The 52,808-nt window shown below is 67.0% G+C and carries 47 protein-coding genes and 1 tRNA gene (1 of these 48 only partly in view); 24 read left to right on the forward strand and 24 right to left on the reverse strand.

The annotated features are described in order from the left end of the window. From FYM52_RS07325 to FYM52_RS07340, 4 genes are all read right to left on the reverse strand, one after another. Positions 1-197: the start of a TRAP transporter large permease gene (locus FYM52_RS07325; RefSeq protein WP_045266562.1), read on the reverse strand. It extends 1,099 nt beyond the left edge of the window; only the first 197 of its 1,296 coding nucleotides appear in the window; it begins with the start codon at positions 195-197; its stop codon lies beyond the left edge, outside the window. Then, complete coding sequence (locus FYM52_RS07330) at positions 190-696, reverse strand: TRAP transporter small permease (RefSeq protein WP_045266563.1); 507 nt, start codon at positions 694-696, stop codon at positions 190-192. Before FYM52_RS07330 ends, FYM52_RS07325 begins: the two co-directional genes overlap by 8 nt. A 115-nt stretch (positions 697-811) precedes the next feature. Next, the gene (locus FYM52_RS07335; protein WP_154163616.1) at positions 812-1,795 is read right to left on the reverse strand and encodes a TRAP transporter substrate-binding protein; all 984 of its coding nucleotides are present in this window, start codon (positions 1,793-1,795) and stop codon (positions 812-814) included. A 235-nt stretch (positions 1,796-2,030) separates the two neighbouring features. Continuing rightward, a complete protein-coding gene (locus tag FYM52_RS07340) occupies positions 2,031-2,711 on the reverse strand; it encodes a GntR family transcriptional regulator (protein WP_154163617.1) in 681 nt (226 codons plus the stop codon). A 68-nt stretch (positions 2,712-2,779) separates the two neighbouring features. Here FYM52_RS07340 and FYM52_RS07345 point away from each other — a divergent pair, with 68 nt between their 5' ends. From FYM52_RS07345 to FYM52_RS07355, 3 genes are all read left to right on the forward strand, one after another. Further along, positions 2,780-3,538 carry a LamB/YcsF family protein gene (locus tag FYM52_RS07345; RefSeq protein WP_154163618.1) on the forward strand — a complete coding sequence of 253 codons (759 nt, stop codon included), beginning with the start codon at positions 2,780-2,782 and terminating at the stop codon, positions 3,536-3,538. A gap of 9 nt (positions 3,539-3,547) precedes the next feature. Beyond that, a complete protein-coding gene (locus FYM52_RS07350) occupies positions 3,548-5,194 on the forward strand; it encodes a carboxyltransferase domain-containing protein (protein WP_154163619.1) in 1,647 nt (548 codons plus the stop codon). A 249-nt stretch (positions 5,195-5,443) separates the two neighbouring features. Next, positions 5,444-7,180, forward strand: a complete 1,737-nt coding sequence (locus FYM52_RS07355) for a biotin carboxylase N-terminal domain-containing protein (protein WP_162524674.1) — start codon at positions 5,444-5,446, stop codon at positions 7,178-7,180. A gap of 31 nt (positions 7,181-7,211) precedes the next feature. On the opposite strand, the gene FYM52_RS07360 is transcribed toward FYM52_RS07355, so the two are convergent. After that, a complete protein-coding gene (locus tag FYM52_RS07360) occupies positions 7,212-8,960 on the reverse strand; it encodes a phosphoethanolamine transferase (RefSeq protein WP_154163621.1) in 1,749 nt (582 codons plus the stop codon). Between the two features lie 121 nt (positions 8,961-9,081). Between FYM52_RS07360 and FYM52_RS07365 the strand changes: the two genes are divergently transcribed. The 5 genes from FYM52_RS07365 (at position 9,082) to FYM52_RS07385 (ending at position 14,654) form a co-directional block, all read left to right on the forward strand. Next, positions 9,082-9,753: a response regulator transcription factor gene (locus FYM52_RS07365; protein WP_162524672.1), complete on the forward strand. Its 672-nt coding sequence runs from the start codon at positions 9,082-9,084 to the stop codon at positions 9,751-9,753. Next, the gene (locus FYM52_RS07370) at positions 9,750-11,153 is read left to right on the forward strand and encodes a HAMP domain-containing sensor histidine kinase (RefSeq protein ID WP_154163622.1); all 1,404 of its coding nucleotides are present in this window, start codon (positions 9,750-9,752) and stop codon (positions 11,151-11,153) included. Before FYM52_RS07365 ends, FYM52_RS07370 begins: the two co-directional genes overlap by 4 nt. A gap of 474 nt (positions 11,154-11,627) precedes the next feature. Continuing rightward, entirely contained in the window at positions 11,628-12,143 is a 516-nt protein-coding gene (gene phaR, locus FYM52_RS07375) for a polyhydroxyalkanoate synthesis repressor PhaR (protein WP_154163623.1), read from the forward strand. 290 nt (positions 12,144-12,433) lie between these two features. Continuing rightward, positions 12,434-13,816 (forward strand): 30S ribosomal protein S12 methylthiotransferase RimO, encoded by a 1,383-nt coding sequence (rimO, locus tag FYM52_RS07380; protein WP_042413185.1) that lies wholly within the window; start codon positions 12,434-12,436, stop codon positions 13,814-13,816. A gap of 64 nt (positions 13,817-13,880) precedes the next feature. Beyond that, positions 13,881-14,654 carry a 3'-5' exonuclease gene (locus FYM52_RS07385; protein ID WP_154163624.1) on the forward strand — a complete coding sequence of 258 codons (774 nt, stop codon included), beginning with the start codon at positions 13,881-13,883 and terminating at the stop codon, positions 14,652-14,654. A 62-nt stretch (positions 14,655-14,716) separates the two neighbouring features. Here FYM52_RS07385 and FYM52_RS07390 read toward each other — a convergent pair whose 3' ends face one another. Then, entirely contained in the window at positions 14,717-16,720 is a 2,004-nt protein-coding gene (locus FYM52_RS07390; protein WP_154163625.1) for a U32 family peptidase, read from the reverse strand. Between the two features lie 170 nt (positions 16,721-16,890). On the opposite strand from FYM52_RS07390, the gene gltS reads away from it, so the two are divergent. The 4 genes from gltS to FYM52_RS07410 all read left to right on the forward strand — a co-directional run bounded on the left by gltS (position 16,891) and on the right by FYM52_RS07410 (position 21,370). Continuing rightward, positions 16,891-18,111 carry a sodium/glutamate symporter gene (gene gltS, locus FYM52_RS07395; RefSeq protein ID WP_154163626.1) on the forward strand — a complete coding sequence of 407 codons (1,221 nt, stop codon included), beginning with the start codon at positions 16,891-16,893 and terminating at the stop codon, positions 18,109-18,111. Positions 18,112-18,144: 33 nt separating this feature from the next. Beyond that, the gene (gene tadA, locus FYM52_RS07400; RefSeq protein WP_154163627.1) at positions 18,145-19,545 is read left to right on the forward strand and encodes a tRNA adenosine(34) deaminase TadA; all 1,401 of its coding nucleotides are present in this window, start codon (positions 18,145-18,147) and stop codon (positions 19,543-19,545) included. A gap of 58 nt (positions 19,546-19,603) precedes the next feature. Next, on the forward strand, positions 19,604-20,725 hold the full coding sequence (locus FYM52_RS07405) for an LD-carboxypeptidase (RefSeq protein WP_154163628.1): 1,122 nt from the start codon (positions 19,604-19,606) through the stop codon (positions 20,723-20,725). Positions 20,726-20,923: 198 nt separating this feature from the next. Then, the gene (locus FYM52_RS07410) at positions 20,924-21,370 is read left to right on the forward strand and encodes a hypothetical protein (protein WP_154163629.1); all 447 of its coding nucleotides are present in this window, start codon (positions 20,924-20,926) and stop codon (positions 21,368-21,370) included. 64 nt (positions 21,371-21,434) lie between these two features. On the opposite strand, the gene FYM52_RS07415 is transcribed toward FYM52_RS07410, so the two are convergent. Continuing rightward, positions 21,435-23,105, reverse strand: coding sequence for a methyl-accepting chemotaxis protein (locus FYM52_RS07415; protein WP_154163630.1), 1,671 nt, complete (start codon positions 23,103-23,105; stop codon positions 21,435-21,437). A gap of 197 nt (positions 23,106-23,302) precedes the next feature. After that, the gene (locus tag FYM52_RS07420) at positions 23,303-24,787 is read right to left on the reverse strand and encodes a PLP-dependent aminotransferase family protein (RefSeq protein ID WP_154163631.1); all 1,485 of its coding nucleotides are present in this window, start codon (positions 24,785-24,787) and stop codon (positions 23,303-23,305) included. Between the two features lie 99 nt (positions 24,788-24,886). Here FYM52_RS07420 and FYM52_RS07425 point away from each other — a divergent pair, with 99 nt between their 5' ends. Continuing rightward, positions 24,887-25,510, forward strand: coding sequence for a LysE family translocator (locus tag FYM52_RS07425; protein ID WP_042413175.1), 624 nt, complete (start codon positions 24,887-24,889; stop codon positions 25,508-25,510). 30 nt (positions 25,511-25,540) lie between these two features. Here the strand turns inward: FYM52_RS07425 and FYM52_RS07430 are convergent, their stop codons facing one another. The 4 genes from FYM52_RS07430 to FYM52_RS07445 form a co-directional block, all read right to left on the reverse strand. Continuing rightward, positions 25,541-27,085, reverse strand: coding sequence for a PAS domain-containing methyl-accepting chemotaxis protein (locus FYM52_RS07430; RefSeq protein ID WP_154163632.1), 1,545 nt, complete (start codon positions 27,083-27,085; stop codon positions 25,541-25,543). Positions 27,086-27,302: 217 nt separating this feature from the next. After that, on the reverse strand, positions 27,303-30,983 hold the full coding sequence (locus FYM52_RS07435; protein WP_154163633.1) for a response regulator: 3,681 nt from the start codon (positions 30,981-30,983) through the stop codon (positions 27,303-27,305). A 74-nt stretch (positions 30,984-31,057) separates the two neighbouring features. Beyond that, positions 31,058-31,438 carry a hypothetical protein gene (locus FYM52_RS07440; protein ID WP_045266572.1) on the reverse strand — a complete coding sequence of 127 codons (381 nt, stop codon included), beginning with the start codon at positions 31,436-31,438 and terminating at the stop codon, positions 31,058-31,060. A gap of 272 nt (positions 31,439-31,710) precedes the next feature. Then, positions 31,711-32,634, reverse strand: a complete 924-nt coding sequence (locus tag FYM52_RS07445; protein WP_154163634.1) for an alpha/beta fold hydrolase — start codon at positions 32,632-32,634, stop codon at positions 31,711-31,713. Between the two features lie 86 nt (positions 32,635-32,720). On the opposite strand from FYM52_RS07445, the gene FYM52_RS07450 reads away from it, so the two are divergent. The 3 genes from FYM52_RS07450 (at position 32,721) to plsY (ending at position 35,135) form a co-directional block, all read left to right on the forward strand. Further along, positions 32,721-33,779, forward strand: a complete 1,059-nt coding sequence (locus tag FYM52_RS07450) for an aldo/keto reductase (RefSeq protein ID WP_043386117.1) — start codon at positions 32,721-32,723, stop codon at positions 33,777-33,779. A gap of 97 nt (positions 33,780-33,876) precedes the next feature. Further along, a complete protein-coding gene (gene ybaK / locus FYM52_RS07455; RefSeq protein ID WP_043386120.1) occupies positions 33,877-34,374 on the forward strand; it encodes a Cys-tRNA(Pro) deacylase in 498 nt (165 codons plus the stop codon). A gap of 80 nt (positions 34,375-34,454) precedes the next feature. Continuing rightward, entirely contained in the window at positions 34,455-35,135 is a 681-nt protein-coding gene (plsY, locus tag FYM52_RS07460; protein ID WP_042413161.1) for a glycerol-3-phosphate 1-O-acyltransferase PlsY, read from the forward strand. Between the two features lie 109 nt (positions 35,136-35,244). On the opposite strand, the gene FYM52_RS07465 is transcribed toward plsY, so the two are convergent. The 3 genes from FYM52_RS07465 to FYM52_RS07475 are packed head-to-tail and all read right to left on the reverse strand — an operon-like array spanning position 35,245 to position 37,478. After that, a complete protein-coding gene (locus tag FYM52_RS07465; RefSeq protein ID WP_154163635.1) occupies positions 35,245-36,288 on the reverse strand; it encodes an HD-GYP domain-containing protein in 1,044 nt (347 codons plus the stop codon). A gap of 3 nt (positions 36,289-36,291) precedes the next feature. Then, complete coding sequence (locus FYM52_RS07470; RefSeq protein WP_154163636.1) at positions 36,292-36,942, reverse strand: TIGR02281 family clan AA aspartic protease; 651 nt, start codon at positions 36,940-36,942, stop codon at positions 36,292-36,294. A 50-nt stretch (positions 36,943-36,992) separates the two neighbouring features. After that, positions 36,993-37,478, reverse strand: coding sequence for a YajQ family cyclic di-GMP-binding protein (locus tag FYM52_RS07475; RefSeq protein ID WP_043386137.1), 486 nt, complete (start codon positions 37,476-37,478; stop codon positions 36,993-36,995). An 86-nt stretch (positions 37,479-37,564) separates the two neighbouring features. On the opposite strand from FYM52_RS07475, the gene murB reads away from it, so the two are divergent. Further along, positions 37,565-38,644, forward strand: coding sequence for a UDP-N-acetylmuramate dehydrogenase (gene murB, locus FYM52_RS07480; RefSeq protein WP_045266578.1), 1,080 nt, complete (start codon positions 37,565-37,567; stop codon positions 38,642-38,644). An 84-nt stretch (positions 38,645-38,728) separates the two neighbouring features. On the opposite strand, the gene FYM52_RS07485 is transcribed toward murB, so the two are convergent. The 9 genes from FYM52_RS07485 to FYM52_RS07525 form a co-directional block, all read right to left on the reverse strand. After that, positions 38,729-38,971 carry a hypothetical protein gene (locus FYM52_RS07485; RefSeq protein WP_042413139.1) on the reverse strand — a complete coding sequence of 81 codons (243 nt, stop codon included), beginning with the start codon at positions 38,969-38,971 and terminating at the stop codon, positions 38,729-38,731. A 161-nt stretch (positions 38,972-39,132) separates the two neighbouring features. Further along, on the reverse strand, positions 39,133-39,909 hold the full coding sequence (locus FYM52_RS07490) for an ABC transporter ATP-binding protein (protein ID WP_154163637.1): 777 nt from the start codon (positions 39,907-39,909) through the stop codon (positions 39,133-39,135). Between the two features lie 21 nt (positions 39,910-39,930). Then, on the reverse strand, positions 39,931-40,644 hold the full coding sequence (locus FYM52_RS07495; RefSeq protein ID WP_042413135.1) for an ABC transporter permease: 714 nt from the start codon (positions 40,642-40,644) through the stop codon (positions 39,931-39,933). Next, entirely contained in the window at positions 40,641-41,327 is a 687-nt protein-coding gene (locus FYM52_RS07500) for an ABC transporter permease (RefSeq protein WP_042413133.1), read from the reverse strand. Before FYM52_RS07500 ends, FYM52_RS07495 begins: the two co-directional genes overlap by 4 nt. A gap of 76 nt (positions 41,328-41,403) precedes the next feature. Further along, positions 41,404-42,168, reverse strand: a complete 765-nt coding sequence (locus tag FYM52_RS07505; protein ID WP_043386147.1) for a transporter substrate-binding domain-containing protein — start codon at positions 42,166-42,168, stop codon at positions 41,404-41,406. A 229-nt stretch (positions 42,169-42,397) separates the two neighbouring features. After that, a complete protein-coding gene (gene argG, locus FYM52_RS07510; protein WP_154163638.1) occupies positions 42,398-43,735 on the reverse strand; it encodes an argininosuccinate synthase in 1,338 nt (445 codons plus the stop codon). A gap of 94 nt (positions 43,736-43,829) precedes the next feature. Further along, entirely contained in the window at positions 43,830-44,147 is a 318-nt protein-coding gene (locus FYM52_RS07515; RefSeq protein WP_042413154.1) for a pyrimidine/purine nucleoside phosphorylase, read from the reverse strand. Positions 44,148-44,270: 123 nt separating this feature from the next. Next, a complete protein-coding gene (locus FYM52_RS07520; RefSeq protein ID WP_154163639.1) occupies positions 44,271-44,987 on the reverse strand; it encodes a glycine zipper 2TM domain-containing protein in 717 nt (238 codons plus the stop codon). 113 nt (positions 44,988-45,100) lie between these two features. Further along, the gene (locus tag FYM52_RS07525) at positions 45,101-45,469 is read right to left on the reverse strand and encodes an arsenate reductase (RefSeq protein WP_154163640.1); all 369 of its coding nucleotides are present in this window, start codon (positions 45,467-45,469) and stop codon (positions 45,101-45,103) included. A gap of 47 nt (positions 45,470-45,516) precedes the next feature. Here FYM52_RS07525 and folC point away from each other — a divergent pair, with 47 nt between their 5' ends. The 7 genes from folC to FYM52_RS07560 all read left to right on the forward strand — a co-directional run bounded on the left by folC (position 45,517) and on the right by FYM52_RS07560 (position 52,785). After that, on the forward strand, positions 45,517-46,842 hold the full coding sequence (gene folC / locus FYM52_RS07530) for a bifunctional tetrahydrofolate synthase/dihydrofolate synthase (RefSeq protein ID WP_043386156.1): 1,326 nt from the start codon (positions 45,517-45,519) through the stop codon (positions 46,840-46,842). 23 nt (positions 46,843-46,865) lie between these two features. Beyond that, a complete protein-coding gene (locus tag FYM52_RS07535; protein ID WP_154163641.1) occupies positions 46,866-47,720 on the forward strand; it encodes an SPOR domain-containing protein in 855 nt (284 codons plus the stop codon). A gap of 37 nt (positions 47,721-47,757) precedes the next feature. Beyond that, on the forward strand, positions 47,758-48,249 hold the full coding sequence (locus FYM52_RS07540; protein ID WP_042413124.1) for a CvpA family protein: 492 nt from the start codon (positions 47,758-47,760) through the stop codon (positions 48,247-48,249). Between the two features lie 83 nt (positions 48,250-48,332). Next, a complete protein-coding gene (purF, locus tag FYM52_RS07545) occupies positions 48,333-49,841 on the forward strand; it encodes an amidophosphoribosyltransferase (RefSeq protein WP_042413122.1) in 1,509 nt (502 codons plus the stop codon). A gap of 190 nt (positions 49,842-50,031) precedes the next feature. Then, positions 50,032-51,246, forward strand: a complete 1,215-nt coding sequence (locus FYM52_RS07550; RefSeq protein ID WP_162524673.1) for an O-succinylhomoserine sulfhydrylase — start codon at positions 50,032-50,034, stop codon at positions 51,244-51,246. Beyond that, positions 51,243-52,649 carry a glutamate--tRNA ligase gene (gene gltX / locus FYM52_RS07555; RefSeq protein WP_154163643.1) on the forward strand — a complete coding sequence of 469 codons (1,407 nt, stop codon included), beginning with the start codon at positions 51,243-51,245 and terminating at the stop codon, positions 52,647-52,649. Before FYM52_RS07550 ends, gltX begins: the two co-directional genes overlap by 4 nt. Positions 52,650-52,709: 60 nt before the next feature. Then, positions 52,710-52,785: transfer RNA gene (locus FYM52_RS07560), tRNA-Ala, on the forward strand. The last annotated feature ends 23 nt before the right edge of the window (positions 52,786-52,808 follow it).

Below are 52,808 nucleotides of genomic sequence, written 5' to 3' on the forward strand. Positions count from 1 at the left end.
AGCGGCAGCGCGGTCAGGGTCCAGCTGCTGGCTGAGCCCCAGATGGTGATGGCCATGGCGTCACCGGCTGCGCGTGCCGTGAAGAACTCCATGCCGAACCAGGCCACGCCGGCCAAGGTCAGTCCCACCCACACGCCGCCACCCAGCAGGGTGATCAGCACGACGATGAGTGCAATGCTGGCAAAAATCTCATTCATGGTGAGCGTCCTCCTGCTCGCGGGGCTTGCGTTGGCCCCTCAGTTCCAAAATCAGTTCGTCGCAGAAGGCGATGAAGAAGATCAGCGTGCCCAGGGCCATGAAGATTTGGGGAATCCACAGCGGGGTGGCATCAATGCCCACGGAGATGTCGTCGATCTCCCAGGACTGCCACGCCAGGCGGCACGAGTAAAAAGCCAGGAAGCCGGCCAGGGTGGTGGCAATCACCAGGGCAATGACTTCCAGGGCCTTGTGGGCCTTGCCCTTGAGCATGCCCAGGATCAGGGTGACCCGGATGTGCTCGCCGGCCTTCAGGGTGCTGGCCAGGGCCATGAATCCGGCTCCGGCCATGGCATAGCCGGCGTAGGCGTCGGTGCCCGGGGCGTGGAAACCCAGCAATCGGCTGGCGATGGTGAGCAGCACCATCACCAGCACGACCACCATGGAAAGACCCGCCAACCAGCTGCTCGCGGTATACAGGCCGTCAATCAATTTCCGCATGTGCAAAATCCTTCGCGCGACAGAGTGGCGGCGCGTCGTTGATACGGGGGATCATCAAAAATGCCCTTGGTTGCGAGCGTTGGCCGGCACCAAGGGCACAGGGGGCGTCGGTGAATTACTTGGCGGCCTTGAAAGTGTCCAGCACGGCCTTGCCTTCAGGACCGGCCTTGTCCAGCCACTCCTTGATCACGGTGTCGCCCACCTTGGCCAGGTCGGCCTTCAACTGGGGCGAGGCTTCCAGCACCTGCATACCGCCGGCCTTCAGGGTGGCGATGGAGCGGGCATCCACCTCGCGCGATTCCATCCAGCCGCGGGCTTCCGCCACGGCGGCGGCCTTGAGCACGGCGTCCTGCTCGGGCTTGCTCAGGGCGCCGAAGGCCTTCTTGCTGACCACGACGGCGTTCTTGGGGATCCAGGCCTGCACGTTGTAGTAGTACTTCAGGTTCTCGAACAGCTTGTTGTCGGCGCCGGTGGCGCTGGAGGTGATCAGGCCTTCGACCACGCCGGTGGCCAGGGCCTGCGACAGCTCGGCTTCCTGGATGGTGGCGGGCTGGGCGCCCACCAGTTCCCCGATGCGCGCGGTGGTGGGCGAGTAGACGCGCCACTTCATGCCCTTCAGATCGGCCGCCGAGTTGATGGGTTTCTTGGTGTAGATGCCCTGTGGAGGCCAGGCCACGGCGTACAGCAGCACCTGGCCCTGCTTGTCCAGCAGCTTTTGCAGGGCAGGCTTTTGCGCTTGGTAGAGCTTGAAGGCGTCGTCGTAGTTGTTCACCAGGAAGGGCAGGCCGTCCACGCCGAAGATCTGCGATTCGTTCTGGAAGCTCACCATGAAGAACTCGCCCATCTGCGCATTGCCGGTTTGCACCGCGCGCTTGATTTCAGGCATCTTGAACAGCGAGGCGCCAAAGTGCGGCGTGATCTTCAGCTTGCCCTGGGTGGCGGCGTCCACATCCTTCACAAACTGTTCGTTGTTCTTCGAGTGGAAGTTGCTGGCGGCGTAAGCCGTGGCGAAATCCCACTTGGTCTGGGCCATGCCGGTGCAGGCAAAGCCAAGGCTGGCAACCAGGGTGGCGGTGGCGCAAAAAAATCGACGCTGCATGAAATGCTCCTTGATGAGGGGGATGAAGACCTGCCCGTGTGGCATGCCATCTGGGTTGGTATAGGCAATTCGCGTGCCAAAACTACCATTGCTGTGGAGCATTGCCTATCAGGGATTTCAACGATGCGTCGTTTTTGTAGGTGTTTTATTTTTTGATTGTTGATTACCAGTTTGGTGATTGTTCAACCAAAAAAGGTGCATTGTGGATTTTTTGCACGATGCTGGTGCTTGTGGATCAGGAGATCTGGCGTGCGTAGACGGCCAGCACCATGCGCTCGGACTGCACCAGGTAGGTCTCCAGCTCGCGGGCGGCCGCGACGGTCTGGCCATCCATGAACATTTGCAGCAGGCGGGCGTTGTGGTCCACATAGGGTGCATGCAGGTACTCGGGGTCATCCAGCAGGCCGAAGGCCAGGCGCAGCTCGGCGGCGATGTCTTCGTACATGGCCGACAGGCGTTCGCTGTCGCTCAGGGCCACGATGGCGGCGTGGAAGGCCATGTTGGCCGAGCCCACGGTTTTCCAGTCCTTGGCCTCGCGCGCCTGGTGGGCGGCCTGGACGGCCTCGCGCATGCGCTTGTGGGCGGGGTGCAGGGGCCAGGCTTTTTCCAGGGCCTGGCATTCGATCAGGCGGCGCACGCGGTAGATGTCAATGATGTCGGCGATCGAGGGCACCACGACCGCGACGCCCCGGTTGGGTTCGTGGCGCAGCAGGCCCTCCTTGATCAGGATGCGGAACACCTCGCGCAGCGTGTTGCGCGAGATGTCCAGCTGCTGGCTCAGCGCGGCCTCCGACAGGTGCTGGCCGGCCCGCAGCTCGCCCAGGATGAGCTGCTGGCGGATGGTGTCGGCCACGGTGTCGGCCAGGCTGGTGGGGGTGGATCGGTTGGAAAAGTGCCGGGTTTGCGTTGCAGCCATGGTTGGTAAGGAACTTGCTAATGATTGTTGAACAATCCGTGCGGACGGTCGGTTTGAAAGGATACAAGATGGATATCAATAGCGATCTCGGTGAAAGCTTTGGGGCGTGGCGCATGGGCGACGACGCAGCCATGCTGGACATTGTGACCAGCGCCAATGTGGCCTGTGGCTTCCATGCCGGTGACCCGGCGGGCATCCTGCAGACGCTGCGGCAGGCGGCGGCGCGGGGCGTGGCCGTGGGGGCGCATGTCGCCTACCCGGACCTGGTGGGCTTTGGCCGCCGCAACATGGACCCCACCAGCAGCGAGCTAGTGGCCGACGTGATCTACCAGATCGGCGCTCTGCAGGGGCTGGCCGCCGCGGCGGGCACCCGGGTGCGCTACGTCAAGCCGCATGGCGCGCTGTACAACACCATCGCCCACGATGCGCGGCAGGCCGAGGACGTGCTCACCGCCATCCTGGCGGTGGATCCCTCCCTGATCCTGATGGCGCTGGCCGGATCGCCGCTGATCGGCTGGGCGCAGGCGCGCGGCGTGCGCGTGGTGGCCGAGGCCTTTGCCGACCGGGCCTACAACGACGATGGCTCGCTGGTGTCGCGCCGTCTGCCCGGGGCCGTGCTGCACGATGCCCAGGCCGTTGCCGACCGCATGCTGCAGTTGGTGCAGACCGGTCGCCTGACCAGCATCACCGGCCAGCCGGTGGCCATCCAGGCCGACTCCATCTGCGTGCATGGCGACAGCCCGGGCGCGGTGGACATGGCGCGCCAGATCCGTGCGCACCTGCTGCAGGCGGGTGTGGTGCTGCAGCCCTTCGTGGCGTTGGACTGAGGCGGTCGCATGCGTTTCTTGCCCGCCAGTGACCATGCCCTGCTGGTCGAGTTGGATGATTTGGCGCAGACCATGGCGCTGTACCGTGCCGCCCTGGCACAGCCGATTGCGGGCGTGCAGGAGCTGATTCCCGCCGCCCGGACGGTGCTGGTGCACTACGCCCCGTGGCAGGTGCGCACGCCGGAGCTGATCCGGGCGCTGGCCCGCCTCGGGGCCCAGGCACTGCGCGACTGCGATGCGGCCCACGCCAGCCTGGGGCGCGTGGTCGACATCCCGGTGCACTACACCGGCGAAGACCTGCCCGATGTGGCGCAATTGCTGGGCCTGTCGGTGGCCGAGGTGATTGCCCGTCACAGCGGCCAGCCCTATGACGCGGCCTTTGCCGGTTTCGCGCCGGGCTTTGTCTACCTGTCCGGGGGCGCCAACTTCCAGGTGCCACGCCGCACCTCGCCGCGCACCCGCGTGCCGGCCGGTTCGGTGGCGCTGGGGGGCAACTTCAGCGCGGTCTATCCCAGTGCCAGCCCCGGCGGCTGGCAGCTGATCGGCGTGACCGAGGTGCCCATGTGGGACCTGGCGCGGGCCGAGCCGGCCTACATCCAGCCCGGTTTTCGGGTGCAGTTTGTCGATGCCGACCGCCAGGGCGCACAGGTCTTCCTGCCCGCGGCGACCCAGTCATCTGCATCCAATCAGCCTCCAGCCCTTGATGCACCTGCGCAGACAGCTATCGAATTTGTAAGCCCCGGGCTGCAAAGCATTTTCCAGGACAGCGGCCGCCACGGCATGTCGGGCCTGGGGATTTCGGCGTCGGGCGCCCTGGACCAGGGCGCCATGCGCCAGGCCAACCGCCGGGTCGGCAACCCGGTGCACACCCCGGTGCTGGAGAACGTGCTGGGCCAGCTGGTGCTGCGTGCCCACGGGGTCTGCACGCTGGCCGTGAGCGGGGCCCAGGTCGCGCTGCGCGTGCGCAGTGCCGACGGACACAGCTGGGAGGTGCCCGGCGACCAGGCGGTGGCCCTGGACGATGGCGACACCCTGCAGCTGGGCGCCGTCCAGGCCGGGGTGCGCTGCTATGTCGCCGTGCGCGGTGGTTGGGGCGTGACCCCGGTGCTGGGCAGTTGCGCCACCGACACCCTGGCCCTGGTCGGCCCGCAGGCTGTGCATGCCGGGCAGCGGGTGGTGGTGGGGCAGGCAGTGCCTGCGCAGCAGCTGCGCGCCGTGGACTCGGGGGCTGGCGCACGCCCGACCCTGCCGCGCGCCGGAGAGACCGTGACCCTGGACGTGGTCCTGGGGCCGCGCACCGACTGGTTCACCGCCCAAGCGCTGCAGACGCTGACCGGCCAGACCTGGCGCGTCACGCCCCAGTCCAACCGCATCGGCATGCGGCTGGAGGGCGTCCAACCCCTGGAGCGCCGCAACCCGGCCGAGCTGCCCAGCGAGGGCACGGTGGTCGGCGCCATCCAGGTGCCGATCAGCGGCCAGCCCGTGCTGTTCCTGGCCGACCACCCATTGACCGGGGGCTATCCCGTGATCGCGTCCCTGGCCAGCTACCACCTGGACCTTGCCGCGCAGATTCCCGTTGATTGCCGGATCCAGTTCCGCGTGGTGGCGCCCTTCTTTGAAGAGGTGCAGGGCCTGGCCGAGGGAGGTCCGGCATGACGCCTTGCGTGCGGAGGGCCAGACCGGGCGGTGCCCGGCGCTGGCCCACGGCTGCCCCGCGCTGGGCCTGCACCGCAGGCTGTGCCGGCAGTGCTGCTGTTTCTACGAGTCGGAGGTTCGGATGAGCCCCGAAGTTTTGATGACCCACCGGGGCGGCCAGCGGCCGGCCCAGGTGGCCGCACATGGCTGTGCCCGCACAGCCGGTGGCCACGATGGCACTGTGCCATCCCCCAAGAAAGGTTTGTGATGATCCGCAAAGTTTTGATTGCCAACCGCGGCGAAATCGCCGTACGCATTGCCCGGGCCTGTCGCGACTATGGGGTGCAGTCCGTGGCGGTCTACGCCGACCCGGATGCCGACGCCCTGCACGTGCGCATGGCCGACGAGGCCTGGGGCCTGGACGGCGTGCGCCCGGCGCAGACCTACCTGGACATGGACAAGCTGATCGCGGTGGCCCGCAAGAGTGGCGCCGATGCCGTCCATCCCGGTTATGGCTTCCTGTCTGAGCGCGCCGAGTTTGCGCGCGCCGTGATCGACGCCGGCCTGACCTGGATTGGCCCCCGCCCCGAGACCATCGAGGCCCTGGGCGACAAGGTGGCGGCGCGCAAGATTGCCCTGCAGGTCGGTGCACCCCTGGTCGCCGGCACGGCAGACCCGGTGCAGAGCGCGGCCGAGGTCCAGGCCTTTGCGCAGCAGCATGGCCTGCCCGTGGCCATCAAGGCCGCGTTTGGCGGCGGTGGCCGGGGCCTGAAGGTGGCCTGGCAGATGGACGAGGTGGCCGAGCTGTTCGAATCCGCGGTGCGCGAAGCCACGGCCGCCTTTGGCCGTGGGGAATGCTTTTTGGAGCAGTTCCTGGACCGTCCCCGCCACATCGAAGCCCAGGTGCTGGGCGACCAGCATGGCAACGTGGTGGTGGTGGGCACGCGCGACTGCTCGCTGCAGCGGCGCAACCAGAAGTTGGTCGAAGAGGCCCCCGCGCCCTTCCTGACCGAGGCGCAGCGCGCCAGCATCCACCAGGCGGCGCGCGACATCTGCGCGGCGGCCGGCTATGTCAGCGCCGGCACGGTGGAGTTCCTGCTCAGCCGCAGCGGGCAGATCTCTTTCTTGGAGGTCAACACCCGCCTGCAGGTGGAGCACCCCGTGACCGAAGAGACCACGGGCATCGACCTGGTGCTGGAGCAGCTGCGGATTGCCGACGGCCTGCCGCTGTCCTTCAGCCAGACGCCGACACCGCGCAGCCACAGCATCGAATTCCGCATCAACGCCGAAGACCCGGGCCGCGGCTACCTGCCCACACCGGGGCTGATCCAGCGTTTCGAGGCGCCCAGCGGGGGCGGAGTGCGTGTGGACAGCGGCGTGGTGTCCGGCTCCACGGTGCCGGGCAGCTTTGATTCCATGATGGCCAAGCTCATCGTCACCGGCGCCACGCGCGAGCAGGCCCTGGCCCGCGCGCGCCGCGCGCTGCAGGAGTTCGCGATCGAGGGCGTGGCCTCGGTGCTGCCCTTCCACCGTGCTGTGGTGCAGGATCCGGCCTTCACGGCGGCGCAGGGCTTCCAGGTGCACACCCGCTGGATCGAGACCGAAATGGCCCAGACCTGGGTCGAGGCGGCCCGCCCCGGTGCCCCGGTGGACCAGCCCTTGCAGCGCTGCTTCATCGAACTGGAGGGCAAGCGCGTGGCCCTGGGCCTGCCCGCCAGCCTGCTGCAGGCCTGGGGCAGTGTGTCGTCCGCGGCCTCGCCAGCGGCTGCACCGCAGGCCGAGGCCAGCGCCGATGCCATCACTGCGCCCATGGCCGGCAGCCTGGTGCAGTGGAAGCTGGCCGATGGCGCGGCGGTGCAGGCCGGCGATGTCGTGGCCGTGATGGAATCGATGAAGATGGAAAGCCCGATCACCGCGCCACAGGCCGGCCGCCTGCAGCAGCAGGTGGCACCGGGTGCCGTGCTGCAGGCCGGGCAGGTGATCGCCCGCGTCGTGGCTGGGCAGTGAACCGCCGGGGGCTACGGTCCCCGACGTGGCCTCAACTGCGGCGGCAGTTCTGCAGGGCGTCCAGCTGGGCCTGGTAGGTGGGGCTGTGCACGTCCAGCAGGCCCAGCACGGTGTGGTAAAAGTTGTCGTGCGTCAGCGGCTGGTCGATGTGCTCACGCACGCAGCGCTCGTCCACACCGGTGCGCGCCAGCAGCGTGCCGGGCCACAGCACCCAGGGCACATGCTTTTGGGTGTCGGGCGCAATCACATAGGGCAGGCCGTGCAGGTACAGGCCGTTTTCGCCCAGCGACTCCCCGTGATCCGACAGGTAGATCAGGCCGGTCTCGTAATGGTCCTGCTGTTGCTGCAGCCAGTCGATGGTGCGGGCAACGAACAGGTCGGTTTCCACCATGCTGTTGTCATACACGTTCACCAGGCGCTCACGGCTGCAGTCGGAGGTCACGTGGGTGGTGCATTCCGGCTGGTAGTGCTTGCTGGGGGCCGAGGAGCGGCGGTAGTAGGCCGGGCCGTGGCTGCCCATCTGGTGCAGCACCAGCACCGTGCCGCGGGCGGCACCCTGGGGCTGCGTGCTGCGCAGGCGCTGGTCCAGCAGCTCCACCATCAGCTGGTCCAGGCATTCGTCGTCCTTGCACCAGCGGTGGATGGCTTCGGGCGATGCCACCTGGTCGGCCTGGGCGTGGGGAATGCGGTTGCACACCTCCTTGCAGCCGGCCTGGTTGTCCAGCCAGTCCGTGCCCAGGCCGGCGGCCTGCAGCACGTCCATCAGGTTCTCGTATTCAAACTTGCGGCCTTCGAAGTCGCTCTTGCCCAGGTGCGAAAACATGCAGGGCACCGACGCCAGGGTGTTGGTGCCGCACGACTGCACCTGGCGCCAGCTGATGACGCGGCGGGCCTCCATCTCGGGGGTGGTGTTGCGGGGGTAGCCGTTCAGGCCGAAGTGGTCGCTGCGTGTGGTTTCCCCCACGATCAGCACCAGCAGCGGCGGCTTGCGCGCTGTGCCCGGGGCTGCGGCGGCCAGTGCGTTGCCACCGCCATAGGTGCTGCCCAGGGCCACGCCTTCGCTGATGCGCTGGAAGGGGCGGGGGCGCTTGAACAGGGGCTTGAGGGTGGCGTTGCTGAAGGACACGATGGTGGCCATCGGGTTGATCAGGTAGCGGATTTCCGTGTGGTTGCGCACCAGCGGCGCCATGGGCTTATACAGCAGCAGTCCGCCGCCGATCACCACGCCCAGGCTGGCCAGCACCAGCAGGCCGGAGCGCCACAGGTCCTTGCGCCAGGCGGTCGGGCGCAGGCTGATCCCCTTCCACAGCACGGCCACTGGTACACCCGCGTACAGCAGCACATGCCAGACCAGCCCGCTGGTGAGCAGGGCCAGTCCTTCCGTGTAATTTGTCTGCAGGGTGTTGCGGATCATGCTGGCGTCCATCACCACGCTGTAATGCAGCATGAAGTACTGCACGGCGGCGGCCGTGACCAGGGTCAGGCTCCAGCCGACCCGGCGCAGCCTGGGCCAGGACAGCAGCATGAACCACAGGTAGGTCACCCCGGTGAGCACCAGGGCCACCAGGGCTTCCTCGACCAGCCCCAGGCTTTGTTCGCTGGCCAGTGCGGTGAGCTTGCCCCACCAGGCCTGGTTCAAGGCGGCGGTGCACCACACGGCCAAGGCCAGGGCGGCCCAGCGCGGGGCGATCGACCAGCGTGCGGCCTGCCGGGGGCTGGGGGCGGTGCCGGAGGCCGCAGCAAGTTGGGGGGAGAGGGCGGAGGCGTGCAATTCAGACATGGCTGCGCACTGTAGGCAGCGCATCTGAATAGCCCCTGAAGCCGCCGTTCAGCCCGTGTTCAGCTTGGCGTGGATAGGCGGCTGTGCCTACACTGGAGGGACTGTCTGGGAGGAGGTTCGGGTGCGCATCCTGTTGGTGGAAGATGATCGGCCGCTGGGGCAGGCCGTGTTGAGTTATCTCAAGAGCAAGCAGTTCAGCGTGGACTGGGCGGAGAATTTGCAGCAGGCCAAGGGCTTTGCGGCCACGGTGCCGTATGCCGCCGTGCTGCTGGACCTGAACCTGCCCGATGGCGAAGGCCTGCACCTGCTGCCGCTGCTGCACGAGAGCGCGGCCCACCCATCGGCGCGGCCCACGGTGATCGTGGTGACGGCGCGTGACCAGGTCAGCGACCGCATCCGCGGCTTGGACGCGGGGGCCGATGACTACCTGGTCAAACCCTATGACCCCGAGGAACTGCTGGCGCGGCTGCGCGCCATCGAGCGGCGTCGTGGCAGCCAGGCCAGCTCGGTGCTGACCTGCGATGCGGTCACCATCGACCTGGGCCGCGAGGTGGTGCGCAACGGGGCCGTTCCGGTGGTGCTGACCCCCAAGGAATGGGCCTTGCTGCGCGTGCTGGCCAGCCGGCCTGGCCAGATCTTCACCCGCGAGCGGCTGCAGGAAGCCCTGTACCAGTGGGACGCCACCAGCGACAGCAACACGCTGGAAGTCTTCATCAGCCGCCTGCGGCGCAAGCTGGGCAGTGCGCTGATCGAAACCGTGCGCGGCACGGGCTACCGCCTGACGGCGCTATGAGCCCGGTCGCCCCCCGCACGCAGAGCCTGGCCCAGCGCCTGGGCCGCAGCCTGACCCTGGCCGTGGTGCCGGTCTGGCTGTTGAGCACGGCCCTGGTGGCCACCTATGTGAATGGCGAAATCCAGCACAACTTCGATGTGGAGCTGGTCGAGAGCGCGCACCGCCAGCTCTACCCCGCCTTGCTGGAAGTGGACCGGGCCCAGCCCATGGCCCTGGACGAGCCGCTGCTGATGCGCACCCAGCCCGGCCCGGCGCACTCCGAGCCCTTGCTGCTGCAGCTGCGCGGCGCCAACGGCCAGGTGCTGCTGCGCTCGGTGGCGACCCCGGCCTCGGCCTTTGCCGTGCCCTTGCAGGCCGGGTTCTACGAGACCGACGACTACCGCGTGTTCAGCCTGCACGACGAGGTGTCTGGTGCCTGGCTGCAACTGGCCGACCCGCTGAGCGAGCGGCGTGAGGCCAGCCAGCGCACCGTCATCGGGCTGGTGCTGGTGCTGCTGGTCATGCTGCCGGTGCTGGCCTGGGTGATCACGGTGGTGGCGCGGCGCCAGCTGCGCACCCTGGAGCAACTGCAGCAGCAGATCACGGCGCGCAGCGGCAGCAACCTGCAGCCGCTGGAGCTGGCCGACATGCCGTTGGAGCTGTGCGCCGTCGGGGACGGCGTGAACCAGTTGCTGGAGCGCCTGGGCGAGGCCCTGAACGTCGAGCGCTCCCTGGCGGCGAACGCGGCGCATGAATTGCGCACGCCCCTGGCCGAGGTGCGCTTGCGCCTGCAGACGGCGGTCGACCGGGCCGTGGCGGATGGCGCTCTGGCCGAGACCTCCGGCCAGGTGCCGCTGGACGACGTGCGCCAGGCCCTGCGCTCCCTGGCGACCCTGAGCCACCGCACGGAGCGGCTGCTGCAGCTGTCACGCGCCGAGGGCGGCGACGTGGCGCATTTCGGGCGCGTCAACCTGGTGCAGCTGGCCGAGCAGGTCGCCCAGGAGTTCTGGCAGCAGGACGCTGCCCGCAAGCGGCTGGACTGCCTGGTGCCCGAGGACCAGCCCGCCGTGTGGGTGGAAGGGGACCTGGACGGCCTGGCCATCGTGCTGCGCAACCTGGTGGACAACGCCCTGCATTACACCCAGGGGCCGGTGGAGCTGCAGGTGCTGGCCACGCCGCAGCCGGCGCTCAGCGTGCGTGACCACGGCCCGGGGCTGTCGCCCGAGGCGCTGGCGCAGATGCAGCAGCGCCATGCGCGCATCGGCAGCCACCACATCGGCTATGGGCTGGGTATGTCCATCGTGCGCTCGATCGCCGACAAGCACGCGGCCGAGCTGGTGCTGATCTCGCCCCCGGCCGAGGGCGGCAGCGGACTGTCGGTGCGCCTGGTCTTCGCCCAGGCTGCTGCGGCGCAAGACTGAACCTGCCGCGCTGCGGCCACCCGGGCCAGCGATGGTGCGAGAAGGCGGCAGCCAGCGGCTCCCCGGCAGGCCCGCCGAGTCCGGCATGGGGCCATGCAGGCGGGCTTGGCGCTGCACGGCCTGGCCTGGCCGCAGACGATCTGCTTCGCAGCCTGGGTGCCCAACGCCTGGTGCAGCTGGCGCAGCAGGTGCCCGGTGTGCGGATCGAACCATGCCCGAGGTGGCGTGGCGGGCAGCGGGCGCTGGCGAAGGTGCGAAATGAGGAAGCCATAGCAATCTACGCTTGTACTGGCTTGTTTTAAAGGTTAAAGCATGCTGAAATGCCTGCAATTTCAGCGCTTCCAGCTCCTGTTTTTTCAAGATGCACGGTGGCGCGATTCAGGGTTAGTGCTGCACTGCGGCATGAAAAGCCATTCTTAGAATAGGGCCTGCGCCGACTGCGCCCACCACCGTCCCCGCCACGAGAATCTGCCGATGACCGCACAAGACACCACCACCACCTCGATCTCCGCCCAGCGCGTCATCAAGAAGTACCCCAACCGCCGCCTGTACGACACGGCCACCTCGACCTACATCACCCTGGCCGAGGTCAAGCAGCTGGTGATGGAGCGCGAGAACATCGTCGTCAAGGACGCCAAGACCGGCGAGGACCTGACCCGCTCCATCTTCCTGCAGATCATCCTGGAAGAAGAGGCCGGTGGCGCGCCCATGTTCACCGAGGCCATGCTGGCCAACATCATCCGCTTCTATGGCCACACCATGCAGGGCTACATGGGCAGCTACATCGAGAAAAGCGTGCAGATGTTCACCGACTTCCAGAGCAAGCTGGCCGAGCAGTCGGGCATGGGCGGCAGCGAAGCCTGGACGCAGATGATGCAGATGTCCAACCCCATGCTGGGCAATGGTTATGCCGAGCAGGTGCAGAAGATGCAGGAGCAGATGCAAAAGCAGACCGAGCAGATGATGGCCATGTTCGGCATCAAGCGCTGATCGGCTGGCCGCATTGGCGGCCATCCACGCTTCCACGGGCCTGCGGGCCCGTTTTCCGTGGCCGGTCCGCGCCGGGGGCCAACGCGGCCGCTGCGGTTTTTTGGCCCTGCAGTCGCGTGCCGGCACAGGAGCGGTTGCGGGCGGTCGGCACGGCGCACCGCGGGCTATGCAGGGGCTCTCCGGCAGGAACAGGGCGCGCTGGCTAAAATTGCGCCTTGATTTCGCCGGCCGGAGGACCTCCGTGCGCAGGCCTTGCGCAACTGGCGCAATCCCCCACACGCATTCACACAATGACCACCGAAAACAGCGCCCCGAAAGTGGGCTTCGTGTCTTTGGGCTGCCCCAAGGCATTGACCGACTCCGAACTCATCCTCACGCAGCTCAGCGCCGAGGGTTACCAGACCTCCAAGACCTTCGAGGGCGCGGACCTGGTGATCGTCAACACCTGTGGCTTCATCGACGATGCGGTCAAGGAAAGCCTGGACACGATCGGTGAGGCCCTGGCCGCCAACGGCAAGGTCATCGTGACCGGCTGCCTGGGCGCCAAGGCGGGCAAGGAAGGCGGCAACATGGTGGCCGAGGTGCACCCCAGCGTGCTGGCCGTGACCGGCCCCCATGCCACGCAGGAGGTGATGGACGCGGTGCACCAGCACCTGCCCAAGCCCCACGACCCGTTTGTGGACCTGGTGCCCGGTGGCTTTGGCGAAGCCGGCCTGAAGCTCACGCCCAAGCACTATGCCTACCTGAAGATTTCCGAAGGCTGCAACCACCGCTGCACCTTCTGCATCATCCCCAGCATGCGTGGCGACCTGGTGTCGCGTCCGATTGGCGATGTGCTCAAGGAGGCCAAGGCGCTGTTCGAAGGCGGTGTCAAGGAACTGCTGGTCATCAGCCAGGACACCTCGGCCTATGGCGTGGATGTGAAGTACCGCACCGGTTTCTGGGACGGCAAGCCAGTCAAGACCCGCATGCTGGAGCTGACCGAAGCACTGGGCCAACTGGCCCAGCAGCACGGCGCCTGGGTGCGTCTGCACTATGTCTATCCCTATCCCACGGTCGATGCCATCCTGCCCCTGATGGCCGAAGGCAAGGTCCTGCCCTACCTGGATGTGCCGCTGCAGCACAGCCACCCCGATGTGCTCAAGCGCATGAAGCGCCCCGCATCGGGCGAAAAGAACCTGGATCGCATCCGCGAGTGGCGCGCCATCTGCCCCGAGCTGGTGATCCGCTCCACCTTCATCGCCGGCTTCCCCGGTGAGACCGAGGAAGAGTTCGAGCACCTGCTGAACTTCATCCGCGAGGCCGAGATCGACCGTGCCGGCTGCTTTGCCTACAGCCCCGTCGAAGGTGCCACCGCCAACGAGCTGCCCGGCATGCTGCCCGTGGAGGTGCGCGAGGCGCGCCGTGCCCGTTTCATGCAGGTGGCCGAAGAGGTCTCCACCCAGCGCCTGCAGCGCCGCGTGGGCCAGATCATGAAGGTGCTGGTCGACAAGTCCGTGGGCCTGGGCAAGAAGGGCGGCGTGGGCCGCACCTACGCCGATGCGCCCGAGATCGACGGCGTGGTCCACATCCTGCCGCCTGAAAAGGCCAGCAAGACCTACAAGGTCGGCGAGCTGATCAGCGTGAAGATCGTCGGCACCCAGGGCCACGACCTGGTGGGTCTGCCCGTCTAAGCCGGCTGTCGGCCGCCGGACCCGCTGGCCGGGGCGGTGGCCGATGCCTGCACACTTGCCCACCATGTCCCGCCTCAAGCCCCCCACCAAGGAACAAAGCCAGCTGCTGCCGCCTTTCCAGGCGCTGCCGGACGCGGCCATCGTCGTGCCTGCGACCGAGGTCGAATTCGCCCAGGCGCGCGCAGAGCTGCTGGCCCAGTCCGCACTGGGTTTTGACACCGAGAGCAAGCCGCTGTTCCACGTCGCCCAGGTCGATACCGGACCCCACGTGGTGCAGCTGGCCACACCCCAGCGTGCCTGGATCTTGCAACTGCACCACCCCCAGGCCCTGGCCCTGGCGCGTGAGGTGCTGGGCCACCCGGGCATTTGCAAGGTGGGTTTTGGTCTGGACAACGACCAATCCAGCCTGCCGCGCCGCCTGGGGGCAGAGCTGGCCCACATCGTCGACCTGGACCGCGTGTTCAAGCGCCATGGCTATGGCGCGTCCACCGGTGTACGCGCGGCGGTGGCACTGGTGCTGGGTCAGAACTTCCAGAAGTCCAAGAAGCAATCGACCAGCAACTGGTCGCTGCCACGCCTGAGCGAGGGACAACTGCGTTACGCCGCCAACGATGCCCATGGCCCGGCCGTGGTGTATGCGGCCTTGCCGGCCTGGGAGGCCGCCCAGCCCGTGGCGGCAACGGCGCGGCCCCCCAGGGCCGCACGTGCGGCGGCACCAGTACCAGTACCAGCTATGGCCACGGCGGCCCCGCGGCCCACCGCGCCGGCAGGCGGGGCGGAGCGTCGGCCCCGGGTGGCGGCCCTGTTCCAGGCACCGTCCCGCAAGTCGGTCGACTGAGTTTTCACCGGGCCAGCGCCAGCCTCAAGGTCGCTGGCAGGCTGGCCCCAGCCCAGCCGGGTTCAGGCCTTGGCCTGGGGCGCAGGGCGGGTGCGGTAGAACTGCATGGGGAACTCTTGCATCTCCTTGGCATGCTGGTTCAGCACCGAGTGCTTCATCTTGCCCACCACGTGCATCTCGCAAGGCTTGCAGTCAAAGCGCAGGGTCAGCTTTTCCTTGCCGTTGATCAGCTGCAGAGGCTCGGCCTTGATCGTGCCCTTGACGCCGATCACGCCCTTGGCCTGCTTGGGGCACAGGCTCATGGAGTAGCGCACGCAGTGCTTGGTGATCATCAGACTGACTTCACCCAGCTCTTCCTTGCTCTCATAGGCCGCATCGATCACCTTCACGCCGTGCTTGACGTAGAAGTCGTGCGCCTTCTGGTTGTAGACGTTGGCCAGGTAGCTCAGCGTGTCTTCGGGGAAGGGTGCGGGCGGCTCCACGGGCTGGGCGCGCGGCAGGCGCACCAAGCCGGCGGCACGCGCGGCTTCCAGCGCTTGCAGCGCATCGCGGCGCAGCTGGTTCAGGGCCGAGGCCGGCACAAACCAGGGTTGGGTGATGCAGAGGTTGATGTCGTGCACCGCAAAGATCGACGCGCCAAAACGGCCCAGCTGCTCGCGCAGCGTGGCTTCGGCCTTGCTGGCATCGGTGGCGGCTTGGTGTTCCTGCGCAATCGTGGCCTGGCCCACCCAACCGTCTTCGTCGGTCAGCGTCAGTGCAAAGCCGTCGGCGGTTTCCCGGAACTCGGCCCACAGGCCGATGCGGCGGTCGCTGGACTTCTTGTCCAGCATGCGCACCCAGTTCATGTCGCGGTTGCGGTTGACCTCCAGACCCTTGCGCAGGTCCTTGAAACCGGCAATCGGGTCCTTGGGGAAGACGCGCCAGATGCCCTTCTTGGCATGCACGCTCTCGGCGCGGTTGATGTGCACGCCCACCAGTTCCTTTTGCAGGTCGTAGTAGCACAGGCCGTCGCCGTTGTTGAAGATGGCGGCCTTGTCGTGGCTCTCGAACTCGAACCACTTGTCGCCCACCTGCGTGACCCAGCCCACGGCGCGGCCGGGGGTCTTGGGCGTGTCGAAGGCGCCAATGTCGTCCTTGCGGCCATTGACGAAGTAGTCGGTGAACTCGCGGTTGAAGTTCTGGTCCGGATCGGGGGTGAAGGTGAAGGTGGTCGTGCCCGAGGACGAGCGCGCCAGCGGCATGTCCGAGAACTCCCGCTCTTCGATGATCTCGTCCAGGATCTTGCGGTAGTGGGCCGTGATGTTCTTCACATAGCCCATGTCTTTGTAGCGGCCTTCGATCTTGAAGCTGCGCACGCCCGCATCCACCAGCGCACGCATGTTGTCGGTCTGGTTGTTGTCCTTCATCGACAGCACGTGCTTTTCGTGCGCAATGATGCGACCCTTGTCGTCCATGACCTCATAAGGCAGGCGGCAAGCCTGGTTGCAGTCGCCGCGGTTGGCGCTGCGGCCCGTGTGGGCGTGGGTGATGTAGCACTGGCCCGAATACGCCACGCACAGCGCGCCGTGGATGAAGTATTCGATGGTGGTGTGCGGGTCCAGCACGTTGTGCACGGCCTTGATTTGTTTCAAGTCCAGCTCGCGCGCCAGCACAATCTGGGACAGGCCTGCGTCCTGCAGGAATTTGGCCTTCTCGGGCGTGCGAATGTCGTTCTGGGTGGAGGCGTGCAACTGGATGGGAGGCAGATCCAGCTCCAGCAAACCCATGTCCTGGATGATCAGCGCATCCGCGCCGATGTGGTACATGTCCCAGGCCATCTTGCGCGCGCCTTCCAGTTCATCGTCGCGCAGGATGGTGTTGAGCGTGATGAAGATGCGGCTGCCGAAGCGGTGGGCGTGCTGGACCAGGCGCTCCAGATCGCGCGTCTCATTGCCTGCCGTGGCGCGCGCGCCAAAGCCGGGGCCGCCGATGTAGACGGCGTCCGCACCGTGGTTCACGGCTTCGATGCCGATTTCGGCATTGCGTGCCGGGGACAAGAGTTCGAGTTGGTGGGGCAGGAGAGACATAGGGGGCGAATTATCCCCGCACCGCCCTGGTTGGTGGCTGGCGGGGGGTATTGCCGTGGCCCTGTGCTGACCCGGGCACCACCTGCGCGCGGGTCCTGGCGCCAGGGCGGCCGCGACGGGCTGCGGAGAGGGCATACTTTCCCCAGCATCTTTTTGCCGTCGAGGCCGCCATGGACCTGCACTTCAACACCTACTACACCCTGATTAGTGCCGTCATCGTCTTGCTGCTGGGCAAGTGGCTGGTGGCGCACCTGCGGTGGCTGCGCAACTTCAACATTCCGGAGCCCGTGGCCGGCGGCCTGGTGGCTGCGGCCCTGTGCTACCTGCTGTATGCCGTGCTGGGCTACCGCCTGAGCTTCGACGGCGAGCTGCAGACGGCCTTCATGCTGGTGTTTTTTTCCTCCATCGGTCTGAGTGCCAACTTCTCAAAACTCAAGGAGGGCGGGCGCGCACTGCTCATTTTTCTGGTGGTGATTGCGGTGTTCATCGGGGTGCAGAACGCCGTCGGGGTCAGCCTGGCGACCCTGCTGGGGCTGGACCCGCTGGTGGGGCTGATTGCCGGCTCCATGACCTTGCTGGGCGGCCACGGCACCGCCGGGGCCTGGGGCAGCGTGCTGGAGCGCGAACACGGTGTGCAAGGCGCCATGACCCTGGGCATGGCCTGCGCCACCTTCGGCCTGGTGATCGGCGGGCTGGTCGGCGGACCGCTGGCCAAGTGGCTGATCCGGCGCCACCAGCTGCAGGGACCGCCCGCGGTGCCGGGCAGTGCGGACAGCCTGGTGGATGCGGCGGCGTACAACTTCGAGTCGCCGCGCAAGACGCGGCTGATCACCACCGACGCGACCATCGAAACCCTGGCCCTGTTTGCCGGCTGCCTGGCCTTCGCCCAACTGATGACGGGCGTGACCGCCGGCATGGCGTTCCAGCTGCCGACCTTCGTCTGGGCGCTGGCCGGCGGGGTGCTGATCCGCAACACGCTGGACTATGTGTTCCGCTTCCAGGTGTTTGACCGCGCCATCGATGTGTTCGGCAATGCGGCACTGTCCCTGTACCTGGCGATCGCCTTGCTGTCCCTCAAGCTGTGGGAGCTGGCCGATCTGGCCGGCCCGCTGGTGGTGATCCTGGCCGCGCAGACGGTGGCCATGCTGGTCTACGTGGCTGCTGTGACCTTTCGCGCCATGGGGCGCGACTACGACGCCGCCGTGCTGTGCGCGGGCAACTGCGGCTTCGGCATGGGCGCCACGCCCACGGCCGTGGCCAACATGCAGGCCATCACCAACCAGTACGGTCCATCGCACAAGGCGTTCCTGATCGTGCCCATGGTGGGGGCCTTCTTCATCGACCTGCTGAATGCGGTGTTCCTTCAGACGCTGATCAAGCTGCTGGGCTGAGCCCGGTCCCAGGTCACGGGATAATGCGCGCCTATGAATGCTGCCCGCCCTGACCACGCCCATTGGATGCGCCATGCCCTGCGTCTGGCGCAGCAAGCCGCCGCCGCCGGCGAGGTGCCGGTGGGTGCGGTGGTCGTCAAGGACGGGCAGATCGTGGGCGAGGGCGCGAATGCGCCGCTGGCCAGCGGCGACCCCACCGCCCATGCCGAGATCCTGGCCCTGCGCGACGCCGCCCGGCGCCTGGGCAACTACCGGCTCGATGGCTGCACCCTGTATGTGACGCTGGAGCCCTGCACCATGTGCAGCGGCGCCATGCTACATGCGCGCGTGGAGGCTGTGGTCTACGGTGCGGCCGAGCCCAAGACCGGGGCTGCGGGCTCGGTGCTCGATGTGTTTGGCTATCCCGCCATTAACCACCAGACCCGGGTGGAGCGCGGTGTGCTGGCGCCGGAATGTGCGGCCGTGCTGGCGCAGTTCTTTCAGCAGCGCCGGGCGCAGCACAAAGCGGTGGCCCTGGCCAACCATCCGCTCAAGGACACGGCGCTGCGCCACCCCGACGGTGCGTTCGCCGATCTGCCGCACTGGCCTTATGCCCCGCAGTGGCGCAGCGACCTGCCGTCCCTGGCGGGCTTGCGCATGGCCGTGGTGGACGAAGGGCCGCACGATGCTCCGGTGACCTGGCTGTGCCTGCATGGCGCCGCCAGCTGGGGTTATGCCTTTGCCCACGGGCTGCCGGGGCTGCTGCGGGCCGGTCACCGCGTGGTGGTGCCCGATCTGCCGGGCTTTGGCCGCAGCGACCAGCCCAAGCGCGAGCAGGCCCACAGCGCCGCCTGGCATGTCCAGGTGCTGCAGGAACTGGTCGAGCACCTGGACCTGCGCCAGGTGGTGCTGCTGGGCGCGGGCGATGGCGCCCGCCTGGGGCTGGCCGTGGCCCAGGCCCAGCCCGGGCGCTGGCGGGGGGGCTGGCTGATGGATGCCTGGCCCGATGCATGCCCGCCGCCCGCCCTGGCCGCATGGCTGCAGGCCGCGGCCCGCAAGCCGCGCTGGGACGTGGCCCAGGCCATGGAGCAAGCGGGTTTTGGGCCTTCAGCGCAGAGTGGGTCTGCGCCACTAGCTATCCCTTTTGCACAGCCGGGGCACCGTGCTGCGCTCCAGGCCTGGCCCCGGGTGCAGGCACAGCTGCCGCCCGTGCCGCAGGCGCTGCTGGCCGGCTGGCTGGCGCAGGGGCGCTGCCGCATCAGCCACAGCCGCAGCCACCCGCTGGTACCGGAGCCGGCCTGGCGCCAGGCCTGGCTGGCCGCCGTGCCGGCCCTGGCGCAGCACCCGGATGCGCTGGTACAGACCCCAGTGCCGCCTCTGGTTCCGGCGCAGGCGGCAGCCAGCGTGCAGTGGGCTATGGAATACTTTGGTCCTACAGCGAAGACGCCCGTCTAGCCAGACCGACCCCCAACCCATCTACGGAGCATGCCACCCCCTGGTGGCATGGAACGCTTTGGCGCATTCCACCAAGAAGAACACCCCCGCCACGCCCGCACACGACCACGATCACGACCCTGCCTGCTGCGGCGGGCAGGCGGGCTGCGGCCATGATCACGCCGAGGCCCATGCCCACAGCGCGCAGTGCGACCACGACCACCACCACCACCATGCCCCGGGCGAGGATGGCTGCGGCCACGACCACAGCCCCGGTCCCAAGCACATCTACGTCTACTCCCCCTCCGGCGCGGTGCGCGACAAGGCCGCGTTCCGCCGCGCCATCAAGCGCCTGCAGGCCCAGGGCCACGAGGTCGAGGTGGACACCGATGCGCTGAGCAGCCACCTGCGCTTTGCCGGTGACGACGCCACGCGTATCGCCGCCATCCACCGCGCAGCGGCCAGCGGCGCCGATGTGGCCCTGATCAGCCGCGGTGGCTATGGGCTGACGCGCATCCTGCCCGGCATCGACTACGCCGCCGTGGCCCAGAGCATTGCCCGTGGCACGCAGTTCGTCGGCTTGAGCGACTTCACCGCCTTCCAGAACGCCTTGCTGGCGCAGACCGGCGCCACCAGCTGGGCCGGGCCGGCGCTGATCGCCGACTTTGGCCCGAAGGACGGGGTGGACGACATCCTGCAGGACTGCTTTGACGACTTGCTCTACGGCCATGGCGAAGGGGCCGGCTGGCGCATGCCCAAGCAGCCGGCGGGTGCTGTGCCCGAGGATTTCTACGTCGACGGTGGCGCCACCCTGTGGGGCAGCAACCTGGCCGTGCTGGTTTCGCTGCTGGGCACGCCCTACTTCCCGCAGGTGCAGGGCGGCATCCTGTTCCTGGAGGACGTGGGCGAGCACCCCTACAAGATCGAGCGCATGCTCACCCAGCTGCTGCACGCCGGCGTGCTGGCCCAGCAAAAGGCCATCGTGTTCGGCCAGTTCACCGAGTTCAAGCTGACCCCGCACGACAAGGGCTACAAGCTGCAAAGCGTCATCGACTGGCTGCGCAGCCAGTTGCGCATTCCCGTGCTGCAAGGCCTGCCGTACGGCCATGTGGCCACCAAGGTGCTGCTGCCCGTGGGCGCGCCGGTGTCGCTGTCGGTCGAGGGGCGCGATGCCCTGATCTACTGGGGCCACACGCACTGAGGGCACACGGCCCCCGCGCCGGGGGCGCACCAGGGGGCAGGTGGCGGCGGCCGGTGCACGTGCGCGGCGTGCGCCATGCCGGGCCCGGGTAGGGCAGGCGGGATGTGCCCCGCCAAGAGATTGTTTTCGTAGCTGTCAGCGCTTGCTGCATCAGCGTTGGAGCCTGATTGGGCTTGTGATAGGTCAAAGAGGAAAGCCATGGGCAAAGCCGCCTTGGAATGGACGGACGCGATGCTGGCGCAGCTAGGCACCGACAAGGATGCCGTGCTGGCCGAACGCTGGGGCACCACGGCCAAGACCGTGAACCTCAAGCGCAACGCCCTGGGCATTCCGGCCTTCGGCCATGTGCAGTGGACGCCCGAGATGGAGGCGGCCCTGGGCACCGACAGCGATGCCGAGCTGGCGCGGCGCTGGGGGTTGAGCAAGGCGAGTGTGGTGGCCAGGCGCCAGCAACTGGGCGTGGCCTCGCGGTCCGAGCAGCAGGGTGCGGGCTTTGCCTGGACCCCGCAGGCCGTGGCCCTGCTGGGCACGGCCTCGGACGCCAAGGTGGCGCAGCAGCTGGGGCTGTCGCGCCTGACTGTCTACAACGCCCGCATGGCGCGTGGCATTCCGGCCGCCGCACGCGGCAGCCGCCAGGACGCTTAGCGCCGACAGGGCCCGCCGGGCCGCGACCGCGTGAGGGGCCCGCGGCGGGCCGGCCGGCTGCGGCTCAGGCCTCGTGCCAATCGGCGCTGTGGGTGGGCGTGGCGCTGTGGCCCAGGGCGGCCGGCGCCGTGCGCTGAGCCTGCGGGCGATGGCCCTGCGCGGTGGCCACGGTCTGGTGGGTGGCCCGCTGGGCCTGGCCGGGCAGGCGGAACACCGCCACAGCGTTGACCAGCTGCGTGGCCTGGCTGTTCAGGCTGCTGGCGGCGGCGGCGCTTTCCTCGACCAGGGCGGCATTTTGCTGGGTAGCCTGGTCCATCTGTGTGACGGCTTCGCCCACCTGGGCCACGCCCTGGCTTTGCTCGGTACTGGCGGCGCTGATTTCGCCCATGATGTCGGTGACGCGGCCAATCGCGCTGACCACCTGGGTCATGGTGGTGCCGGCCTGGTCCACCAGCTGCGTGCCCTGGTCCACCTGATTAACGCTGGCTGTGATCAGCTGCTTGATTTCCTTGGCGGCATCGGCGCTGCGCTGTGCCAGGCTGCGCACTTCGCTGGCCACCACGGCAAAGCCACGGCCTTGCTCGCCAGCGCGTGCGGCCTCGACGGCGGCGTTCAGCGCCAGGATGTTGGTCTGGAAGGCAATACTGTCGATCACGCCGATGATGTCGGCAATCTTGCGGCTGCTGTCGTTGATGCCGCGCATGGTGTGCACCACCTGGGTCACCACCTCGCCGCCCTGGGCCGCCACGGTGGAGGCGGTCAAGGCCAACTGGTTGGCCTGGCGGGCGTTGTCGGCATTCTGGCGTACGGTGGTGCCCAGCTGCTCCATGGACGCGGCGGTCTCTTCCAGGGCGCTGGCCTGGCTTTCGGTGCGGCTGGACAGGTCGCTGTTGCCCTGTGCGATCTGTGCGCTGGCCGTGGCCACGCTCTCGGCATTGCTGCGCACGCCGGATACCACCTCCGCCAGCCGCGTTTGCATGTGCTGCAGGGCGCCCAGCAGGGCGGCGGTCTCGTCGCGGCCCTGGACCGCGATGGATTGCGTCAGGTCGCCCTCGGCAATCTGCTCGGCGCTGCGCACGGCCAGTTGCAGAGGGCCGGTGACGGAACGGCTGAGCAGCCAGGCGGCCACGCCGCCGGTCAGCAGGGCGATGGCCGTGCAGACCAGCATGATCCATTGGCTCTGATGGACCTGCGCCGTGGCGGCGTCGCGGGTCTGTTCGTACAGCATCTGCTGGCGCTGCTCGAACTGGCGGATGGACTGGTTGTAGGCCTCGGCCAGCGGCACCAGCTGCTGGTCCAGGGCGGCGGACACGTCCTCGCCCGCGGCGCGGCGCTTGAGCAGCTCGGCCCGGGGGTCACGGTAGGCGGCACGCGCCTTGTCGATGTTGACCACCAACTGGCGCCCCGCCTCGGTGCGGATCAGGCCTTCGATGGTGGTGCGCAGCTGATCGACCGACTTCGAGGTCTCGGCCATCTCCTTTTGCAGCTCCGCAAAGTGGTGGGCGTCCGGGCTCAGGATGGCGGCGCGGGTGCGCATCCAGTTCAACTCGATGCCCTGGCGCCATTCGTTGGTGGCCTGCAGGCGCTGGCTGTCTTCGCGGGTCAATTGGTCCATGGCCTGGCCCAGGGTTTGCAGGCGCCAGATGCCCAGGCCCGCAATCGTGGCGGTGATCAGAAGAACCAGGCCGAAGGACAGCGCCAGACGGCGGCCAATTTTGAGGTTGTTGAGTCCCATGCAGGTGACTTCCCGTGGTTGTGGTGTGGAACGTGAGTAACCGCTATTAGGCGCCGCCCGCAATCCCAGCGGTGGCGCGAGAAGCGCGGATTTGTCCCGTTTGATCGGCCGTCTGCTGCCACGGGGTCAGCGTCGCGTGTGGCGAAAACCATAGCTGCTGGCGCTGTTGCAGTAAGCGCCAGAGCACGTTTTGAGGCTTATTTGGCCAGCAGGGCGCTGAGCACCTGCAAGGTGGCCGGCTCGTCCGCCAGCGAGACCGGCAGGCGCAGCATGGTCGACGGCTGCTGGTCGGCCGAAAACAGCACCCCCGGCGCCAGCAGCAGCCCCTGCCCGGCGGCCTTGCGGGCCAGCACTTCGGTGTCTTGTCCGGTGTCCACCCAGACGAACATGCCGGCCAGCGGCTCCTGGTGCAAGCGCAGGCCCAGGCTTTCCACCAGGCGCAGGCAGCGGTGGCGGGTGCTGTCCAGGCGTTCGCGCAGGCGCAGCACGTGCTTGCGGTACTGGCCTTCGGCCAGGATGCGGTGGACCACGCGCTCGCCCAGCTCCGGGCTGGTCAGGCCGCTGAGCAGCTTGGCATCGGTCAGCGCGCGCAGGCGCTCGGGGGCCGCGGCCAGGTAGCCCACGCGCAGGCTGCCGGCCAGGGTCTTGGAGAAACCGCCGATCAGGATGACGCGGCGCAACCGGTCCAGCGTGGCCAGGCGCACCGGCTGGCCGGGGTGGAAGTCGGCATAGGTGTCATCTTCGAGGATCAGGAAGTCCTGCTGCTCGGCCACGCGCAGCACATCGTGCGCGGCGGCCAGCGTCAGGCTGAAGCCCGTGGGGTTGTGCACGGCGGTGTTGGTGATGAATAGCTTGGGGCGGTGGGTGCGCGCCAGGCGCTCCAGCACCTCCATGTCCGGGCCGTCGCGCCGGCGCGGCACCGGCAGCACCTGCACGCCGATGGAGCGCAGCAGCCCGAACACCATGAACCAGGTCGGGTCCTCCACCAGCACGGTGTCGCCGGCGCGCAGCAGGCTGCGCAGCACCAGGTCCATGCCCTGGGTGACGCCGGTGACGGTCATCAGCTCCTGCTCGGGGTCAACCGCCACGCCCTGGGTCAGCAGGTAGGCCGCCAGTTGCTGGCGCAGCGGCGCATAGCCCTGCGGCGCACCATAGCCCAGCAACTGCGCGCCCGCGCTGCGGCCCACGGCGCGCACGGCGGCATTCAGCATGCCGTGGTCCATCCAGCTGTGGGGCAGCAGGCCGGTGCTGCCATCAAAGCGCACGTCGTCCTGGGTGCGGAACATGCTGCGCAGCAGGAAGGGGGTGTCGAACGCCTTGTCGGCCGACAGTGTGGGCGTAGCGCTGGCCGCGGCCCGGCGCAGCGTGGGGCTGCGCTGGGCGCTGACAAAAAAGCCGGCCCCGGGGCGTGAGCCGACCAGGCCCTGGGCCACCAGCCGGTCGTAGGCCTGGACGATGGTGTCGCGGCTGACGCCGCTGCCATCGGCCAGCTGCCGCACCGAGGGCAGGCGCGAACCCGCGCGCAGGCTGTGGCTGCGCAGCAGTTGCTCGCAGTGCTGGACCAACTGGTCGACCAGCGGCGGCAGGCCATGGCCACGTTGGGGGTGCCAGCCCAGGTCGTTGGCGCTGAGGGCGCGGGCCGGGGTGCTGCTGCTGCGAACTGGCCGGGTGTTTGGATCCATACAGTGGGTGTAGTGAGCTGGTGAACTGTATTGGTACTGTACTGGTGAAGCGCCGTAGCATGCAAGCCTTGATTTTCAACCTCCAAGAAGGTGCTCGCCATGAATCTCGCGCTCGATGTGTCCACCGGTTCCATGCTGCTGCCGCTGGCCACGTTCATCTTTGTCAGCTCCATCACGCCGGGCCCCAACAATGTGATGCTGACCGCTTCGGGGGCCAACTTCGGCTACCAGCGCAGCATGCCGCACATGCTGGGGATCACCGTCGGGTGTTCGCTGATGCTGTTCCTGGTGGGCGCCGGGCTGGGCGCGCTGTTCGAGCAGCTGCCGCAGCTGTACACGGTGCTGCAGTACCTGGGCGCGGCCTACCTGGTCTGGCTGGCCTGGAAGATCGCCACATCGGGACAGGCGGGCACTGCCGATGCCAAGGGCAAGCCCTTCGGCTTCTGGCAGGCGGCGGCGTTCCAGTGGGTCAACCCCAAGGCGTGGCTGATGTCCGTGGGTGTGGTGGCGGCCTACACCACCCCCAGCAGCTACTGGCCCAGCCTGTTGCTGGGCACGCTGGTGATGCTGGTGGTGAACTTCCCGTGCATCAGCGTGTGGACGCTGTTCGGCACGGTGATCGGCCGCTGGATGCAGTCGCCGCGCGCGCTGCAGGTGTTCAACGGCGTGATGGCCGCCTTGCTGCTGCTGTCGCTGTACCCCCTGCTGGTGCCGCACGGTTGAGGCACAAGGCCTGCCGGGGGCGGGCCGTGCTCAATGGAAGACGCGCACCGCCTCGACCAGGCGCTGGGTCTGCGTCTCCAGGCTCTGCGCGGCGGCGGCACTTTGCTCGACCAGGGCGGCATTCTGTTGGGTGGCCGAGTCCATCTGCCCCACGGCCTCGCTGGCCTGCATGATGCCGTCGCGCTGCTCGCGCGTGGCCGCGCTGATGTCGGCGATCAGGGTGGACACCTGCTGAACCTGCTGCACCATGGTCTCGATCTCGGTCTGGGTGGCGGCCACCATGTGGCCCCCGGTTTGCACCTTGTCGACGCAGGCCGTGATCAGCACCTTGATCTCCTTGGCGGCCGTGGCACTGCGCTGGGCCAGGGCGCGCACCTCGGCGGCCACCACGGCAAAGCCCCGTCCCTGGTCGCCGGCGCGGGCCGCTTCGACGGCGGCATTCAGCGCCAGGATGTTGGTCTGAAAGGCGATCGAGTCGATGGTGCCGATGATGTCGTTCATGCGGCTGGAGCTGTTGGCGATCTCGGCCATCACATCCGTCACCTTGTGCATGGCATCGCCGCCCTGGTGCGCCGTCTGGGTGGATTGCTGGGCCAGCTGGGCGGCCTGGGCCGAGGTGCCGGCGTTCTGCTCCACGGTGCTGGTCATCTGCTCCATGAACGAGGCCGTCTGCTGCACGCTGGCGGCCGAGCGCTCGGTCCGCTCGCTCAGGTCCATATTGCCCTTGGCAATTTCCTCCACCGCCGAGCGCACGTTGATCACCTGCTGGCTGACGTCATCGATCAGCCAGCGGAACATCAGCCCCAGCTGGCTGATGGTGCGCATCGTCATGCCGATCTCATCGACCCGGTCCACGGGCAGGGCGTTGCGGTTGTTGCCCGTGGCCACATCCAGCGCCTGCTGGCGCAGCTGCTCGATAGGGCGTGAGAACTGGAACTCCAGCAGCACGCAGCCCAGGGCGCAGGCAGCCACCAGCATGCCAGCCATGGGCCAGTTGAAGGGGTGCACACCTTCCAGCAGCGCCAGCCCCAGCAGGCTCAGCGCGCACAGCCCCAGCATGTTCAGTCGCACCCGGGTGCGCACGGACATCAGCTGGCCCAGTGACAGCAGCGCGCCCAGGCCGGTGCGCACCAGGATGCCCTTGTGCAGGCGCACCCCCTTGGCCTGGCCCTGGCGCATGGCGCTGTACAAGGCCTCGGCCTGCTCGATCTGCTGCCGGTCGGCCTTGGTACGCACCGACATGTAGCCCTTGGTCACACCGTTGCGCACGATGGGCACGGCATTCGCACGGACCCAGTAGAAATCGCCGTTCTGGCGGCGGTTCTTGACCAGGGCGCTCCAGGGCTCGCCGGCCTTCAGCGTGGCCCACAGGTCGGCGAAGGCCTCGGGCGGCATGTCGGGGTGGCGCACCAGGTTGTGGGGCTGGTGGTCCAGCTCTTCCTGCGTGAAGCCGCTGGCGTGGATGAACGCCGCATTGGCGTAGTTGATGCGGCTTTGCGGGTCGGTGGTGGACATCAGCGTCGCGTTGTCCGCAATCACAAACTCGTTCTGTGACACAGGCTGGTTGTTGCGCATCCGTAGCTCCTAGGAACTGCATGGGGCGCGAGCGGATAGCTCTCCGTCTCAGACGTGCAACCCACCTGGGTTGCTGCCGGGAGCTACTGCGCGACAGGCAGATCAGAGGGGAGCGTAGTCACGGCGATTCCGGCGAAATGTAGGAGGCAACCGCTGTTTGTAAAGTGTTGTATTTTTTGTGACGAACGGGCGCAGGGTCACGGCCTGTGGTGGCCGATCAGGGGATTTGGACGAAGCGGCGCACCACGGCCAGCAGCTCGTTGGGGGAATAGGGCTTGGTCAGAAACGCCTGTGCTCCCAGGTCGATCGCCTGGTGGCTGACCGGGCCGGCGCTGTGGGCAGTCAGCATGACCACGGGCAGGCGCTGGAAGCGCTCGGTCGCGCGCAGGCGGCGCAGCAGTTCCAGGCCGTCCATGTCCGGCATCTCGATGTCGGCAATCAGCAGTGCTGGCACTTCGCCGTTTTCCAGCGTGTGCAAGGCCTGCAGGCCGTCCTCGGCGGTTTCCACGCGGTAGCCGCTGGACTGCAGCAGGTGCTGGGCCAGGCGGCGCACGCTCAGCGAGTCATCGGCCAGCAGCACCAGGGGACGTAGCGGTTCGGCCTCGCTGGACGGCGGCGGCGCGGCGTGGCCTTGCTGTGCCAACTGGCGCGCCTCATGGGCCCCCAGCACGGCGGCAGGGTCGTAGACCTGCAGCACCTGGCCGCTGGGCTGCGTGGCAATCCCCAGCAGACCGGGCACCGGCACGGCCAGCTCTGCCGGCGCCTGCAGGGTGACCTCCTGCGTGCCCAGGATTTCGTCCACCAGCAAGCCCCAGCGCGCGGTGTCGCTGCGCACGATCAGCAGGCTGCGCGTGCCGTCGAGGGCAGGCTCCAGGCTGCGCGCAGATTGCTGCCAGACGGCCCCGGCCCAGTACAAAGGCAGCGGGCCGGTGGCCTCGTCGTTCAGCATGCCCTGTGCCAGCGCCTGTTCGGCCACGGCGGCCGGCACGCGGCGCACGCTTTCCAGGGCACGCGCCGGCAGGGCCACGCGCCAGCTGCCGGCACGCAGGGCCAGCACCTGCTCGACCTGGGGGGGCGCGGGCAGGCAGATGTCAAAGCAGCAGCCCTGCCCCGCAGTGCTGCTGATGCGCAGACTGCCGCCCAGCTGGGCGATGGTGTCGGCGACCACGTCCATGCCAATGCCGCGGCCCGCCAGCTCGGTGACGGCCGTGGCCGTGCTCAGGCCTGGGTGCAGGATCAGGGCGGCGGCCCGGTCGTTGTCCACCACCGCGTCGGCGGGCAGCAGGCCCAGGGCCTGGGCCTTGCTGCGGATGGCGGGTACATCCAGGCCGCGGCCATCGTCCTGCAGGCGCAGGATCTGCTGCGTGCCCTGGGTGTGCACGCTGAGCTGGATGCGCCCGGTCTCCGGCTTGCCGGCGGCGCTGCGCTGTGCGGGTGTTTCCAGGCCGTGGGCCACGCAGTTGCGCAGCAGGTGCTCCAGCGCAGGGGTCAGGGCATCGGCCACGCTGCGCTCCAGCAGGGCCTCACCGTCCTGCCAGACCAGCTCCACGGTCTTGGCGGTGTCCTGTGCGGCCAGCTGCACGCAGCTGTCCAGGCGCTCCTGCCAGTGGCTCAGCGGCACCAGGCGGGCGTACAGCAGCGTGTGCTGCAAGGCCCGCAGGTGGCCGCCCTGGGTGTTCAGTGCGTTGTGGGTGTCGGCCAGGCTGTGCTGCAGCTGCTGGTGCACGGTGTCCGCGTCGTCGGTGCAGCGGTCCAGGGCCTGCACCAGGGCGTGCAGTTCTTCGTGCCACTCGTAGGGCAGCTCCAGGTCGCCGTGCAGCATCAAGGTGTCGGCCCAGGCGGCGCAGTCCTTGATGTGGTGGCGCAGCTGTTGCAGGCCGCTGGCCAGGGCGTGGAGGCTCAACTGGCTGGCGGCCAGGGCGCTGCTGCCCGCGTCGTGCGTGGCCCACAGCGCCTGGGCGTGGCGCGTGACGGTGTCCAGCGGGTTGTGCTGCCAGCGCTGGGCAAGGCGCTCGGGGTGGCGGTCGGCCATCTCCTGCTGCAGGGCGACAAAGGCGATGCGCAAGGCCTCCAGCGGTGGCTGCAGCGAAGCCGGGCCGCGCGGGCCGACCTCGGACTGCACTTCCAGGGCCAGGCCCTCCAGCGCGTGCACCTGGCTGGCCCAGGCCATGGCCCCTGCCAGGCGTGCACTGCCCTTGAGGGTGTGCAGGCAGCGCAGCACGGTCTGGCGCGCCACGCTGTCGGTGGGGGTCTGCAGCCACTGCTTGAGCGCCGCCTGCAGCCGCGGCCAGACGGCCAGCATTTCCTCTTCAAAGACGGAGAAATGCATGGCATCGAGCACGGGGGCGGCATGGGCCGGTTCCACGGCCGGCTCGGCCAGGGTGTCGGCTGCGGCGGAGGCTTGTGATGGGGTGTCCGTGTCCGCAGCGGTGGTGTCGTCCTGCGCCTGTGCGTCCGGGGCGGTGTCCACAGCGGCCGGCAGGGCGTCCTGTGGCGTGCTGGGTACGGGCAGGCTGGCGTACAGCTGGTGCAAGGCCTCCATCACCTGCGGGTGGGCGCGGCGCAGAAAGCCAGCCGCGAACTGGTGCAGCAGGCGGCGCATTTCGTCGCTGGCGTGCTGGCAGCTTTGCCGCTGGGCCGGGCTGGCCTGTGCAGGCATGCGCTGCAGGCAGCGCTGCAGCAGGTGCGCGAGCGATGCGATTTCGGTGCAGCCCGAGGACCAGGCCAGGTGGGACAGGGCCTGGGCCAGGGCGTCGGTGTCGGGGTGCAGCGCGCTGGCCGGGTCGGCGCGCCAGGCGTTGATGCGGGCTTCCAGCTCTTGCGACAACAGCTCGGCCTCTTGCAGGAAGGCCAGATCGGGCTCGATCTGCGCGGTGCTGGCCAGGCCTTGGCCCAGCGAGGCCGTGGGCAGGATTTCCGGGGCGGCCTGGAAGGCCGGCAGGCTGGGCGGTGGCGGCGCCACAGGGGCTGGTGCCGGTGGCGGGCTGGCTGGGGCGTCGGCGCTGGCGGTATCGGTGTCGGGCGGCGGCGCTTCGGCCCCTGGGGCGCAGTGCTGCTGCACCCGGGCCAGCGTGGGCGGCAGGCTGGCGCCGCGCTGCGTGGCACAGGCCAGGGCCTGGGCGCAGAAGAACTGCAGATCGCGCAGCAGCGCCGGCGGTGGCGCGGACTGGCCCTTGGCGTAGCTGGCGTAGTGCGACAGCAGCCGCGAGGCCAGGCGCTTGGCGTAGATGTCCAGCTCCAGCAGCTCCTGCTCCAGGCTCTCCAGCCAGGCGGCCGCCAGTTGCCAGACGGTGCCGTCCAGCGCGTGGGCGGCCAGGCCCAGGCTGGCGGCCCGCAACGGCTGGCAGCTGGACAGGCTGGAGGCCTGCAGCAGGGCCAGCGTGTGCTGGTCCCAGACGGCGCGCACCCCCACGCTGGGGGCCACGGCGGGCACGTCCTCGGGCGCGGGCAGCGAGGTCTGGGGCCAGGGGTCATCCCAGAGGTCGGCCGGGTGGGCCGTGTCCTTGCCGCCCAGCTTGATCAGCGCGCGGTAGCTGGGAAACAGGGTGTGGGGGGAGGTGGGCTCGGCGTTCTCCAGGGCCTGCACGAAGCGCTGCGCATCGCGGGCCGCCAGGGCCAGCAGTTCCCCGGTCTTGCCGGGCAGGGGCTCGCCGCCCGCGCTCAGCTGCTGCAGCGGTGCCCGCAGACCCTGCATGAAGGCCGCCAGGCCCTGCAGGCCCAGCACCCTGGAGGCATTGCCCAGCTGCTGCAGCACCTGCTGGGCTTGCATCGCCTGCATGGCATCGGCTGGGGGCAGCAGCTGCGCCACGTCGCTGGCCATGGCGGCCATGGCGGGCAGGAGCAACTGGCGCGGGTCCAGCGGGGCAGGGGAGGCAGTGGGCTGCGCGGTCTCGGTCATGGGCAAACGGGGCGCGGAACGGGCGGTCGTGGCAAAGCTGGAACTATAGGCCGCGCCAGCGGGCGCGCCGGGGCTTATTCGACAAACTTTCCGTGTTGCTTGTGGCGCTGGCGCACGCCCTTGCGCACGAACATCTCCACCCCGCCCAGCACGATGAAGGGCTGCTGCATGTCGCCACCCAGGTGGGCGGCCAGGCGCTGGGGTAGCGCGGCCAGCAGCGCCTGCACGCTGCGTGCGTCGGGGCTGTCCAGCTGCTGCTGGGTGCTGAGGAAGTCCTGCAGGTAGGCGCGCACCTCGGTCTCCAGCTGAGCCACCGTGGTGGGCGCGCCCACGTACTGCGGCTGGCCGGAGCCGCTGACTTCGGTGCCGTAGACATAGCAGCCGATGTAGTCGCGGAAGGTTTCGCCCACGTCCGGGCCTTTGGTGAGTTTGCGCAACAGGTCAGTGAGCCACATGGCAGCAGGCTTTCAGGGAAGGCACACGCAAAAACAAGAGCGGCTTGCGCATGCGGATCAAGGATTCTGGGCATAAATGTACCGTAAAGCCTTGAAATGCCAGCGCAGGCAGCTTCTGATTTAGAGCTGCTGGCGCGACCCAGCCCATGGGAGATGGACGGCCGGGACGCGGTGCGCAGCATCAGGCAGCAGGTCCTTGCGATAAGGCACTGCCTGGGCGTCTGCAGGCGGGGGCGTCGCCCGCAGCGGTCGCCTTGGCCGCCACCCTGACTTCAGGCGCGGCAGAAATCCTCGATGCGCCGGGCCACCTGCTGCGGCTGGTCGTGGTGCAGCATGTGGCCGGCATCCTCGATGCGGCCGATCTCGCAGCGTGGCACGGACTGCAGGCGGGCGTGGTATTCGGCCAGGTCGAAGCGGTCCTTCCACCACTGGCCCAGGCTGTCGTCGCTGGCTTCCAGGGCCAGCACCGGTGCGGTGATGGCCGCGTAGTGCGCCAGCACCTCGTCCACACGAAACAACAGGGGGTTGACCACCTTGTGCGCGGCATCGCCCAGGATGGCCCAGCGCCCCTGCGCATCGGGGGCGGCCCATTCGTGCGCCAGCCACAAGGCCTTGTCGGCATCCAGGCGGCGGTTGGTCTTGCGCAGGCGCGCGGCCACGTCCTGGACGCTGTCGTAGGTCTTGAGCTGGATGGCGCCGGCGCGCAGCTGCTGCAGCTCGTCCAGCCACTGGCCCATGCGGGCCGGGGCCTGCTGCGGGCGCGTGGCCGGCAGCCCGAAGCCTTCCAGGTTCACCAGGCGGCGGATGCGCGCCGGCCGGGCGCCCGCGTACAGCATGGCTACGTTGCCGCCCATGCTGTGGCCGACCAGGTCCACGGCCTGGCCGTCCGGGGCGTAGTGGTCCAGCAGCGCGTCCAGGTCGCCCAGGTAGTCGGCAAAGCTGTAGTGGTCGCAGGGCGCGGGCGGCAGGCTGTGGCCAAAGCCGCGCCAGTCCGGCGCGATGATGTGGCGGCCGCGGTAGAAATCGGCACTGAAGGCATCGACCACGAACTGGTAGGACGCGCCCACGTCCATCCAGCCGTGCAGCAGCACCAGCGGTGGCACGCCGGCCTGGGGCTGGCCCCAGGTGCGCACGCGGTAGCGCAGGTGGCGCAGAGGCAGGTCGATGGGGGTGGCGGGGCGCAAAACGGTGTACATGGCCCAATTATTGGGGGCTTGCCGCGTGACCGCAGTCAAGGCCGCGACGGGGCGCACTACACTTTGCAGCCATGAACACTGCAGCGATGAACCCCGTGCGGCTGGGCCGCAGCGACCTGATGGTCAGTCCGATCTGCCTGGGCACCATGACCTTTGGCGAACAGGTGAGCGAGGCCGATGCCTTTGCCATCATGGACCGCGCGCTGGAGCGCGGCGTGAATTTCTGGGACACGGCCGAGATGTACGCCGTGCCGGCACGCCAGGAGACCTATGGCGCGACCGAGCGCATCATCGGCCGCTGGTTCCAGGCGCGCCCCGGGGCCCGCCAGCAGGTGGTGCTGGCCAGCAAGGTGGCAGGCCCCTCGCGCGGCATGCCGTGGATCCGCGACGGCCAGGGCATGACGGCGGCGGACATCGTCGCTTCCTGCGAGGGCAGCCTGCGCCGCCTGCAGACCGAGGTGATCGATCTCTACCAGATCCACTGGCCCGAGCGCCATGTGCCGGCCTTCGGCAACCTGTACTACGACCCGGCCAAGGAAGTCACGCAGACCTCCATCCACACGCAGCTGGAGACCCTGGCCAAGCTGGTTCAGCAGGGCAAGGTGCGTGCGATCGGCCTGTCCAACGAAACCCCGTATGGCGTGCACGAGTTCGTGCGCCTGGCCGAGCAGCACGGCCTGCCGCGCGTGGCCAGCGTGCAGAACCCGTACTGCCTGATCAACCGCAGCTGGGAAAACGGCATGGACGAAAGCTGCCACCGCCTGGATGTGGGCCTGCTGGCCTATTCGCCGCTGGGCATCGGCCTGCTGACCGGCAAGTACGACGCCGGTGGTACCACCGGCCCGCGAGCACCCCAGGGCACCCGCCTGTCCTACCCCTCGGTGCAAAAGCAGCGCTGGGGCCGGCCCGAGGCGCTGGATGCCGCCCGCGTCTACAACCACCTGGCGCGCACGCACGGCCTGACGCCCACGCAACTGGCGCTGGCCTTCTGTTACCGCAACTGGCGCGTGGCCAGCACCATCATCGGTGTGACCAGCCTGGCCCAGCTCGAGGACAACCTCGACGCCTGGAGCGTGACGCTGACCCCCGAGCTGCTGGAGCAGATCGACCTGTACCGCTGGAAGTACCGCGACCCGGGCCAGTGAGCCTGGTGTGGGGCCCGGCAGGTCCGGGCCCACACCAGCCGGGTCGGCGGCGTGCCAGGCGCGCCGCTGCGTTGTTTCTTGGATTGCTGAGCTAGCCATGGCCAAAAAAGACAAAGTCCATGTGAGTGAAACCCCGGCCACCCAGTGGCTCAAGGCCCACCGAGTGGCTTTCACCGAGCACCCCTATGACTATGTGGAGCACGGCGGCACCACGGAATCCGCACGCCAGCTGGGGCTGGACGAGCACACCGTGGTCAAGACCCTGGTCATGCAGGACCAGGACGCCAAGCCGCTGATCGTGCTGATGCACGGCGACTGCACGGTCTCGACCAAGAACCTGGCGCGCCAGATCGGCGCCAAGAGCGTGGAGCCGTGCAAGCCCGAGGTGGCCAACCGCCACAGCGGTTACCTGGTGGGCGGCACGTCGCCGTTCGGCACGCGCAAGGCCCTGCCGGTCTACATCGAGCAGAGCATCCTGGATTTGCCGCGCATCGCCATCAATGGCGGGCGCCGCGGCTTTCTGGTGCAGCTCGATCCCCGGGTTTGTGTGGAGCTGCTGGGCGCCCAGCCCGTGCAATGCGCGCTGGCACAATAGCGCCTTTGCCGGTTCCGCACGCACGTGCGTAACCCACCGACACCACAAGGCCTGCCCACCCGCAGGCAAGGATTGCAGTCTTGAACGCCTTACTTCCCGTTGTGGCCGCTGTTGCGGCCTATTTGATTGGCTCGCTGTCGTTTGCGGTGATCGTCAGCTCGCTCATGGGCCTGAACGATCCGCGCACCTACGGCAGCGGCAACCCCGGTGCCACGAACGTGCTGCGCTCCGGCAGCAAGGCCGCTGCAGCGCTGACCCTGCTGCTGGATGCGGTCAAGGGCCTGGTGCCCGTGCTGCTGGTCCGGCTGCTGGGCCCCGACTATGGCCTGCACGAGGGCACGCTGGCCCTGGTGGCCATCGCCGCCTTCCTGGGCCATTTGTTCCCGGTGTTCTTCAAGTTCAAGGGCGGCAAGGGCGTGGCGACGGCGCTGGGCGTGCTGCTGGGCCTCAGCGGCTGGCTGGGCCTGTTCGTGCTGCTAACCTGGTTGGCGGTGGCCTTCACCACGCGCTACTCGTCGCTGTCGGCCCTGGTGGCGGCGGTGCTGGCGCCCGTCTACTACATCCTGCTGGGCGGCAGCCTGTGGACCTATGACAAGCCGGTGCTGCTGGCAGTGATCGCCATGTCGGCCCTGCTGCTGTGGCGCCATGCGCAGAACATCGGCCGCCTGCTCAAGGGCCAGGAAAGCAAGATCGGCAGCAAGAAGGACAAGGCCGCCACGGCGCCCGCTGCCCCGGCCTCCAAATCCAAGCGCAAGCATTGATATGCATGAAATTGGCCTTCAGCCCTTGTCCATTCAGCGCTGACAGCTATCTAATTTCAAACAAAAAGCCGCACCCCGTGCGGCTTTTTTTGTGGGCCCGGCGTGCCCTTCAGCGCATGCCCGGCATGGTCACCAGCTGCTGCATGCCGTCGCTGAAGCGGGCGGCATACATGCCCAGGCGCACCAGGGTGCGGTGGTCGATCTGCAGCGTCACCTCGGTCGAGGGCAGGGCATGGCTGATGCGCAAGGCCTGGCCGTCCAGGGCCAGCAGCTCTGGCTGGCGCAGGGCCACCTTGCGCGCATCCAGCAGCTTGGCCACCAAGGGCTGGCCCACCTGCGGGGTGCGGCGCAGCACCACGGCGGTCTCCCCCGTGGACAGGGCCACGTAGACGCCCGGCGGGAACAGGCCCACGCTGCGGATCAGCGCCTCCCCGGCTTGCTCGTACAGCTTGGACTGCGGGCCGGTCACGGCCTGCACCGATTCGGCCACGCTGCGGCCTGCGCGGTTGCGGCGCGGGCTGATCATGGCCGCATAGCGGTCGCAGGTGGCCAGGATGCGCGCCAGCCGCTCGGCCGGCGGTTGCTGCTCCAGCGGTTCGCGGGCGCTGGTGTTGATGTGGTGCAGGCCGACCACATCCAGCCACAGCGGATCGGCCACGCCCAGCTCCTCCAGCAGGCGGCGCCCCTCGCTGGGGTGCAGGCGGATGGATTCCTGCTGGGCCACGCTGGGCCGCTCGCGCTGCAGGGCCAGCTGGTCCTGCAGCGCGGTCATGCCGACGTTCATGGTGAAGGCCGCCTGGACCAGGGCGTTGCGCTCGTGCGGCGGCAGTTGGAACTCGTAGGCCAGGATGTGGCCCAGGGTGGCGCAGACCAGGGCGTGCGATGCGCTGTAGCCCACGGTGGAGCTGCCAGCCAGCTGGAACATCAGGTACAGCGCGCTGTCGCTGTCGTGGGCGATCAGCTCCTGCAGCCAGGTGTCGAGCTGGGCGATTTTGTGCGGCAACTGCTGGATCAGCGCCGGGCGCGCCAGCAGCAGGCCCAGGGACGCTTCGAGGTCGGACCACAGGCCCAGCAGGTCTTGGTAGGGAGCTTCGTCCTCCACCCGGCTGCTCAGCGGCAGGGGGGAGGGCACAAAGGGTGGCACGGTGGGCATGGCTCAGCGTTGCTCCAGCACCATTTCATTGCCCTGGCGCGTCATGTGCAGCTGGGACAGAAAGCTGTTGCCCAGCAGCACGAACGGCATGGGCTGGGGGCTGACCACGGCATCCACGCCGTAGACGGTGATGTCGCCCACGCGCACGGTGTCCAGGCGGATGTGCCAGCCCTGGGTGTTGCCGTTGGCGGTGCGGACCATGACCGGGCGGCCTTTTTCGAAGTTCAGCCCCAGGCGTTCGGCATCGGCCTGGCCAATGCCGATGGCGGTGGCCCCGGTGTCCACCATGTACTGCATGGGCTTGTTGTTGATGAAGCCGCTGTCGCGGAAGTGGCCGCGGCTGTCGGCGCGCAGCACGACCTTGCGGTTGCCGCTGGGCAGGCCCTGGCCCACGCTGACCGGCGAGGCACCCAGGTGCAGGGTCTGGCGCTGGCCCTGCACTTCCACCACGGCGCTGTCGCTGAGCACCTGCACCACGCGCACGCCCTGCAGGCTGTCATTCGGCCCCAGGGCCTTGGGCGGGGCGCCGTTGATGATGAGCAGTGCCTTGCTGCCCATCACCCCGGTCAGGGCCACGGACTGCGCATGACCCACCAGGGTCTGGGAGGCCGCCAGCAAGGCCAGGGCCGTGGGCAGAAAGCGAAGGGTCAGCATAGTGATCGGTCAGACTGCGCAGAAGGAGCCTCAGTCTAACGGAGCACCGCTCAGTCGCGGAAGTTGTTAAAAGACAGCGGGTGATCGGCCAGGTCCTTGCGGATCAGGGCCATGGCGGCTTGCAGGTCGTCGCGCTTGGCGCCGGTGACGCGCACGGCATCGCCCTGGATGGCGGCCTGCACCTTCAGCTTGCTGTCCTTGATGAGCTTTTGCAGCTTCTTGGCCAGTTCGGCCTCGATGCCGTTTTTGATCTTCACGGTCTGCTTGACCTTGTCGCCGCCCATCTTCTGGCTGGGCTGGATGTCCATGAAGCGCACGTCCACGTTGCGCTTGGTCAGCTTGTTGCGCAGGATGTCCTCGACCTGCTGCAGTTGGAAGTCGGCATCGCCGAACAGGGTGATTTCCTTGTCCTTGAGTTCGATGCCGGCCGAGGTGCCCTTGAAGTCGAAGCGGGTGCCAATTTCCTTGGCGGTGTTGTCGACGGCGTTCTTGACTTCGACGAAATCGGCTTCCAGCACGGTGTCAAACGATGGCATGGCATATCTTTCTAAAACGGGGTGTTGGCAAAGCACTTGCAGTGCCCGGCAGGCAGGTGCGGGGGCACAGTGCGACAATCTCGGGGATGTTAGTCGAGAAAAATACCCCCCTGCAGGACTGCAACACCTTCGGCATCGTGGCCAGCGCGGACACCCTGGTGCGCATTCGCAGCACCGCGGATGTGCTGGAGTTCGTGCGCAGCGACCTCTACCGTGGCCGCAAGGTCTTCGTCCTGGGTGGGGGCAGCAATATTGTCCTGACCGGGGATGTGGTGGACGCCGTGGTGCTGAAGATGGAGGTACCCGGCATCGCTTTGGTTGCGGAGACCGACAGCCACTGGATCATCGAGGCCGGCGCCGGCGTGCGCTGGCACGACCTGGTGGCGTGGACCATTGCCCACGGCTACCCCGGGCTGGAAAATCTGGCCCTGGTGCCTGGCACGGTGGGCGCTGCGCCGGTGCAGAACATCGGGGCTTACGGGGTGGAGCTGCAGGATCGCTTTCACGAGTTGGACGCCGTGGACCTGGTGCAGGCCCAGACCTTCACCTTGAATGCAGCGCAGTGCGCCTTTGGCTACCGCGATTCCATCTTCAAGCACCCGCCAGCCGCTCCGGCCGGCACGCCGGTGGCCAAGGCCCAGGGGCTGGGGCTGGCCGGGCGCGCCGTGATCACGGCGGTGCGCTTTGCCCTGTCCAAGCACTGGAAGCCCGAGCTGGGCTATCTGGACCTCCAGCGCAAGCAGGCCGAAGAAGGGGTGGAGCACCCCAGTGCCCAGCAGATCTTCGACTGGGTGTGTGCCATCCGCCGCGCCAAGCTGCCGGACCCGGCCGTGGTCGGCAATGCCGGCAGCTTCTTCAAGAACCCCACGGTGACGGAAGACCAGTGCCGCGACATCATTGCGCGCGAACCCAAGATCGTGCACTACCCGATGCCCGACGGCAGCATCAAGCTGGCCGCTGGCTGGATGATCGATGCCTGTGGCTGGAAGGGCAAGGCTGTGGGCAACGCCGGGGTGTACGACAAGCAGGCGCTGGTGCTGGTGAACCGCGGCACCGGGGCCACCAGCGTCACCGGCGGTGAGGTCATGACCCTGGCACGCGCCATCCAGACCAGCGTCTACGAGCGCTTCGGCATCCGCCTGGAGGCCGAGCCCGTGGTGGTGTGAGGGCGGCTGTCTGCGCCCACAAAAAAAGCGCTGCAGATGCAGCGCTTTTTTGCGGGTGCCTCTGAACAGGCGCAGGGCCTGTGCTCAGGCCAGCGATTTTTGCTTCATCCACTCGCAGGCCTGTTGCGCGGCATAGGCGATGGCCCGGTCTGCCGACTGGAACAGGGGGGTGAAGGTGAAAAAACGCTGGGTGCGGCTGGTGCCTTCCCCACTGTCCACCGTCAATTGGGCGTGAAAGCGACCATCGGCTTCCGGCAGGGCCTTGGGCTCGAAGGTGAAGCGGTCAATCGTGATGGTGTGCGAGGGGTGTGTTGGAATGTTCGACATTTTGTCTCTCCCTTCTTGGTGTCATATCCATACGCAGGTGCGTCTGTACATGATAGGGATAGAGCGTGACAAGCAAAAAATGTTCCCCGTTTTTTGTGTGGTACATCAAAAATCGGGGGGAAGCCTGCATGCCATAGCGTCGAACGGGCGACGCCTACCAGCTACTTCAAGCTGCCGGAGAGGAACTTCGCCAGGCGCTCGCTCTGCGGATTGCTGAGCACACTGCGCGGGTCGCCCTGTTCTTCGATCAGTCCCTGGTGCAGGAACACTACGTGGTTGGAGACCTCGCGGGCAAAACCGATTTCGTGGGTCACCACCACCATGGTGCGGCCTTCCTGGGCCAGCACCTGCATCACCCGCAGCACCTCGCCCACCAGTTCGGGGTCGAGCGCGCTGGTGGGTTCGTCGAACAGCATCACCTCGGGCTCGACCGCCAGGGCGCGGGCAATCGCCACGCGCTGCTGCTGGCCACCGCTCATGTGGTTGGGCCAGGTGTCCTCGCGGTTTTCCAGGCCCACCAGCTTCAGGTACTTGCGGGCGCGTTCCACGGCTTCGTCCTTGGCAATGCCGAGCACGTGCACCGGGGCCTCGATGATGTTCTGCAGCACGGTCTTGTGCGCCCACAGGTTGAAGTGCTGGAACACCATGGCCAGCTTGGTGCGCATCATCTGCAGCTGCTTGGGGTTGACGGGCTCCAGCTCGCCGTTGCGGCCGGGCTTGAGCTGCAGCTCCTCGCCGGCGACCACGATCCGGCCCTGCTGGGGTTTTTCCAGCAGGTTGATGCAGCGCAGCAGCGTGGATTTGCCCGAGCCGGAGCTGCCGATCAGGCTGATGACGTCACCGGCCTTGGCCGTCAGCGTCACGCCCTTGAGCACATGGTTGCTGCCATAGCTCTTGTGGATACCTTCGGCTTGAAGTTTGTATGCAGTGGATGTCATGGGTGCAAAGCGTGTGCGTTGTCAGTGCGTGCGGGGCGCGAGGTAGGCCAGAAAGCGCTTTTCCAGCAGGCGGAAGAAGCCGATCAGCGCAAAGGTCACGCACAGGTAGATGGCGGCGGCGGCCAGGTAGGCCTCGAACGGCAGGTAGTAGTCGGAGTAGATGCGGCTGGCCACGGCGGTCACATCGGTCAGCGCCGGCACCACACTGGCCAGGCTGGTGGAGTGCAGCATCATCACGGCCTCGTTGCAGTACGGCGGCAGCGTGCGGCGCAGGGCGCTGGGCAGCACGATGCGGTGCATGATCTGCCAGCGGCTCATGCCCATGGCGCGCGCGGCCTCGACCTCGCCGGGGTTGGTTTCGCGGATGGCGCCAGCCAGCATCTCGGCCGTGTAGCCGGCCGTGTTCAGTGCGAACGCCAGCAGGGCGCAGAAGAATGGCTCCTTGAAGTGCGTCCAGGGCCAGACATCGTCCCAGCGTGTCTGGATCCATTCGAGCTGTGCCAGGCCGTAGTAGATCAGGTAGACCTGGATCAGCAGGGGCGTGCCGCGCACAAAGTAGGTGAAGGCGCCCACCAGCTTTTCCAGCACCAGGTTGCCGCTGGTCAGCGCCAGGGCGCCCAGCAGGGCCAGCACGCAGCCAATGCCCAGGCTGGACAGCAGCAGCCACAGCGTGGTCAGCAGGCCCTGGCCGTACATCGCCAGGTGCTCGGGTTGGAAGATGATGTCCCAGCTCATAACTGCACCTTTTCCGTGCCCAGGCTGTAGCGGGCATTCAGGCGCTTGAGCACCCACAGCGAGATGCTGGTGAAGACGAGGTATAGACCGGCCGCAAACAGCAGGAAGACAAAGGGTTCGCGCGTGGCAGCGCTGGCTTGTTTGGCCAGGTAGGTCATGTCGTGCAGTCCGATCAGGCTGACCAGGGCTGTGGCCTTGATCAGGACCAGCCAGTTGTTGGTGAAGCCGGGCAGGGCGTAGCGCACCATCTGTGGCAGCGTGATGCGCACAAAGGTCTGCAGCGGCGTCATGCCAAATGCCCAGGCGGCCTCCATCTGGCCGCGGGGAATCGACAGGATGGCGCCGCGGAAGGTTTCGGTCATGTAGGCGCCGTAGATGAAGCCCAGGGTGGCCACGCCGGCGACGAAGGGGTTCAGGTCCAGGGTGAAGTCCGAGCCGATGGATTCAAAGAAGCTGTTGATGCCGATCGCGGCGCCGTAAAAAATCAGCAGCATCAGCACCAGTTCCGGGATGCCGCGCACCACGGTGGTGTAGACCGTCGAAATCCAGACCAGGGGCTTCTTGCCGGACAGCTTGGCCGTGGCGCCCAGCAGTCCCAGCACGGTCGAGACGGCCAGAGATGCCAGGGACACGGCCACGGTGAGCAGGGCCCCTTGCAGGATGGATAGGTAGTAATCGCTCATGCGTGCGGACGCTTTTCCTAAACAACACTGCCCGCCGCCGGCATGGCCGGACAGCGGGCAGTGGCAGCTTCAACGCTTAGTTGCCGTAGGGGTCGAAGTCGAAGTACTTCTTGGCAATGGTGTTGTAGGTGCCATTGCTGCGGATCGTCTTGATGGCCGCATTGATCTGCTCCTTCAGCTCCTTCTGACCCTTGCGCATGCCAATGCCGATGCCGTCGCCATAGTACTTGGTTTCGTACTGGTCATGGCCGACGTAGCCGTAGTCCTTGCCCTCGGGCTTGCGCAGGAAGCCGCCATGCACTTCCACCTTGTCGGCCACGGTGCCATCGAGGCGGCCGGCGTTGATGTCCAGGTAGACCTGGTCCTGGGCTTCGTAAGGCACCACGGTCACGCCGGCGGGCTTGAGCTCACCCATGGCCCACTTTTCCTGGGTGCTGCCCTTGAGCACGCCGATGCGCTTGCCCTTGAGCGAGGCGGGGCCGGTATAGGGCGTGCCCTTCTTCACCACGATGGCGCTGGGGGTCTTGTAGTAGCGGTCGGAGAAGTCGATCACGCGCTTGCGCTCTTCCGTGATGGACAGCGAGCTGACGATCACGTCGTACTTGCGGGCCTGCAGGCCGGGGATCATGCTGTCCCACACCTGTTCGACGAACACGCAGTTGCGCTTGAGTTCGGCGCAGATGGCGTTGGCCACGTCCACGTCAAAGCCCGTGGGCTTGCCGTCGGGGGTCTTGTAGGTGAACGGTTCGTAGGTCGGGTCGATGGCGACCTTCAGGTCGGCGGCCTGTGCCACCGTCGCGCATGCGGCCAGCAAGGCCAAGCCCAGAAACTTCTTTGCCATACCAGTCTTCCTTGTCTGTGAGGGAGGAGTGCTTGGTCAGTGCACGATGCATGCCAAGGTGCAGAGCATTTTAGGAGGCGCGATTGCCCGCAATCCGGAGTTTCTTTGCGAATGTTGCGGGTTTGCGGCAGATATGTGACGCCGCGCCAGGCATTCAGGCACAAAAAAGCCGCTGGTAACAGCGGCTTGGCGGGGACTTGGCGTGAACGCCAAGCCGATGCTAGGGCAATTACTGCTTGTCGTTGCCCAGTTGGGGCAGGGCGTTGGCGCTGCTCACGCTCAGCAGGCCGGCCTTGGAGTAGATGGCCAGCTTCTCGCGGGTGTCGATCAGGTCCAGGTTGCGCATGGTCAGCTGGCCGATGCGGTCTGTGGGGCTGAACGGTGCGTCCTCGACCTTTTCCATGGACAGGCGCTCGGGCGCGTAGGTCAGGTTGGGCGACTCGGTGTTCAGGATGGAGTAGTCGTTGCCGCGGCGCAGCTCCAGCGTCACGGTGCCGGTCACGGCGCGGGCCACCCAGCGCTGCGAGGCTTCGCGCAGCATGATGGCCTGGGGGTCGAACCAGCGGCCCTGGTACAGCAGGCGGCCCAGCTTCAGGCCGTTGATGCGGTACTGCTCGATGGTGTCTTCGTTGTGGATGCCGGTCACCAGGCGTTCGTAGGCGATGTGCAGCAGGGCCATGCCGGGGGCTTCGTAGATGCCGCGGCTCTTGGCTTCGATGATGCGGTTCTCGATTTGGTCGCTCATGCCCAGGCCGTGGCGACCGCCGATGCGGTTCAGTTCCAGGAACATGGTCACGGGGTCGGCGATTTCTTGACCGTTGACGGCCACGGGGCGGCCTTCGTCGAAGGTGATCGAGACTTCCTCGGCCTTGACTTCCACCTCAGGCTTCCAGAAGGCCACGCCCATGATGGGGTTGACAATGCGGATGCCGCTGTTCAGGTGCTCCAGGTCCTTGGCTTCGTGGGTGGCGCCCAGCATGTTGGAGTCGGTGGAGTAGGCCTTCTCGGCCGACATCTTGTAGCCGAAGCCTTCCTTGGTCATGAAGGCCGACATTTCGGCGCGGCCGCCCAGCTCATCGATGAAGGTGTTGTCCAGCCAGGGCTTGTAGATCTTCAGCGCAGGGTTGGTCAGCAGGCCGTAGCGGTAGAAACGCTCGATGTCGTTGCCCTTGAAGGTCGAGCCGTCGCCCCAGATGTGGACGTCGTCTTCCTTCATGGCCGCCACCAGCATGGTGCCGGTCACGGCGCGGCCCAGGGGGGTGGTGTTGAAGTAGGTGATGCCGCCGGTGGAGATGTGGAAGGCGCCGGCCTGGATGGCGGCAATGCCTTCGTTGGCCAGCTGGGGGCGGCAGTCGATCAGGCGGGCCTTTTCTGCGCCGTATTCCATCGCCTTGCGGGGAATTTCGTCGTAGTCGGCTTCGTCGGGCTGGCCCAGGTTGGCCGTGTAGGCGTAGGGCAGGGCACCCTTGTTCTTCATCCAGCGCAGGGCGGCGGAGGTGTCCAGGCCGCCGGAGAAGGCGATGCCGACCTTTTGGCCGACGGGTACGGATTGCAGAATGGTTTCCATGAGATTCTCTCTAAATGAATAGCTGCCAGCGCTTGATGAATAAGGGCCAGGGGCTAAAAAGGCTTGAAATTCAGATCGACCGGACGCCCGGGGCTCAGGCGTAGTGGCAGATGTAGTGGTACGCCTCGGTCACGCGGATGTCGAACTTGGAGTTCGCGGGAATGTGGAAGCTCTCGCCGGCCGAGGATTGCTTCCACTCATCGCTGCCGTCGAGCTTGTATTCGCAGGCGCCGCCCACGCATTCCATGATTTCTGCCGCTGCCGTGCCAAAGGTCAATGTGGCAGGCAACACCACGCCCACCGACTTCTTGGTGCCATCGGCCAGGGTGAAGCTGTGGCTGACGCACTTGCCGTCAAAGTAAACATTGGCTTTGGTGGTCAGGGTGACGCCAGAAAATTGCTCGGTGGTCATGGGAAATGCGCAGTCGCGGAAGTTGGGATCGAAGCCGGGCATTTTAGGCCAGCTGTGGGGCGCTTGGGGTTTTGGCGCCCGCCTGCAAACAAGCCCCTGGATCAGGGGCTTGGTGTGCATGCCTCAGCGCCAGTAGTAGGGCGGAGGCGGTGGTGGGCGGTGTCCGTGCGGCGGGCGCTGCGGGTAGCCGCCGATGTCCACGATGACCGGGATCGCTGGTTGCGGCGAGCTGTAGGTGATGCTTTCCGTCACCACGCCGCCGGCCGGTGCGGACTGGTAGGTCCCGTTGGGGTCCACAAACTGCGCAGCGCCAGCCGGGTTGCTGCTGTAGCGGCCCTGGGGTTGCACGCTGATGGGCATCCAGGGGCCGGGGTCGTGGTCCAGCCGCGTGGTGTAGCGGCGGCCCGCATATTCATAGGTCACGTCGTAGCCCAGGGTGCGGTTTTGATACACCGTCTCGTTGGTGCAGCGGCGCACGGTCTGGTAGTCGGGCGGGCTGTTGGCGCTTTCCAACTGGTGGCCTATCAGGCCGCCGGCTATCGCGCCCACGGCCGTGGTGGCGCCCCGGTTGGAGCCCTGGTAGTGGCCGCGCGTGCCGTAGCGCTCCCCATGTCCCAGGGCATTGCCTGCCACACCGCCGACGATGGCGCCCACCACGGCGCCCGTGCCCGTGGTGCGGGCGCCGCTGTAGACCTGGGCATCTTCGCAAAATTGCTGGGGAATGCCGACCTGCTGGACGACGGGCACGGCAGACAGCACGCGGGCGCGCTCTTGGGCCATGGCGCCGCCGCAGGCCAGGCCGGCCGCCGCTGTGCAGATGAACCAATGTGTGAGTGCCATAACTTGCTCCTTGCGATACCTGTCACCGGTGGTGGTGCGCTGCCTGCAGTGTAGGCCTGGCGGGTGAATGCCTGCTCACGGGCCGGTCAATGCCGCCTCAGGCGCTGGGCTGCTTACAGGCCCAGTGCGGTGGCCCAGGCGTCGGCCTGGAAGCCGACAGTGATGCGCCCATCTGTCCATTCAACGACCGGGCGCTTGATCACGCTGACATGGGCCTGCAGCACCGCTGCAGCAGAGGCCTCGTCGATCACGCTGGCCTGGACGACCGGATCCAGCTTGCGCCAGGTGGTGCCTTGGCGGTTGGTCAGCTTCTCCCAGCCGACGGCCTGCATCCACGGCAGCAGCCGGTCGGCCGGCACGCCCTGTTTCTTGAAGTCGTGGAAGACATGCTCCAGGCCGTGTGCGTTCAGCCAGGCACGCGCTTTTTTCACAGTGTCACAGTTCGGGATGCCGTAAACACGAATAATCTTGGTGGTACTCATGGTGTAGATGATGCTGCAAGCTTGGGTGCGCGACAATCATGCCCCGTATGCACAGCACTTTCTCCACTCTTCCCGAATGGCTTGCGCACTGCGAGCACATCCATCCGCAAACCATCTCCATGGGCCTTGAGCGTGTGCGCAAAGTGGCCCAGCGCATGCAGTTGAAGTTTGAATGCCCCGTCATCACCGTGGCGGGGACCAATGGCAAGGGTTCGACCTGCGCCATGCTGGAGGCTGTGGCCCTGCAATCGGGCTACAAGCCCGGGGTCTACACCTCGCCGCACCTGGTGCATTTTGAAGAACGCTGCCGGATTCACGGAGAGATCGCCAAGGCGCAGGATTTCCTGCCGCACTTCGAGGCGGTCGAGGCCGCCCGCCTGCAAGGCGAAGCAGTGCTGCTGACGTATTTCGAGTTCACCACCCTGGCCATCCTGCGCATGCTGAGCACGGCCAAGCTGGACGTGGCGATCCTGGAGGTGGGCCTGGGCGGCCGCCTGGATGCCACCAACATCATCGACACCGATTGCGCCATCATCACCAGCGTGGACATCGACCACACGGCCTTGCTGGGCAACGACCGAGAGACCATCGGCCGCGAGAAGGCGGGGATCATGCGCGCGGGCCGCCCGGTGATCGTCAGCGACCCGGTGCCTCCGCAAAGCGTGATCGACTACGCCGCCGAGATCGGGGCCGACCTGTGGCGCTTTGGCAAGGACTTCAACTACGAGGGCGACAAGCAGCAGTGGGGCTGGGCCGGTCGTGGCCGGCGCTATGCCGGCCTTTCCTACCCCGCACTGCGCGGTGCCAACCAGCTGATGAATGCCTCGGGGGTGCTGGCCGCCTACGAGGCCTTGCGCGACCGCGTGCCCGTGACGGCGCAGGCCGTGCGCACGGGGCTGGCCATGGTGGAGCTGCCCGGGCGCTTCCAGATCATCCCGGGCCAGCCCACGCTGGTGCTGGATGTGGCGCACAACCCCCACTCGGTGGCGGCCCTGACTGCCAACCTGGATGCCATGGGCTATTACCCGACGACGCATGCCGTGTTTGGCGCCATGGCCGACAAGGATCTGGCGCCCATGCTGCTGAAGGTGGGGCCGTTGATCGACCGCTGGTATTTCACCGACCTGCCGACGGAGCGCGCCGAAAGCGCTGTGCACCTGCAGCAGAAGTGGAACGCCCTGCAGATGGTGGCGGGCGGCACACGCCGCGAGGTGCCGACCAGCTTGTATACCAGCCCGCAGGCGGCATTGACCGCCGCCGTACAGGCCGCGGACCCGGCTGATAGAATTGTGGTCTTTGGCTCGTTCTACACGGTCGGTGAGGTTTTGAAAGATGGGCCACCTCGCCTGCATGCCAAACATTTGGGCGAATAAGGTCCGCTACGCGACGCATCTTCATGGCACTTTTCAAATTCCGTTGGCCTGGTCAGAAAGACGAACGCGAGCAGGCGCCCATGCGGCGGTCCCGCGCAGCGCAGGCTGAAAGTGTGGACGACATGCGCCGCCGTGCGCGCCACCGCCTGATTGGTGCGGCGGTGCTGGTGGTGCTGGGGGTCATCGGATTTCCCCTGTTGTTCGACACCCAGCCGCGCCCCATTCCCGTGGACGTGCCGATCGAGATTCCCGACCGCAACCAGGTGGCACCGCTGATGGTGCCTGGCAGCCAGGCGCAAACGGATGCCAAGACGCCCGTGGCCCAGGCACCCGTGCAAGGCAATGCGCTGAGCGAGGGTGAAGAACTGGTGGTCAACGAGCCCGCACCGCTGGCCATGCCCAAGCCACCCGAGCCTCCACGTCTGGCCCCTGTGCCTGAACCAGTGGCCAAGCCCAAACCTGAACACAAGCCCGAGCCCAAGCCAGAACCGAAACCTGAGCCCAAGCCCGAGCCTAAGCCCACCCCCAAACCTGAGCCGGAGCCCAAGCCCGCGCCCAAACCGGCGACGAGCGAGGCCGAGCGTGCCCGTGCGCTGCTGGAGGGCCGCAGCCCTGTGGCCGAGGCGCCCAAGGCCGATGCGGCCAAGCAGGGGCGCTTCATCGTTCAGGTCGGGGCCTTTGCCGATGTGGCCAAAGCCAACGAGGTGCGCAGCAAGCTGGAGCGCTCGGGGCTGAAGACCTACACCCAGACGGTGGACACCAAGGATGGCAAGCGCACCCGCGTGCGGGTGGGGCCTTACGAGCAGCGTGGAGACGCCGACAAGGCCGCCGCGCGCATCAAGGGCCTGGGCCTGGCGGCTTCGGTGCTGACCTTGTGATGCCGGCCATCACGCACACGCGGAGCTGATCAGGCGGATGGCTGTTCTGGACGGAGTGTTGCTGGGCATCCTGCTGGTGTCCATGCTGCTGGGCGCCTGGCGGGGCCTGGTGTTTGAGCTGTTTTCCCTGGTCGGCTGGGTGGCGGGCTTTTTCATCGCCCGGCTGTTTGCCCCCGACGTGGCAGCCTGGCTGCCACTCGAGAGCTGGGACGACACGGTGCGCTATGGCGTGGGCTTTGTGCTGACGTTCGTGGTGGCGGTGTTTGCCTGGGGTCTGCTGAGTGCGCTGGCTAAGAAATTGATCGAGGTGGCAGGCCTGCGTCCGGTAGACCGCACATTGGGGGCTGTTTTCGGGCTGCTGCGTGCGGTGGTGCTGATCCTGGTGCTGGCGGTGGTGGTGGTGTCCACCTCGCTGCGCACCCAGGACTGGTGGACGCAGTCGGTGGCCGCGCCCTGGTTGGGCGATGCGGTTGCCAGCATCCTGCCGGCGCTCGATCTGCAGTGGGACCACCTGCTGCCGGGTACGTGAATGAGTGAGGGTGGCGCCTATGGCGGCGTCCACCTGCAAGCAAAGACCGCGGGAGCAATCCCGCAGATAGATGGAACGCGACTATGTGTGGAATCGTTGGTGTAGTCAGCACCGCGCCTGTGAATCAACTGATCTATGACGCTTTGCTGCTGTTGCAGCACCGCGGCCAGGATGCTGCCGGTATCGTCACCCAGCAAGAACGCAAGTTCTTCATGCACAAGGCCAAGGGCATGGTGCGCGACGTGTTTCGCACGCGCAATATGCGGGCGCTGCCCGGCAATGTGGGTCTGGGCCAGGTACGTTACCCCACCGCGGGCAATGCGGCCAGCGAGGAAGAGGCCCAGCCGTTTTACGTGAATGCGCCGTTTGGCATCGTGATGGTGCACAACGGCAACCTGACGAATGCCAAGCAGCTGCGCCAGGAACTGGCTGAGACCGACCACCGCCACACCAACACCGAGAGCGACTCCGAAGTGCTGCTCAACGTGCTGGCGCACGAAATCGGCCGTGCCACCAGTGGCGCGCCGCTGACGCCCGACGAGGTGTTCAAGGCCGTGCGTGCCGTGCACCAGCGCATCAAGGGCTCGTACGCCGTGATCGCGCTGATTGCTGGCTACGGCCTGCTGGCCTTCCGCGACCCCTTTGGTATCCGCCCGCTGTGCCTGGGCAAGTCGGCGGATGGCACCTACCTGCTGGCCAGCGAATCGGTGGCGCTGGAAGGCACGCTACACCAGTTCGAGCGCGACATTGCGCCCGGCGAGGCGGTGTTCATCACCAACGACGGCCAACTGCACACCGAGCAGTGCGCGGCCAAGAGCGAGCTGCACCCCTGCGTGTTCGAGTACGTTTACCTGGCGCGTCCGGACTCGACCATGGACGGCATCTCGGTCTACCAGGCACGGCTGAACATGGGTGAGACCCTGGCCAAGCGCGTGATCTCCACCGTGCCGCCCAGCGAGATCGATGCCATCATCCCGATCCCCGAATCCAGCCGCCCCAGCGCCATGCAGCTGGCGCAGCTGCTGGGCATTCCCTACCGCGAAGGCTTCGTCAAGAACCGCTACGTGGGCCGCACCTTCATCATGCCGGGCCAGGGCGCACGCAAGAAGTCGGTGCGCCAGAAGCTCAATGCCATCGGCAGCGAGTTCAAGGGCCGCAACGTGCTGCTGGTGGATGATTCCATCGTGCGCGGCACGACCTCCAAGGAAATCGTGCAGATGGCACGCGATGCCGGCGCCAACAAGGTGTACCTGGCTTCGGCCGCGCCACCCGTGCGCTACCCCAACGTCTACGGCATCGACATGCCCACCAAGTCCGAGCTGGTGGCCCATGGCCGCACGGTGGAAGAGATCCGCCAGGTCATCGGCTGCGACGCGCTGATCTACCAGGACGTGGAAGCGATGAAGCAGGCTGTGGGCAAGATCAACCCGGCGGTCAAGGGCTTTGAGGCGTCGTGCTTTGACGGCGTGTATGTGACGGGCGACATCTCGGAAGCCGAGGTGACCGCGCTGAACGAAGGCCGCAACGCCGGTGCCCAGGAAGAATCCGAAGACACCTCGCGCCTGTCGCTGCCTAACGCCCAGGAGCAGTAAGCAAATACCCGGGCGTGATAAGTCCGGGTGCACAATAAAAAGAGGAGCTGCTGGCGCAGGTTCTGCAAGCATTTCAAATGATTTCATATTTGAAGTGCTTGTTTGATCAGCGCAAGCTGCTCCTTTTTTCGAATAAAGCGCAGCATGCGGCATGGATCTGCCGCCACGACAAGAACAAGGAATCGTCACCGTGAACCATCGAACACTTCCCGAGGGCTTGCATCCCGACACATTGGCGGTGCGCGAGGCGCTGCCCCGCAGCCAGTGGGGCGAGCACTGCGAGGCGCTGTACATGACCAGCAGCTTCGTGCAGCCCGACTGTGAAACTGCGGCCCGCCGCTTTGCCGCCCAGGAAGACGGCTTTACCTACAGCCGCACCAGCAACCCCACGGTGACCAGCTTTGAAAAGCGCCTGGCCGCGATGGAGGGCACGGAATGCGCCGTGGCCACCAGCACCGGCATGTCGGCCATCCTGCTGGTGGCGCTGACCACGCTGAAGGCGGGCGACCATGTGATCTGCTCGCGCTCCATGTTCGGCTCCACCATCAAGCTGCTGGGCACGGAAATGGCGCGTTTCGGCGTCGAGACCAGCTTCGTCGCACAGACCGATGTGGCCGCGTGGCAGGCTGCCATCCAGCCCAACACCCGCCTGTTGTTTGCCGAAACCCCGACCAATCCGCTGACCGATCTGTGCGACATCACCGCGCTGGCGGAGCTGGCCCATGCCCACGGGGCGCTGCTGGCCGTGGACAACAGCTTTGCCACGCCCGTGCTGCAGCAGCCCGCCAAGCTGGGTGCCGACATCGTCGTGCATTCCGGCACCAAGTTCCTGGACGGCCAGGGCCGTGCCATGGTGGGGGCCGTGTGTGGCTCGGTGGCGTTGGTGGACAAGGTGATGGGCACCTTCCTGCGCAGCGGCGGGCTGAATGCCGCGCCGTACAACGCCTGGACCGTGATGAAGGGCCTGGAAACCCTGTCCTTGCGCGTCAAGGCGCAAAGTGCCGCCGCGCTGGAGCTGGCCACCTGGCTCGAGGCCCATCCCCAGGTGGCGCGGGTGTACTACCCGGGGCTGCAAAGCCATCCCCAGCACGCCCTGGCCATGCGCCAGCAAAATGGCCTCGGTGGTGCCGTGCTGTCGTTCGACGTGCACGGGCAGGGCGCCGAGGCCCTGCGCAAGAACGCTTTCCATGTGGTCGACCATACCCAGGTGTGTAGCATTACGGCCAACCTGGGCGACGTGAAGACCACCATCACCCACCCGGCCAGCACCTCGCACGGCCGCCTGACCGAAGAGCAGCGCCAGGCTGCCGGCATCGGCCAGGGCCTCATTCGCATTTCCGTGGGGTTGGAGCACCTGGACGACCTCAAGGCCGACCTGTCCCGCGGACTGGATACCTACCAATGACACAAAAAATACGTACCCGTTTTGCCCCTTCGCCCACCGGTTTCATCCACCTGGGCAACATCCGCTCGGCCCTGTACCCCTGGGCCTTCGCGCGCGCCAATGGTGGTGACTTCATCCTGCGCATCGAGGACACCGACCTGGAGCGCTCGACCCAGGCGTCCGTGGATGTGATCCTGGAAGGCATGCAGTGGCTGGAGCTGACCCACGATGAGGGACCGTTCTACCAGATGCAGCGCATGGACCGCTACAAGGAAGTGCTGGCACAGTTGCAGGCCGCTGGCCATGTCTATCCCTGCTACATGAGCATGGAAGAGCTGGACGCCCTGCGTGAAAAGCAGATGGCCGCCAAGGAAAAGCCGCGCTACGACGGCACCTGGCGCCCCGAGCCCGGCAAGGTGCTGCCGGCCATCCCCGAAGGCGTGAAGCCTGTGCTGCGCTTCAAGACCCCCAAGGACGGCGTGGTGGGCTGGGACGACAAGTGCAAGGGCCATATCGAGTTCCAGAACTCCGAGCTGGACGATCTGGTGATCGCCCGCCCCGACGGCACGCCCACGTACAACTTCTGCGTCTGTGTGGACGACATGGACATGCGCATCACCCACGTGATCCGCGGCGACGACCACGTCAACAACACCCCGCGCCAGATCCACATCTTCGAAGCCCTGGGTGCGACCGTGCCCGTGTTCGCCCACCTGCCCACCGTGCTGAACGAGCAGGGCGAGAAGATGAGCAAGCGCAACGGCGCCAAACCCGTGACGCAGTACCGCGAAGAAGGCTACCTGCCCGATGCCATGGTCAACTACTTGGCCCGCCTGGGCTGGAGCCACGGCGACGACGAGATCTTCTCGCGCCAGCAGTTCCTGGAATGGTTCAACCTGGACCATCTGGGGCGCAGCGCCGGCCAGTTCGACGAAGCCAAGCTGCGCTGGGTGAATGCCCAGCACCTGAAGACCATGGACGACACGGCGCTGGCAGCCAAGGTCAAGCCTTTTGTGATTCAAGCCGGTGTGTCGGAGGCAGCGCTCGATGCCGACGATCGCCTGGTGCGCATCGCTGCCTTGTTCAAGGACCGCTGCGAGACCCTGGTGGACCTGGCCCACTGGGCCAAGGTCTTCTATGTGGACGCCGTCGACCGCAATGCTGAGGATTACGCCAAGCACGTGACTGAAGCGGCGGTGCCGGTGCTCGATGCTTTCGCGGCAGCCATGGAAACCGTGGACTGGAACAAGGACGCGATTGCGGCTGCGATCAAGGACGTGCTCAAGGCCCAGGGGGTGAAAATGCCCGTATTGGCCATGCCGGTGCGCGTGTTGACCGTGGGTACGGCCCACACACCCTCGGTGGATGCGGTGCTGGAATTGCTGGGTCGCGAAAAAATTCTTTCGCGTTTGAAAAACCGCTAAAAACCTGTCTATAATTCGAGGCTCTGCACAACGCGACATATTAATGTTGTGTTGTCAAGAGGGGGTATAGCTCAGCTGGGAGAGCGCTTGCATGGCATGCAAGAGGTCATCGGTTCGATCCCGTTTACCTCCACCAAATTTTGACGGCTGGCTGCAAAG

This window comes from Comamonas sp. CAH-2 (genome assembly GCF_009668305.1).
Classification (GTDB): Bacteria; Pseudomonadota; Gammaproteobacteria; order Burkholderiales; family Burkholderiaceae_C; genus Comamonas; species Comamonas aquatica.

Bases quoted from the DNA above. Each gene is read 5' to 3' on its own strand.
- FYM52_RS07360 (WP_154163621.1), bottom strand. From the start codon at position 8,960: ATGTCTGAATTGCACGCCTCCGCCCTCTCCCCCCAACTTGCTGCGGCC.
- purF (WP_042413122.1), top strand. From the start codon at position 48,333: ATGTGTGGAATCGTTGGTGTAGTCAGCACCGCGCCTGTGAATCAACTG.
- FYM52_RS07440 (WP_045266572.1), bottom strand. From the start codon at position 31,438: ATGTGGCTCACTGACCTGTTGCGCAAACTCACCAAAGGCCCGGACGTG.
- FYM52_RS07470 (WP_154163636.1), bottom strand. From the start codon at position 36,942: ATGCTGACCCTTCGCTTTCTGCCCACGGCCCTGGCCTTGCTGGCGGCC.
- FYM52_RS07345 (WP_154163618.1), top strand. From the start codon at position 2,780: ATGGATATCAATAGCGATCTCGGTGAAAGCTTTGGGGCGTGGCGCATG.
- gltX (WP_154163643.1), top strand. From the start codon at position 51,243: ATGACACAAAAAATACGTACCCGTTTTGCCCCTTCGCCCACCGGTTTC.
- ybaK (WP_043386120.1), top strand. From the start codon at position 33,877: ATGGCCAAAAAAGACAAAGTCCATGTGAGTGAAACCCCGGCCACCCAG.
- FYM52_RS07500 (WP_042413133.1), bottom strand. From the start codon at position 41,327: ATGAGCGATTACTACCTATCCATCCTGCAAGGGGCCCTGCTCACCGTG.
- FYM52_RS07435 (WP_154163633.1), bottom strand. From the start codon at position 30,983: ATGACCGAGACCGCGCAGCCCACTGCCTCCCCTGCCCCGCTGGACCCG.
- FYM52_RS07340 (WP_154163617.1), bottom strand. From the start codon at position 2,711: ATGGCTGCAACGCAAACCCGGCACTTTTCCAACCGATCCACCCCCACC.
- FYM52_RS07505 (WP_043386147.1), bottom strand. From the start codon at position 42,168: ATGGCAAAGAAGTTTCTGGGCTTGGCCTTGCTGGCCGCATGCGCGACG.
- FYM52_RS07420 (WP_154163631.1), bottom strand. From the start codon at position 24,787: ATGGATCCAAACACCCGGCCAGTTCGCAGCAGCAGCACCCCGGCCCGC.
- FYM52_RS07445 (WP_154163634.1), bottom strand. From the start codon at position 32,634: ATGTACACCGTTTTGCGCCCCGCCACCCCCATCGACCTGCCTCTGCGC.
- FYM52_RS07475 (WP_043386137.1), bottom strand. From the start codon at position 37,478: ATGCCATCGTTTGACACCGTGCTGGAAGCCGATTTCGTCGAAGTCAAG.
- gltS (WP_154163626.1), top strand. From the start codon at position 16,891: ATGGACCTGCACTTCAACACCTACTACACCCTGATTAGTGCCGTCATC.
- folC (WP_043386156.1), top strand. From the start codon at position 45,517: ATGCACAGCACTTTCTCCACTCTTCCCGAATGGCTTGCGCACTGCGAG.
- murB (WP_045266578.1), top strand. From the start codon at position 37,565: ATGTTAGTCGAGAAAAATACCCCCCTGCAGGACTGCAACACCTTCGGC.
- FYM52_RS07515 (WP_042413154.1), bottom strand. From the start codon at position 44,147: ATGACCACCGAGCAATTTTCTGGCGTCACCCTGACCACCAAAGCCAAT.
- FYM52_RS07430 (WP_154163632.1), bottom strand. From the start codon at position 27,085: ATGCGCAACAACCAGCCTGTGTCACAGAACGAGTTTGTGATTGCGGAC.
- FYM52_RS07330 (WP_045266563.1), bottom strand. From the start codon at position 696: ATGCGGAAATTGATTGACGGCCTGTATACCGCGAGCAGCTGGTTGGCG.
- FYM52_RS07525 (WP_154163640.1), bottom strand. From the start codon at position 45,469: ATGAGTACCACCAAGATTATTCGTGTTTACGGCATCCCGAACTGTGAC.
- FYM52_RS07390 (WP_154163625.1), bottom strand. From the start codon at position 16,720: ATGTCTCTCCTGCCCCACCAACTCGAACTCTTGTCCCCGGCACGCAAT.
- FYM52_RS07350 (WP_154163619.1), top strand. From the start codon at position 3,548: ATGCGTTTCTTGCCCGCCAGTGACCATGCCCTGCTGGTCGAGTTGGAT.
- phaR (WP_154163623.1), top strand. From the start codon at position 11,628: ATGACCGCACAAGACACCACCACCACCTCGATCTCCGCCCAGCGCGTC.
- rimO (WP_042413185.1), top strand. From the start codon at position 12,434: ATGACCACCGAAAACAGCGCCCCGAAAGTGGGCTTCGTGTCTTTGGGC.
- FYM52_RS07520 (WP_154163639.1), bottom strand. From the start codon at position 44,987: ATGGCACTCACACATTGGTTCATCTGCACAGCGGCGGCCGGCCTGGCC.
- FYM52_RS07385 (WP_154163624.1), top strand. From the start codon at position 13,881: ATGTCCCGCCTCAAGCCCCCCACCAAGGAACAAAGCCAGCTGCTGCCG.
- FYM52_RS07465 (WP_154163635.1), bottom strand. From the start codon at position 36,288: ATGCCCACCGTGCCACCCTTTGTGCCCTCCCCCCTGCCGCTGAGCAGC.
- FYM52_RS07450 (WP_043386117.1), top strand. From the start codon at position 32,721: ATGAACCCCGTGCGGCTGGGCCGCAGCGACCTGATGGTCAGTCCGATC.
- FYM52_RS07490 (WP_154163637.1), bottom strand. From the start codon at position 39,909: ATGACATCCACTGCATACAAACTTCAAGCCGAAGGTATCCACAAGAGC.
- FYM52_RS07495 (WP_042413135.1), bottom strand. From the start codon at position 40,644: ATGAGCTGGGACATCATCTTCCAACCCGAGCACCTGGCGATGTACGGC.
- FYM52_RS07415 (WP_154163630.1), bottom strand. From the start codon at position 23,105: ATGGGACTCAACAACCTCAAAATTGGCCGCCGTCTGGCGCTGTCCTTC.
- FYM52_RS07410 (WP_154163629.1), top strand. From the start codon at position 20,924: ATGGGCAAAGCCGCCTTGGAATGGACGGACGCGATGCTGGCGCAGCTA.
- FYM52_RS07370 (WP_154163622.1), top strand. From the start codon at position 9,750: ATGAGCCCGGTCGCCCCCCGCACGCAGAGCCTGGCCCAGCGCCTGGGC.
- FYM52_RS07335 (WP_154163616.1), bottom strand. From the start codon at position 1,795: ATGCAGCGTCGATTTTTTTGCGCCACCGCCACCCTGGTTGCCAGCCTT.
- FYM52_RS07425 (WP_042413175.1), top strand. From the start codon at position 24,887: ATGAATCTCGCGCTCGATGTGTCCACCGGTTCCATGCTGCTGCCGCTG.
- FYM52_RS07540 (WP_042413124.1), top strand. From the start codon at position 47,758: ATGGCTGTTCTGGACGGAGTGTTGCTGGGCATCCTGCTGGTGTCCATG.
- FYM52_RS07535 (WP_154163641.1), top strand. From the start codon at position 46,866: ATGGCACTTTTCAAATTCCGTTGGCCTGGTCAGAAAGACGAACGCGAG.
- FYM52_RS07485 (WP_042413139.1), bottom strand. From the start codon at position 38,971: ATGTCGAACATTCCAACACACCCCTCGCACACCATCACGATTGACCGC.
- argG (WP_154163638.1), bottom strand. From the start codon at position 43,735: ATGGAAACCATTCTGCAATCCGTACCCGTCGGCCAAAAGGTCGGCATC.
- tadA (WP_154163627.1), top strand. From the start codon at position 18,145: ATGAATGCTGCCCGCCCTGACCACGCCCATTGGATGCGCCATGCCCTG.